This window comes from Streptomyces sp. NPDC032472, from assembly GCF_040636955.1.
Lineage (GTDB): Bacteria > Actinomycetota > Actinomycetes > Streptomycetales > Streptomycetaceae > Streptomyces.
In genome coordinates this window covers 1-57126 of the sequence record NZ_JBEZVK010000033.1, presented here as the reverse complement: position 1 = coordinate 57126, position 57126 = coordinate 1, and the positions used below count along the sequence as shown (strand labels likewise).

The window sequence follows — 57126 nt, the reverse complement described above, 5'->3', positions numbered from 1 at the left end:
TTCGTCCTTGCCGTCGCCGTGCTGCGCGACCACCGCGCGCTCCAGCGCTACGCCTACCTGTCGGTGGCGGTGGCCCTGCTCCTGATGCTGGCCCCGGTGTTCTTCCCGGCCGTCAACGGCGCCCACATCTGGATCCGGTTCGCCGGGCTCTCCTTCCAGCCGGGGGAGTTCGCCAAGATCCTGCTCGCCGTGTTCTTCGCCGCCTACCTCGCCGCGAACCGCACCGCCCTCGCCCTCACCGGCCGCCGCCTCTTCCCCTGGCTGCCGATGCGGGTGCCGCTGCGGCTCCTGCCCGGCCGGGTCCTCGGCCCGATCCTGACGATCTGGCTGCTCAGCGTGGGGGTGCTGGTGCTGGAGCGGGACCTCGGCACCTCCCTGCTCTTCTTCGGCCTGTTCGTGGTCATGCTGTTCACCGCCACCGGGCGGATCGGCTGGATCGCCGTCGGGCTGGCCCTCGCCGCCCTCGGCGCCTACGCCGTCGGCACGCTGGAGCCCCACGTGCACGGCCGGGTGCAGGACTGGCTGAATCCTTTCGCCTCCATCGAGCGCGGCGAGGGCCCCGGCCAGCTCGCCCAGTCCCTGTTCGCCTTCGGCGCCGGCGGGATCCTCGGCGCCGGGCTCGGCCGAGGCCAGTCCTTCCTCATCGGCTTCGCCGCCAAGTCGGACTTCATCCTCGCCACCGCCGGCGAGGAGCTCGGCCTCGTCGGCCTCACGGCGATCCTGTTGCTCTACGGGGTCCTCGTCCACCGCGGCTTCCGCGCCGGCCTCGCGCTGCGCGACCCCTTCGGGCGGCTGCTGGCCACCGGGCTCGCCTCGATCGTCGCCCTGCAGGTCTTCGGCATCGCCGGCGGCGTCACCGGCCTGATCCCGCTGACCGGCATGGCCATGCCCTTCCTCGCCCAGGGCGGCTCCTCCGTCGTCACCAACTGGATCATCGTCGCGCTGCTGGTCCGGCTCAGCGACAGCGCGCGCAGGCCGCGCCCGGCCGCCGCCGGAGCCGGGACCGGTCCCCGCGGTGCGGGGGCCGCCAGGTGATCCGCTACATCCGCTGGTGCACGTGGTTCTGCGCCCTGCTGCTCGCCGTCCTGTTGGTCAACGTGGCCCGGGTGCAGGTCTGGGAGGCCGCCGGGTACGGGGCGAACCCGGCCAACAAGCGCACCGCCATCGAGCGCTACGCCCGCCCGCGCGGCGACATCCTGGTCGACGGGCGGCCGGTGACCGGATCCCGGGACAGCGGACAACTGCTGCGCTGGGAGCGGACGTACACCAACGGCCCGCTGTACGCGCCCGTCACCGGGTTCTCCTCGCAGACGTACGGGACCAGCCTCCTGGAGCGCGCCGAGGACGGGATCCTCTCGGGCACCGACCCCGCGCTCTCCGCCTTCCCGCTCTGGTACGACCTCGCCCGCGGCCACCCGCCCGGCGGGAACGCGGACACCACCGTCAAGGCGGCCGTCCAGCGGACCGGTTACGCCGCGCTGGCCGGCAAGCGCGGTGCGGTGGCGGCCCTGGAGCCGGCCACCGGCAGAATCCTCGCGCTGGTCAGCAGCCCCTCGTACGACCCCGCGGAACTCTCCGGCACCGGCCCGGCCGTCGCCGCTGCCTGGGCCCGGCTGAACGCGGACCCGGCGCGGCCGATGCTGAACCGGGCGCTGCGCGAGACCTACCCGCCGGGATCCACGTTCAAGATCGTGACGGCGGCCGCGGCCCTGGACGCGGGCGTGGTCACGGACGTGGACGCGCCCACGCAGACCCCCGACCCCTACCCGCTGCCCGGCACCCGCACCCTGCTGCCGAACGCGGGCACAGGCTGCCGGGACGCCTCGATGGCGGAGGCCGTCCGGTGGTCCTGCAACACGGTGATGGCCAAGATCGGCGTCCAGGTGGGGCTGCGCGGCATGACGGAGGCGGCCCGCCGGTTCGGGTTCAACGACGACGGCCTGCGCGTCCCGGCGTGGGTGTCGCGGTCGAACTTCGACACCGACATGAGCCGGGACCAGCTCGCCCTGTCCGCGATCGGGCAGTTCAACACCACGGCCACGCCGCTGCAGATGGCGATGGTGGCCGCGGCCGTCGCGGCCGGCGGCGAGCTGCAGGCCCCGTACCTGGTGGAGCGCACCACCCAGGACGACGGCACCCAGGTCCGGCGCGGCGTCCGGCGCACCCTGGGCCGGGCCATGACCCCGGCGACGGCGCTGCGGCTGCAGGGGCTGATGGTGAAGGTGGTGGAGGACGGGACAGGGCGCAACGCGGCCATCCCGCACACCGTGGTCGGGGGCAAGACCGGCACCGCCCAGCACGGCGTCGGCAACGCGGGCACCCCGTACGCCTGGTTCATCGGCTGGGCCAGGGCCGCGGACGCGCCGCTGCCGGGGGTGGCGGTCGCGGTGGTGGTCGAGGACGGGGGAGGCGACCGCGGGGACATCACGGGCAACAGCGCCGCAGCCCCGATCGCCCGCGCGGTGATGCAGTCCGCCTTGTACGGCTCCCCCTAGCCCGGCGGCGGGGCCTGCGGCCCGCCCGGCCTGGCCCGTTCGCCCGCCGCGATGTGTCGGCCGCACGCCGGAGTCTGGCGGCCGCACGCCGGAGTCTGGGTCGACCGTCAACTGCCCTGGGCAGCGGCCTTCCGCGGCCCGGGCCTGGACGGCTGTCGGCCGCCGGGGGGCCGCTTTGCTCGGGCGGCCGGTCGGCCAGGGCGCTCAGCGCCGCCGCACCCGCCGTCCGCACCGCGAAATTCCCTGCGCCCGCCCTCGTCCGCCTGGTAGCGCTAGCGCCATGACCTACGAACTCGCGCAGTTGAACACAGCCCGCCCCAAGTACGCCGCCGACGCCCTGGAATTCAAGGACTTCATGGACGGGCTCGACCCCGTCAACGCCGTTGCCGACGCCGCCGACGGGTTCGTCTGGCGGCTCCAGGACGACTCCGGCAACGCCACCGCCCTGCGCCTGGACGGCGACGACTCGCTGATGGTCAACCTCTCCGTCTGGCGGGACGTCGAGGCCCTGACCGCCTTCATGTACGAGGGGCTGCACCGCACGCTGATGTCCCGCCGCCGCGAGTGGTTCGAGCCGCTCACCGAGGCGGCCACGGCCCTGTGGTGGGTCGAGGCGGGGGTCCGGCCCACCGTGGCGGAGGCGGGGGAGCGCCTGGCCCACCTGCGGGCGCACGGCCCCACCCCGTACGCCTTCACCCTGCGCACGCCCTTCCCCCGGCCGGGGGAGTAGCCGGCTACTCCCGGCCCTCGGCGATCACGGACGCCACCTCCGCCACCCGCGCCGCCTCCTCGGCCGCGAACCGCTCGCGGTCGAGGGTCTCGGCGATCTCCTCGTCCTGGCTCATCAGCTGGTCGAGGTTGGCGTCACCCATCTCGAAGACCCCCATGTCCAGGTAGGCCTGCTGCAGCCGCGGCCCCCACAGCCCGATGTCCTTGACGCACGGCACGATCCGGCTGAACAGCAGCCTGCGGAACAGGTGCAGGAACTCGGACTGCTCGCTGAACTCCTCCGCCTCCCGCCGCGGGATCCCGAAGTTCTCCAGCACCTCCACCCCGCGCAGCCGGTCCCGCATCAGGTGACAGCCCTCGATCACGAACTCCTCGCGCTCGCGCAGCTCGGCGTCGGTGAGCTGCCGGTAGTAGTCGCGCAGCGCCATCCGCCCGAACGCCACGTGCCGTGCCTCGTCCTGCATCACGTACGCCAGGATCTGCTTCGGCAGCGGCTTGTCGGTCGTGTCGCGGATCATCCCGAAGGCGGCCAGCGCCAGCCCTTCGATGAGCACCTGCATGCCGAGGTACGGCATGTCCCAGCGGGAGTCGCGCAGGGTGTCCCCGAGCAGCCCCTGCAGGCTGTCGTTGATCGGGTAGAGCATCCCGACCTTCTCGTGCAGGAACCGCCCGAACACCTCGGCGTGCCGGGCCTCGTCCATGGTCTGCGTGGCGGAGTAGAACTTGGCGTCGAGGTCGGGTACGGACTCCACGATGCGGGCGGCGCACACCATCGCGCCCTGCTCGCCGTGCAGGAACTGGCTGAAGTTCCAGGAGGCGTAGTGCCGGCGCAGGTCGCCCTTGTCCTTCTCGGTGAGCGCGGACCAGTACGTGGTGCCGTGGAGGGTCAGGGCCTCGTCCGGGGTGCCGAGCGGATCGTGCGGGTCCACCTCGAGCTCCCAGTCGATGCGCTTGGTGCCGTCCCACTGCTTGTCCTTGCCCTTCTGGTACAGGGCGAGGAGCCGTTCGCGGCCGTCGGCGTACTCCCAGCTGAACCGGGCGGCGCCGGTGGCAGGGATCTGCCAGACGTCCTCGCCCGGGGCCGCGGTGTAGAGATCGTGCGTCGACACTGACGCCCCCTCGCCTCGTGTACTTCCGTTACTTCCGTACAGGACTGGATGGTTGGCACCGTGCCACTTGGTAGACGCGGGGTCAACAAGTGGCGCGCAGGGGATTGACGGTCTTGCTGACAAGCAGTCTCATAACTGGTGACCGCAGGAGGGGGCTGCCCGGGACCACGCCCCGGCGATCCCCACCCGTACCCCGGAACCAGGGCGAGGTGCCCCGTCATGACCACCACGACCGACCGCACGGATCCGGACCACCGGGTCCTCCAGGACGCCCTCGGCCTCCTCAAGGACCGCGAGCAGATCGCCGCACGCCTGCTCGAATCCTCGGCCAAGCACTCCTTCGACCCCGACAAGGAGCTCGACTGGGACGCCCCGCCGGTCGACGGCGCGTACTACTGGCCCCCCGAGCTGCTCTCCCTCTACGACACCCCGCTGTGGAAGCGGATGGGCGAGGAGCAGCGCATCGACCTCTCCCGCCACGAGGCCGCCTCGCTCGCCTCCCTCGGCATCTGGTTCGAGATCATCCTCATGCAGCTGCTGGTCCGGCACATCTACGACAAGCCCCTGACCAGCAACCACGTCCGCTACGCACTCACCGAGATCGCCGACGAGTGCCGTCACTCGATGATGTTCGCCCGCATGATCCAGAAGGCCGGAGCCCCCGCCTACCCGGTCTCCCGCCTCAACCACAACCTCGCCCGCATCCTCAAGACCGTCTCCACCACCCCCGGCTCCTTCGCCTGCACCCTCCTCGGCGAGGAGATCCTCGACTGGATGCAGCGCCTGACCTTCCCCGACGAGCGCATCCAGCCGCTGGTCCGCGGCGTCACCCGCATCCACGTCATCGAGGAGGCCCGGCACGTCCGCTACGCCCGCGAGGAACTGCGCCGCCAGATGGTGACCGCCCCGCGCTGGGAGCAGGAGCTCACCCGCATCAGCTGCGGCGAGGCCGCCCGCGTCTTCTCCCTGGCCTTCGTCAACCCCCAGGTCTACGACAACGTCGGCCTCGACCGGCGCGAGGCCGTCGCACAGGTCAAGGCCAGCGGCCACCGCCGCGAGGTCATGCAGACCGGCGCCAAGCGGCTCACCGACTTCCTCGACGACATCGGCGTCCTGCGCGGAGTGGGCCGCCGGCTGTGGCGGAGCTCAGGACTCCTGGCCTGAAGCCCGGCCGGTGGGGCTACCCTGCGGACATGACCGCACCCGCGTACCGCAGGCTGAGCGTCGAGGAGCGGCGGGCCCAACTCCTCGACGCGGCCCTGTCGCTGTTCGCGCACCGCGCGCCGGAGGAGGTCTCGCTCGACGACGTCGCCGAGGCGGCCGGCGTCTCCCGGCCGCTGGTGTACCGCTACTTCCCCGGCGGCAAACAGCAGCTCTACGAGGCCGCTCTGCGCTCGGCGGCGGATCTGCTGGACCAGTGCTTCGCCGTGCCCCAGACGGGCCCGCTGACCCAGCGGCTGGCCCGGGCCCTGGACCACTACCTGGCCTTCGTCGACGAGCACGACACCGGCTTCGCCGCGCTCCTGCAGGGCGGCAGCGTCGTGGAGACCTCCCGTACGACCGCCACGGTCGACGGCATCCGGCGCGCCGCCGCCGGCCAGATCCTGCTCCACCTGTCGGCGGCCTCCCCCGGCCCGCGGCTGCGGATGATGGTCCGCACCTGGATCACGGCCGTCGAGGCCGCCTCCCTGATGTGGATCGACGAGGGCAAACAGCCCGACGCGGGCACCCTGCGGGACTGGCTGGTGGACCAGTTCATAGCCCTGCTGACCGCCACGGCCGCCACCGACGCGGAGACCGCGGCCCACGCCCGCGCCGCCCTCGCCCTGGAATCGCCCGACGGGCCGGCCGGGGTGCTGGCCCGACGCGTGATCCCGGTGGTCTCCGAGGCCGCCCACCTGCTGTGACACTGGCGGGGTGAGAAGCGAACCCACCCCCTTCGAGGGCGGCCCCATGGACGGCCGCGTCCTCCCGATCCTCGTCGGCCCGACCGGCCACCCGCCGAAGTGGTACGAGATCCCCGTCCCGGACCCGGACGGCGGCCCGCCGACGATCCTGCTGTACGAACGGGTCCCGTCGGGCTACTCCAAGCGGCTCCACCTCCAGAAGGGCTGGAAGTACACCCACATCCCCGGCGGCCGGAAACCGAAACCCCGCTGGCCCTGGACGAAACCGACCCCGCAGCCGTAGCCGCTCGGACTGGGCCGGCGCCGGCCACGCCATCCCACCCCGTCCCTGTTCGGGCGGGGGCATTTCAGCCTCGCCCGCCACCCCGCCCCCGCCGCTTTCCCAGCGGGGGGTGGGCCGTTTCAGCCTCGCCGACCACCCCGCCCCCGCCGTCGTCCGGAGCGGGGGCCGGCTATTTCAGCCTCGCCGGCGCTTGAGGCGCGGGGTCTGGGGCGGAGCCCCAGGAGACGCCGCCCGGCTGGGCACGGGGGTCTGGCGTGCCTCGCGCCCGTCGCGGTTCGGGGTGCCGCCGCCCGGCGCCCCGGCCCGGTCCCGCGGGCCAGGGGAGCCGGGAGCGGGGCTCACCGGGGCCCGGGAGCGTCAGCCCTCGGTGCGCCCGCGCCGCAGCATCGCGAAGCTCAGCCCCGCCGCCCCCACCGCCGCCATGCCCCCGCCGGCGGCGAGCAGCAGCACGCCCTCACCCGGCCCGTCGGCCAGAGCCTCCAGGTGCAGCGCCCCGGCGGTCCCGGCGGCAGCCGCCCGCACCTGCGTCCGCGACACCGCCGCGGCAGCGCCAGCGGCCGAGTCCGCCTTCCCGTCCCGCGTCCCCGTCTTGTAGCCGTCGCCCCCGGGCGTACCGCTGTGGACGGCCGCGTCGCCGACCCAGGACGACAGCCGCCCGTCGGGCTGGAGCGCTGCGTGCAGCTCACCGCTGCCGCCGACGCCCGCGACGCCGTCCCGGCTGGTCAGCGTCGCGGCCCGAGATCCGTCCGCACCCAGGATGTCGGCCTGGAAGCCGCTCCCCGCGCGGTAGACGTTCGCCCGGGAGACCCCGTCCGCGAGGGCGAGCGTCTTGACCAGCGTCCGCGGCACGGAGTGCGCGGCCGACGCGGCCGGCACCCCGTCCGCGAGGGCCGCGGCCGCGGGCAGCGCGAGCAGACCACCGGCACAGGCGGTCACGGCGGCGGCGCGAACGAGAGTGCGACGGCTGAGGGTGCTCACGGAAGGTCCTTCGGCTGTCCGACGTATCAGGAGGGACCAACGTAGGAGGCGGCCGTTGCGGTACCGCGATGAGCGTGTAACAGAAACCCTGCAGAGTTCCGTAGAAGCCGTTACGCCAAGGCCGTTGCACGGCCGAGAACCCCACTGGGGGATTGCCGCGAGCCGCCCGGGCTGCTCCCATGTACGGCGGGGGGTGAGGTCCATGCGTGGACTCACAGTGACGCCGAGCGGCCGCCCCGGCCGCGGCCGGCTCTACGTGAACCTGCCCGACGGCCAGGCCGTGGCCTGGTACGACCGGCAGACCAACCGGATCAGCGTGCTCGCCGACCAGCACCGCGAAGCGGTACTGACGGCGCTGCGCCCGTACCTGAGCGGCACCTGGACGGTCGGCCCGCCGCCCGTTCCCACCGCCGCCGACCTGCGCCGCCTGATGCTCCCGCCCGACGAGGACCTGGCCCCGAACCGGCCGGGCGAAACCCTCCTCGGCGAACTGGCCCACGGCCAGGCGGGCACCAGAGCCCGGCACCGGCTGCGCCAGGAACTCACCGCCCAGCAGCGGATGGGCGACCTCCTCGACGCCCTCGAACCCGACGGCTGGCGCGTCGTCCACTGCGTGCCGCTCCGCGATCTCGGCCGCATCGACCACCTGCTGATCGGCCCGGGCGGGATCCTGTGCATCCGCAGCATCCCTGGCCGCCGGCAGCGGGCCGCCGTCGGCGACCTCCTGCTCACGGTGGGCCGGACCGAACCCCGCCCCGACCCGCGCTGGATCCGCCGCGCGTCGGCCGCGGCGAGCCGCGCCCTGACCGCCCCGGTCAGCCCGGCCCTGGCCCTGGTCGACGCGTCCCGCATCGACGTCGCCCCGACGGTACGCGACATCCGCATCCTGGACCCGGAGACGGCCGCCACAGCCCTGGCCGCAACCCCGACCACCCTCAAACCCCCGGACGTGGAAGCCCTCCACGCCCAGGCCCGCGACATCCGAACGTGGCGGGGGCGGTAGGGGGAGCCTTTGGCGGGGGCGCCGGGGACCCGGGGCGGCGGCTGGGGCGGGGGTGATTCCCGGGACGGGTCCGGCCTGTGGGGCGGAAGGGCGGAGGAGCGGGGTCACGGTGGGGCGGGGTCGGCGGGGGCTCGGGGGCTTCCCGGCCGCCCATTGTCCTTTCGGTTCGCGCCGGCTCGTCAAGGGCGCTCCTGCGTCGCGTCGCTTCGCGATCGCCTTCGGCGACCCTTGACAAGCCGGCACGAACCGAAATGCCAAAGAGCTGCCGGGAAGCCCCCGAAGGATGGCCAGGGGGTCAAGACAGGGGACGGCCCTCGTCAGAGAGGGCAGGTCCGGGTCGGGAGGTGCAGAATCCTTTCCTCTCAGGACCATGACCCCTCCCCGGCCCCGGGCATACGGGTAGCCGAGCCCCCAAGGCCGAAAAGAGGGCCCTCTCCGACCCCAAGGGGCTCCAACCTGCACGCGACATCGATGAGATGACCGTCAGAAGCGGGGAGGCGCCCCAGATCGCTACGCGCTCCTCTCTTTTTGGCGTCCGGCGGCCGTCTTGGGCCGGTAGCGCACCAGATCGCTACGTGGTCCCGCACGTCTCGGCGGCAGACGACCGTCTGTGGCTGGTAGCGCGGCAGATTGCGGCATGCGACGCCCGGTTTGGCGACTGGCCGCCGTCCTGGCATCGGCTGATCCACCCGTCGACGGCGCGTAGGCGCTGGGAGTGGGCGGGTACTGGAGTCTGACGCCACTCTGCGCGCTGGCGGCAGCAGCCTGTCGCGTGCATGAGCCCCCGACGGTCGTCAGTCGCCGCGAAAAGAGAAGCGCGTAGTGGTCTGGGGCGTGTACCAGCCACGGACGGCCGTCAGCCGCCGCGAAAAGAGGAGCGCGTAGCGATCTGGGGCGTCTCCCCGCTTCTGACGGCCATCTCATCGATGTCGCGTGCAGGTTGGAGCCCCTTGGCCTCAGAGAGCGGCCGGGTTCGGGGCTGGGGCTCGGCTTCCCGTATGCCCGGTGCTGGGTGGGGCGGTGGTCCTGGGAGGAAGGATTCTGCACCTCCCGACCCGGACCTGTCCTCTCTGGCGAGGGCCGTGTGTGGATTGTTCCCCCTGGCCATCCTTCGGGGGCTTCCCGGCAGCTCTTTGGCATTTCGGTTCGTGTCGGCTTGTCAAGGGTGGCCGAAGGCCATCGCGTAGCGACGCGACGCAGGAGCGCCCTTGACGAGCCGGCGCGAACCGAAAGGACAATGGGCGGCCGGGAAGCCCCCGGACACCCACCGACCCCGGTCGACCGTGATCCCGCCCCTCCGCCCCCGTCCGACCGTCCGGCCCGGTCCCGGGGAACGGTTCCCGCCGTCTCTCCCCCCGGACACTCCCGACGCCGATCGGCCGTCGCCCCGCCCCCGTCGCCCCGCCCCGCCCCTCACGCCGATGTCCGCTTGCGTGGTGCTGCCTTCTTCGTCGTGGCCGCGGCCGTCTTTGCCGTCTTCGTTGACTGTGCTGTCTTCGCTGCCTTCGCCGTCTTCGCCGTCTTCGCCGTGGACTTCGTGGCGGCCTTCCGGGGCGTGGATGCCGCCGTCTTCGTTGCGGCCGACGTCGACTTCCTCGTCGTACCGCCGCCCCCGGCCGCCGCCGTCTTCTTCTTTGCCGTCGACGCCGTCGACTTCTTGCCCCCCACCGCCTTCGGGGCCGCCGCCGCGCTCTTGCGGCGGATCGGCCTCACCTCCGCCTCACCCGTATCCGCCTCGTCCGCTTCCACCGCCGCCCCCCGCGACGCCTTCGCGGCCCGGACGCTCTTCTCCAGGGCCGCCATCAGGTCGATGACCTTGCCCCCGGCCGGCTCCACCGCCGCCTCCGACGGCGGCTCGAACGCGCCGCCCGCCTTGGCCTCGATCATCGCCTCGACCGCCTCGCGGTACTCGTCCCGCAGCGACGACATCTCCACCTCGCCCAGCGTCGCCATCAGCGCGTCCGCCAGGTCCAGCTCCGCGTCCCGTACCTGCACCGTCGCCTCCGGGGCCACCCCCTCCGGCACCCGGATCTCGTCCGGCCAGAGCAGGCCGTGCATGGCGATCACGTCGTCGACGACCCGCAGCATGCCGAGCCGTTCGCGCCCCCGCAGTGCGTACTTGGCGATCGCCACCCGGCGGCTCCGCTTGAGCGCCTCCCGCAGCAGCGTGTACGGCTTGGCGGCCGTCGCCCCGTTCGCGGCGAGGTAGTACGCCGCGTCCATCTGCAGCGGGTCGATCTCGTCGGCCGGGACGAACGACACGATCTCGATCGTCTTCGCCGTCGCGATCGGCAGCTGCGCCAGGTCCTCGTCCGTGATCGGGATGATCGAACCGTCCGGCTCCTCGTACCCCTTGCCGATCTCGGCGCCCGGCACCTCCTCGCCGTCCAGCTCGCACACCTTGCGGTAGCGGATCCGTCCGCCGTCCTCGAGGTGGATCTGCCGGAAGGAGATCGAGTGGCTCTCCGTGGCGTTCACCAGCTTGATGGGAATGCTGACCAGGCCGAAGGAGATGGCCCCGTTCCAGATGGATCGCACGGTTCCTCCCGTTTCGTGGCAGTCTCATCGTATGACGCCGATCACCATGGTGGAGGGGCGTCGCATCTCGCTCAGCAATCTGGACAAGGTCCTCTACCCCGAGACCGGGTTCACCAAGGGCGAGGTGCTGCACTACTACGCCACCGTCGCTGGTCCGCTGCTGGCCCACATCCACAACCGGCCGGTGTCGTTCCTGCGCTATCCCGACGGCCCGGACGGCCAGCTCTTCTTCACGAAGAATCCGCCGCCCGGTACACCCGCCTGGGTGAAAACCGCCCCGGTGCCGCGCTCCGACGACCCGTCGGCCGAACAGGTGGTCGTCGCCGACCTGCCCTCCCTGATGTGGGCCGCCAATCTGGTCGTCGAGTTCCACGTCCACCAGTGGCCCGCCGGCAGCCCGGCCGTCGCCGACCGCATGATCCTCGACCTCGACCCCGGCCCGCCCGCCACCGTCGTCGAATGCTGCGCCGCCGCGCTCTGGCTGCGCGAACGCCTCGCCGCCGACGGCCTCGACGCGTACCCCAAGACCTCCGGAGCCAAGGGCCTGCACCTGTCCGTTCCCCTGGAGCCGACCCCGTCCGCGCGCGTGTCCGCGTACGCCAAGGCCCTCGCCCAGGAGGCCGAGCGCGCCCTCCCCGACCTCGTCGTGCACCGCATGGCCAAGGCGCTGCGCCCCGGCAAGGTCTTCGTCGACCACAGCCAGAACGCCGCCGCCAAGACCACCGCCGCGCCCTACACGCTGCGTGCGCGGGCCCGGCAGGCCGTCTCCGCGCCCGTCGCCTGGGACGAGGTCGAGGCCTGCCGCACCCCTGCCGACCTGGTCTTCCTGGCCGATGACATCCCGCCCCGGCTGGAGCGGCACGGCGACCTCTTCGCCCCGCTGACCGACCCCGACCGGGCCCACCGGCTCCCCGCCCACCCCAAGGCCCGGCCATGATCCGCGTCGCCCTCGCCGCCCCCGTACGGACCCTGCCGCGCGCGGCGGGCCTGGCGTACGAGCCGAAGTTCGACGGCCACCGGCTCGTCGTCGTCCGCACCGCCGTCGACGTGGTGCTCCAGGCGCGCTCCGGCCGCATCGTGACCAGCGCGTTCCCCGATCTGGCCGCGGCGGCCCGGCAGCTGCCCGCCGACACCGTCCTCGACGGCGAGGTGGTCGTCTGGAACGCGGGCCGCACCGACTTCGCCCTCGTCCAGCGCCGCGCCGCCGCGACCGCCGCGCGGGCCGCCGTGCTCGCCCAGAGCCTGCCGGCCTCGTACGCGGCCTTCGACGTGCTGGAGCTGGCCGGGCTGGACGTGCGCGGGCGCCCGTACGAGCGCCGCCGGGCCCTCCTCGTGGACCTGCTGCTCCCCCTCGGGCCGCCGCTGCAGCCGGTCCCGATGACCACCGATCCGGAGCTGGCCGCCACCTGGTACGAGACGCTGCCCGCCAGCGGCATCGAGGGGCTGGTCGTCAAACGGCTGGACCAGACGTACCCGGCGGGCCGGCGCGGCTGGCAGAAGCTGCGGCACACCGAGGTCCGGGACGCGGCGGTCGTCGGCTACACCGGGACTCCGCGCCGCCCCCAGGCGCTGGTGCTCGTCCTGCCCGTCGGGGACGAGACGCCGCTGCTGTCGAGCCCCCTGACGGCTGCGCTGCGGGCGGAACTCGTCGCGGAGCTGGCGGTGCGGGCGGAAGCGGGGGCGGAGCCGGGGGCGGGTTCGGGCGCGGGGTCCGGGGTGCGCGGGGCCGGCCCCCGGCCCACCGTGAACGCGATCGGGCTCGGGGAGACCCCGTACTGCCCGCTGGACCCGCCCCTCACCGCGGAGGTACGGCACACCTCGACCCGGCACCCGCCACCGGAGGTGCTCCGGCTCCGCACGGAACTCTGAGCACACCCCTGCCGAACACGCCTCTGACCCGCGCCGCGGAAGGCGCAGGTCAGAAGCATGTTCGGCAGCGGTGCGTGCTCAGGCGGCCCTTTTGGCCGTCAGGCGTGCGCTCCGCGTCCCGCGTCGGGCGGCGCGCCGGGCTGCGGGTGCGGGCCCGGGCCCTCGGGGCGCTTGAATCCGGCCTCCCGCTGGTCCCGTACCTCGTCGGGGTGGCTGGAGGTGGTGGAGCCGAAGTTCCCGTAGCCCTGCATCTCGTGCGGGCGCAGGCCGCCCTCGGGGATCTCCACCGGGTCGCGCTCCTCGCGCACCTCGTGCACCGCTCCGCCGTTGGGCAGGTGCGGCTGGCTCTCGGCGTCGGGCGGCGGCGGCTCCTTGGCCCGGACCCGCTGGCCCAGCTTGAAGCCGGCGAGCAGGAACCCGGCGATGAGGATCCCCACGACGAAGAACCAGGCGATGTCACTCAGGGTCGCGTCGACCGCGATGTAGCTCAGGGTCGTGTCCATACAGACTGTGTACCCGCTTTTCGGCCCCATCGCGCTATAAGAGCAGAATCAGCCGATATGCAGAACGACCGCCCACGCCTACCCCTCCTCCTTACCGCAGCGGCCCGTCCGAATCCCGCAGAGCCCGCACTTCGTACCCTCCCAGCACCGCCAGGATCTCCGCGCAGATCGCGAGGGCCGTCTCGGCCGGCGTACGGGCGCCCAGGTCCAGCCCGATCGGCCCGTGCACGCGCGCCAGCTCGGCCTCGGTGACCCCGGCCGCCTCCAGCTCCTCGCGCCGCCGGGCCGTGGTCTTGCGGGAGCCGAGGGCGCCGACGTACGGGATGCCGAGCGCGAGCGCGGCCCGCAGCGTCGGGACGTCGAACTCCGGATCGTGGCTGAGCATCACCAGGCAGGCCGCGTCCCGCCGCGCCGCCAGCAGCTTCTCGGCCTCCGCGGCGCCCGCGACGAAGTCGGCGCCCCACTCCAGCAGCTGCGCCTGCCGGGCGATGATCTCCGCGAGCTCGCCGCTGCCGCCGATGACGAGGTGGGGCGCCGACGGGTACGCCTCCACGAACACCAGCCCGGACTGCCCGTACAGCGCGTCCCGGCCCGGCCGCCGGGTGGCCAGCAGCTCGCCCGCGCGGCGCTCGGCGTCGTTCGTGGGCTCGTCCACGGCCCGTACGACCTCGCTCACCCCGTGGTCGGCCCCCTCGTTGAGCCGGGTCACCAGGGCCACGCCCACCCCCTCGTCCAGCAGCTGCCACCACTCGGCCGGCACCGCCGCCAGCGGCTGGAGCAGGATCTCGGCCCGGCCGCCGCAGGTCAGCTTCGCGCCGACGGCCTCGTCCGCACCGACCGACACCTCGCACACGCGGGCGGTGGCCCCGGGCGTCCACGCCCCGGCCTCGGCGACCAGCTCGGCGTCGAAGACGCCCCGGTAGAGGGAGCCGACGCAGTGCCCCCGCGCGTCCAGGAGCAGGGCCCCGGCGGGGTCCCGCGGCCCGAAGCCCTGCTCGGCCACCGGCCGCGCCAGGAAGCCCGCCCGCCCCTCGGCCGCCCACTGCCGCGCCGTCTCCACCAGTCCACGCATCGCGCTGCCCCATCCTCGTCGTCAGAGCCCGCCACAAAGCACCTGGTCAGCGGCACGATGTGGCCTCACCGCCAACCTATGCACGCTTCCCACCCCTACCCATCCCCCAAAACGCACAGACCCGGACCACCGCCCTCGTACGACGAGACCACGGGGGCGCGGGGCGCAGTTGCGCGCGGCCCCCGGATGAGGTTCTTTCGAAGAGGGGGCGGTACGAGGCCGAGAAAACCGACGACGGGGAACCGAGACCCGAGAACCGAGAACCGACGTGCTCTTCACCGACCGCGACGACGCAGGACGACGACTGGCCGAGGCACTCCGGCCGTACGCCCCCGAGCACCCCGTGGTCCTGGGCCTTCCCCGCGGCGGGGTGCCGGTCGCCTCGCACGTCGCCCGGGCGCTCGGAGCTCCCCTCGACGTGATCGTCGTCCGCAAGCTGGGCGTCCCGTACCAGCGGGAGCTGGCCTTCGGCGCCATCGGCGAGGGCGGGGTGCGGGTGATCAGCGACGACATCGTCCGGCGCGGCCGGATCAGCCCGCAGGACATCGCCCGGGTCGAGGAGGCCGAGACGGGGGAGCTGGAGCGCCAGGCCCACCGCTTCCGCGCCGGCCGGCCGCGGGTCCCGCTGGACGGCCGTACCGCCATCGTGGTCGACGACGGCATCGCCACCGGCGCCACGGCGGCTGCGGCCTGCCGGGTCGTACGGGCGCAGGGCGCGAGACGGGTGGTGATGGCGGCCCCGGTGGCCCCGCCGGATGCGCTGGCCCGGATGGCGGAGGTGGCCGACGAGGTGGTCTGCCTGTCCGCGCCCCCCGCGTTCTCCTCCGTCGGCCAGTGGTACCGCGACTTCTCCCAGACCCCGGACGAGGAGGTCCTGGCGCTCCTCGCGGCATCCGCCCACCCCGCACAGCCGGTGTCGGAGGAGGTCACGGTGGACGCCGGGGGCCTGCCGCTCCCGGGCGAGCTCACCCTCCCGCCGAACGCCCGCGCGGTGGTGCTCTTCGCCCACGGCTCGGGCAGCAGCCGCCACAGCCCGCGCAACCGCGAGGTGGCCGGCGCCCTGCAGCGGGCCGGCCTGGGCACGCTGCTCTTCGACCTGCTCACCCCGGCCGAGGAGGGCAACCGGGCGCACGTCTTCGACATCGCGACCCTGGCCGACCGCCTGGCCCGCGCCACCACCTGGCTCCGCGGCCGCACACAGCTGCCCCTGGCGTACTTCGGCGCGAGCACGGGCGCGGCAGCGGCCCTGACGGCAGCGGCCGACCCGACCTCCCCGGTCTACGCGGTGGTCTCCCGCGGCGGCCGCCCCGACCTGGCGTCGAACCTGCCCGCGGTCCGGGCCCCGACCCTCCTGATCGTCGGCGGCGACGACACCCTCGTCCTCACGCTCAACCGCGAGGCCCAAGCCCAACTCCGCTGCGAGAACACCCTGGAGATCATCGAAGGCGCCACCCACCTCTTCGAAGAACCGGGCGCCCTGCAGGAAGTCTCCACCCACGCCACAACCTGGCTCACCACCCACCTCCCCTGACCCACCCACCGCCTCCCACGGGACCGCTCTCGCCGAACACCCTTGTCTGCCCTGGTTGTTAGGGTGGCCGCACTGTGCCGTGCATCGACGAGGGGGGCCTCGTGACGTTCGACGAGGAATGGGCTGAGGCCAAGCGGGCTGCTGCGCCAGGGAGCGGCTCGTTACCCGATCTGGTCGTCACGCAAGACGACCTGGGCGCCGTCGGACACGAGGCGTTCCTCGTCCACGGCCAGCTGTGTGGCAAGGCTGACATCGCCGGCGGCGGTGCGACCGCCCGAGCCGCGGCGGAATGCTCAACCCGGAACCTGGGCGTGGGGTCGGAGCTGTCGGTGACCCTCTCCACCTGGGAATCGCAGGTGAAGACGGTGCTGCAGATGTACGCGCACATCTCCAACCACCTCGACTTCTCCAAGAAGGCCCAAGCGGACAACGACGAGGCCATCGCCGCGAGCCTGCGCCACCGCGATGGTTCGGCCATGTCCGTGTCCGAGATACAGAGGTACGTGAAGTGACCTTCACCTGGACCGACCTCATCACACTCGACCTGGGCAAGCTGAACGAGGCAGTGACGGAGTGGAAGACGGCCGCGGAGGAACTCGCGAAGCTGCACGGTGTGGTGCGCGACGGCTTGGTGAAGAAGTCGGAGGCAGCGCGGTGGGAGGGGGTCAACGCCACCGTCACCCGTGACTTCGTACGCAGTGCCGCCAAGGAAGTGGCGGACCTCCAGCGCGAGGCCGCAAGCATCCACCTGGTGCTGGCCGACACACATGCCGAGCTGACACAGATCCAGAAACAGGCGAAGGCCCTGGCCGAGGAGGCGAGGCAGGGCGATCCCTCGCACCTGCCCGATCCTGATATGGGGCTGCTGGTCTCGGATGCCGGTGGCGGCAAGGTGCGGGTGGAACCTTCCATGTGCGACGTGAAGGGACCTTCTCGGCGCACCCAGGACATGGTGCGTTGGTACGCCGAAACGCTGACCGCCCTGGTCAGCCACGCCGCCGAGGTCGACGCGGCGGCCACCAGGGCGCTGCGCGCCTCTCACGGCGCGGATCCGTACAACGCCGGGCACGCCGAATACACCTCGCTCGACCAGGATCAGTTGCCGCGGGCCATGAAACTGGCTGCCCTGGGCAAGGAAGCGAAGCCGGCCCAGCAGGCCGAGCTGAGAAGGCTCTGGCAGTCACTCAGCCCTGACGCCCGCGCGCGATTGTGGACCGCTCACAAGGACGACCTGCTCGCCGCCGGACTCTTCAATCCGTCGGTGAAGCAGGTGGCAGCCGACCGGGGTTCCGGTAGGCACGGAGCGGAGGATCCGGGCTGGCGCGACTGGAGCACCAGGACCAAGATGCAACTCCTCGTCTTCGGCGCCGACGGGGGTGATCTGAACGACGCCTCGCGTCACATGAAGCACTATCTCGACGACACCGGCACCCCCATGAAGCTGCCGGTCGACAAGATGCTCACCGACAATGCCGGTTTTCAGGGGCACGTGGACCGTCGTCATCTCCAGAACAGTGAGGCGGCGTGGCGTGAGGAGGCGCTGGCGGAGTTCGAGCGGAACGGTGGCCGCCCCGTCGCCATGCCGGTCGAAACGGCGAATGCGGACTACTCCTTCAGCGAGGCAGATCCGAACTGGTACTACGCGGTGGGCTCCGCCCGCTCGAACGTGACGGGCGTGGTGACCGTCGTACCGGATGCCGACGGCAAACCGGTGGTCGGGCTCGACTACCAGGTCAACGTCTGGGACCGCTACAACTGGGACGAGGGCAAGGGCGTGCACATCGGGAAGTTCCAGATACCCGATGGCGAGATGGGTCGGCAGCACAAGGTCGGTCTGGCCCAGGAATTCGACATGGCCGGAAGCAGTTCGGTGAAGCACTACGAATTGGGTAGTGGCGGGCCAGCGCCCGCACCGGACGACCCCGGCCGGGCCGGGGAGCGCAGTGATCCCGGCCGCCATGCTCGGGACGGCGAAGGGGAGATCGACCGATGAACCGTCCTGCGGCTCCGGCCGGGGCCGGGGAACGAAGGAGTCCGTGGCAGCGGCGCCTCGCCATCGGCGCAGGGGTGTTCGCGTGCCTGTCCATCGCCGGCGTCCTGCTCACAGTGCTCTGGGCCATGCTCGCCTTGCGGGGGCCGGCCGAACACGACAGGACCTGTTGCTGGGAGGAGAACGTCACGCCCGAGTGGATGGCGAAGACGATGGGCTTCCGGATACCGGAGACGGCCACCGATCGACGGGCCGGCCTCCGTACCAACGCGCAGTACGACGTCGCGCTGCTCGCCTTCACCGTGCCCACGCCGGAGGCGGACCGCTTCCTCGGACCGCTGCAGCCGGAGGGCACGCAACTGGTCCGGAACACCCACCCCAAGGAGCCGGGCTACACGCGCAGCGACGGCTTCAGCCACCTCGGCCTGCCGGAGCCGGAGACCTTTGTCGACGGTATGCGCATCGGGGGCATCTGCCGCGGTGACGCCAAAACGCCCGAAGGCAAGGCGGTCCAGTTCTGCACGGACATTTATGCACACGAATTCCAGCCCGGCACCACCCGCATCTACCTCTGGGCGGGCAACCAGGCGGGCATCCCAAAGCCGGGGGCGTGAACGGGCGGTCGACCGCGGCCTGCTGCTCGGGGCGGCGGCACAGGCTGCGCATGCCCGAGACCTGGTATTCCACGCATGCGCTGGCGCGGACCGGGGCCACTCCATGCGAAGTGCCCCAACCAGGATTCGAACCCGCGCACACGACTCGGAGGCCTCGTGCGTCTCACGCGTTTTACCAGGTCAGGGAGCTAGGAGCAGCGTCCGCCACCCCGTACGTCCACGAATAGGCCGCAGCTAGCAGGGGCACTGTTCACGCGCTGCCTCGGAACACATCCGCTAGCGGAGGAACGAGTACACCAGCACGACCGCCACTAGGACACCCAGCCAGAGCGGGACGCCGGTCGTCGTGAACCGCCCCCGGTTGTCCCTAGGCTGCGGCCGTCGTCGCTTGGCCATTCCCGACCCCCTACGATGCCACGCCCAGGGTGGGGCTGATGACCGCACGCAGATAGAGCGAGAACCAGCCGCGACTGTCCGGGGAGTAGTTAGGGAGATCGCGTACACGCCACCCCTGACCGGACATAATTCTGACCTGCACGTTCTCGCCCACCTCCCCGGTATTCCACGAGGCCCCCCACAGAAGCCCTCCCGTTCGGGCACGCGTAGGGCAGGTCCGGGCCCGCTGAGCCCCTGGGGAGCGGTGGCGGGAGGAGATGGGGTTGTCCTCCGAGACCTATGCCCGGGGCTACGAGAGTCGGCGTAGGTCGTACCAGCGAAGGGGCATAGAGACTCTGGGCCTGGAACAAGGGGTGCAACTGCTGCGCGAGCACGCCCAGCCGGTCCGCACGGGCAAGATCACAGCCGTCGACAGCTCGTGGATCTTCCAACTCTTCCTCTCGGAAGGACGGCAGCGAACTGGTGGCCTGCATCGGTGGACGGCGGCCCGAGCGGCACCCACCCCAGTGTGCTCGGTGGGTCAGACGTCGCCCTGAGACCGCTCAAGACCTGCTGTGAACGCATTGTGGAAGGCAAGCTCCGCAGCTCGGCAGTGCGCGGTGAGGAACATCTCCTGAGCCTCGCCGAGGCTGCATCCGACCAGCTGCCGGGTCACCATGACCGCGTCGACCCCGACCACCCGATCTCCTTCAAGAACTCCTGCAGAGCCGAGCCGTCGTGGTTCTCCGCCCATACGTGGCCTGCCGTCGCAGCCAGCTCGGCTATGCGGGCCGTTCGCTTCGCGTCCACGGGGTGCCTCCTCCCTCCTCCACCGGCCGTACGACCTGAGGCACTCGGCGCTCTCCACCTGGCTCAACGCAGGCGTTGATCCACCGAGGTGGCCGAGCGCGCCGGCAACAGTGTGCAGGTCCTGCTGAGCCGCTACGCGAAGTGCCTCGACGGGCGGCAGGAGGTGGCCAACCGTCGGATCGAAGATCTGCTGCGCGAGTACGAGTGATCGCGAGTGAGTGGCGAAAGCTTGTGAGGCCCCTGGACCTGTCCGGGGGGCTTCGGCGTTTCCAGGGCTGACCTGGGGTGATGGGCCAAGATCCTGTCCGCGAATAGTCCACAGGGTCTGACATACGGGTGCGCAGGGCGGCAGTTGGCTGCGCATACGCGAAGACCCCGGCATCAGCGTTCTCGCTGGTGGCGGGGTCTACAGGCACTTCATCAGAAGTGCCCCCGGCAGGATTCGAACCTGCGCACACGGCTCCGGAGGCCGTTGCTCTATCCCCTGAGCTACGGGGGCGTGTCGTTCGCTGTGCGGCGACGGGTTGAACACTACCAGCTCCTGCGGGGTGATCAGAAACCGTTTCCGGGGGACGGGGGAGTGGGTCGCTCGGACGGGGTGGAAGTGGCGAAAACCCGGACGCGGGAGCTTAGGCGGACCTACTCTCGAGTTGTGCCAGGCGCCACGGGCCGGGTGCTTGTTGTCGACGACAACAAGGTCATCCGGCAGCTGATCAAGGTCAATCTCGAGCTGGAGGGCTTCGAGGTAGTGACCGCGAGCGATGGTGCCGAGTGTCTGGACGTCGTGCACGACGTGGCGCCCGATGTGATCACGCTGGACGTGGTCATGCCGCGGCTCGACGGGTTCGGGGCGGCGGCGCGGCTCAAGGCCGATCCGCGGACCCGGCACCTGCCCGTCGCCATCGTGAGCGCCTGTACGCAGCACGAGGTCGAGGCGGGGATCGAGGCCGGGGTCGACGCGTTCGTCGCCAAGCCCTTCGAGCCCGCCGAGCTGGTGCGGGTCGTATGCCGGCTCATCGAGCGGCGGGACCGGAAAGAGCGGAAGGGCGCGCCTGCCGGTCGAGGGCGCGGTTGATCCCCCTGCCTGTCGGCGGTCGCTGATGCGTGGCCCGGCCTGTCGGCGGGGCTGTTCACATGGCGAAACCATTCGCGTTGGAGCGGGGCTTCTCCCCTAGGCTGGGCATGTGACCCCCGCCGACCTCACCCGTACCGTCGTACGCGCCGTGCGCTGCGCCGTGGAGGACGGGGAGCTGCCCGCCGGGGCGGCGGTGCCGGCGCGGGTCGTCGTCGAGCGGACCCGGCCCGGCGGGGTGGGGGAGTACGCCACCCCCGTCGCCTTCCAGGTCGGCAAGGCCGCCGGTGCGCCGCCCGCCGAGGTGGCCCGGCTGCTGGCCTCCCGCCTCGGGCGGGAACCGGGGATCGCCCGGGTCGAGGTCACCGGTGCGGGCTTTCTCAACTTCGTGCTGGCCGAGCGGTCCGTTGAGGACGTGGTCGGGGAGGTGCGGGCCCGGGCTGGGCGTTACCCCGCCGTCGAGCCGCAGGCCGTGCCGGACGACACCTCGCTGCGGGCCTTCGCCGTGCGGGCCGCCGTCCGGCGGATCGGCCGCGTTCACGACGGGCGCGAGGATGTGGGTGAGGGGCTCGGCGTGGCGCCCGTCGCCCGGCGTGACGGGGATGTCCTTGCCGCGTACGGGGTCGGCGCCGTGCTGTGGGCCGTCCTGCGGGTGCCCGCGCAGGAGACGCCCACCTTCGGCGCCTGGCTGCTCGTGCAGGACGAGTCCAGCGAGCTGTTCCGGGTGCGGTACGCCCACGACCGGGCCCGGGCGCTCCTGCGCAACGCCGCACTGCTGGGCTTCGGCCCCGAGGCCGGGCCGCTGGTCGGCCCCGGCGGCCGGGTGCTGTTGCGGGTGCTCGGCGAGCACCCCCTCGTCCTGGAGGCCGCCGCGCACCACCGGGCGCCCGAGCGGCTCGTCCGGCACCTCGTCGAGCTGGCCGATGCGCTGCTCGACTTCCAGTACGGCGTGCTGCCGCACGGGGACGAGAAACCCTCGGCCGCCCACCGCGCCCGGCTCGCTCTTGCCGAAGCCGCCGGGACGGTGTTGGCCGGCGGCCTGGCCCTGCTCGGCATAGATGCCACCGACTGCCTGTGATCCGCGAAGAGAGATACCGATGAGCCGTTCCGCGCACCCCGCCGGCCCCCGCCACGCCGACGTCCTGCCCGAGGGCCACTACGGCCCGCCGCCCGCCGACCTGAACGCCCTCGACGAGAAGGTGTGGGCGCGGACCGTCGAGCGGAACGCGGACGGGGTCGTCACCGTCGGGGGCATCGAGGTCACCAGGCTCGCCGAGGAGTTCGGGACCCCCGCCTACTTCCTCGACGAGGACGACTTCCGGGCCCGCTGCCGGGCCTGGGCGCACGCCTTCGGCTCCGACGCGGACGTGTTCTACGCGGGCAAGGCCTTCCTCTCCAAGGCCGTCGTGCGCTGGCTGAAGGAGGAGGGCCTCAACCTCGACGTGTGCTCCGGCGGCGAGCTGGCCACGGCGCTGGCCGCCGGGATGCCCGCCGGGCGCATCGCCTTCCACGGCAACAACAAGTCCGCCGCCGAGATCCGCCGGGCCGTCGAGGCCGGGGTCGGCCGGATCGTCCTCGACTCCTTCCAGGAGATCGCCCGCGTCGCCCACATCGCCCGTGAGCTGGGCGTACGGCAGCCCGTGCAGATCCGGGTGACCGTCGGCGTCGAGGCGCACACCCACGAGTTCATCGCCACCGCGCACGAGGACCAGAAGTTCGGGATCGCCGTCGCCGACGGATCGGCCGCCGAGGCCGTGCGCCGCGCACTCGGGCACGACAGCCTGGAGCTCCTCGGCGTCCACTCCCACATCGGCTCGCAGATCTTCGACATGGCCGGCTTCGAGGTGTCCGCCCGGCGCGTGGTCCAGCTGCTGGCCGCCGTACGCGACGAGCACGGCGTCGAGCTGCCCGAGATCGACCTCGGCGGCGGCCTGGGCATCGCCTACACCTCCGCCGACGACCCGCGCGAGCCGCACGAGATCGCCAAGGCCCTGAAGGAGATCGTCGCCCGCGAGTGCGAGGCCGCCGGCCTGCGCGCGCCGCGCATCTCCGTGGAGCCCGGCCGGGCCATCGTCGGGCCGACCGCGTTCACCCTCTACGAGGTCGGGACGATCAAGCCGCTGGAGGGGCTGCGGACGTACGTGTCCGTGGACGGCGGCATGTCCGACAACATCCGCACCGCCCTCTACGACGCCGAGTACGCGGTCACCCTGGTCTCGCGGACCTCGGACGCCGAGCCGATGCTCGTCCGCGTCGTCGGCAAGCACTGCGAGAGCGGCGACATCGTGGTCAAGGACGCCTACCTCCCGGCCGACCTGGCCCCCGGCGACCTGCTCGCCGTACCGGCCACCGGGGCGTACTGCCGCTCCATGGCCAGCAACTACAACCACGCGCTGCGCCCGCCCGTCGTCGCCGTGCGCGACGGGGCGGCCCGAGTGATCGTCCGGCGCGAGACGGAGGAAGATCTCCTGCGTCTCGACCTCGGATGATGAAATAGGCGTCTCACTCAATGGACCGAGGATGGAAACTTCTGTCCATTGAGTGAGACTGGTTCAAACCTGGCGTACACCCCCGTACGCCGGGTGCCGAAGGAAGATCGAAAGGCGTAGGTCGAATGATGCGTACGCGTCCGCTGAAGGTGGCGCTGCTGGGCTGTGGCGTGGTCGGCTCAGAGGTGGCGCGCATCATGACGACGCACGCCGACGATCTGGCGGCCAGGATCGGCGCGCCCGTCGAACTGGCCGGCGTCGCCGTGCGCCGCCCCTCCAAGGTCCGCGAGGGCATCGACCCCGCCCTCGTCACCACCGACGCGACCGCGCTGCTCAAACGCGGGGACATCGACGTCGCCATCGAGGTCATCGGCGGCATCGAGCCGGCCCGGACCCTGATCACCACCGCGTTCGAGCACGGCATCTCCGTCGTCTCGGCGAACAAGGCGCTCCTCGCCCAGGACGGCGCCGCCCTGCACGCGGCGGCCGAGCAGGCCGGGCTGGACCTGTACTACGAGGCCGCCGTCGCCGGCGCCATCCCGCTGGTCCGCCCGCTGCGCGAGTCCCTGGCCGGCGACAAGATCAACCGGGTGATGGGCATCGTCAACGGCACGACGAACTTCATCCTCGACAAGATGGACGCCACTGGCGCGGGCTACCAGGAGGCGCTCGACGAGGCGACCGCCCTCGGCTACGCCGAGGCCGACCCGACCGCCGACGTCGAGGGCTACGACGCGGCCGCCAAGGCCGCGATCCTCGCGGGCATCGCCTTCCACACCCGCGTCCGCCTCGACGACGTCTACCGCGAGGGCATGACCGAGGTCAGCGCCGCCGACTTCGCCTCCGCCAAGCGCATGGGCTGCACCATCAAGCTCCTCGCGATCCTGGAGCGGGCCGCCGACGGCGAGTCCGTCACCGCGCGCGTGCACCCCGCGATGATCCCGCTCAGCCACCCGCTCGCCTCCGTCCGCGAGGCGTACAACGCCGTCTTCGTCGAGGCGGAGGCCGCCGGGCGGCTCATGTTCTACGGGCCCGGCGCGGGCGGTTCGCCGACCGCCTCGGCGGTCCTGGGCGACCTCGTCGCCGTCTGCCGCAACAAGCTCGCCGAGGCAACGGGGCCCGGCGAGTCGGCCTACACCCAGCTGCCGGTCAGCCCCATGGGCGACGTCGTCACCCGGTACCACATCAGCCTCGATGTGGCCGACAAGCCGGGTGTCCTCGCCCAGGTGGCGACCTGCTTCGCGGAGCACGGGGTCAGCATCGACACCGTCCGACAGCAAGGGCGTCCTGACGGGGTCGGCAATGAGGCCTCCCTCGTCGTCGTCACTCACCGCGCGCCCGACGCCGCCCTCTCCGGGACCGTCGAGGCGCTGCGGAAGCTGGACACCGTCCGCGGTGTCGCCAGCATCATGCGCGTTGAAGGGGAGTAAGGACCCATGAGCAGCAATCGCACCCACCAGTGGCGCGGCATCATCGAGGAGTACCGGGACCGCCTGCCGGTGACGGACTCGACGCCGGTGGTCACGCTCCGCGAGGGCGGCACTCCCCTCGTGCCCGCGCTGGTGCTTTCCGAGCGCACCGGCTGCGAGGTGCACCTCAAGGTCGAGGGCGCGAACCCCACGGGGTCCTTCAAGGACCGCGGCATGACCATGGCGATCACCAGGGCCAAGGAGGAGGGCGCCAAGGCGGTCATCTGCGCCTCCACCGGCAACACCTCGGCCTCGGCGGCCGCGTACGCGGTGCGCGCCGGGATGGTCTCGGCCGTCCTCGTGCCCCGAGGCAAGATCGCGCTCGGCAAGATGGGCCAGGCCCTCGTGCACGGCGCGAAGATCCTCCAGGTGGACGGCAACTTCGACGACTGCCTCGACCTCGCCCGCGCGCTGTCCGACAACTACCCCGTGGCGCTGGTCAATTCCGTCAACCCGGTGCGCATCGAGGGCCAGAAGACGGCTGCGTTCGAGATCGTGGACGCGCTCGGCGACGCCCCCGACATCCACGTGCTGCCCGTCGGCAACGCCGGCAACATCACCGCGTACTGGAGGGGGTTCAAGGAGTACAAGGCCGACGGCCTGGCCTCCCGTACGCCCCGCGTGTGGGGTTTCCAGGCCGCGGGTTCCGCGCCCATCGTGCGCGGCGAGGTCGTCAAGGAGCCGCAGACGATCGCCACGGCGATCCGGATCGGCAACCCGGCCTCCTGGGAGTACGCGCTCGCCGCGCGCGACGAGTCGGGCGGTTTGATCGACGAGGTGACGGACCGCCAGATCCTCGCCGCCTACCGCCTGTTGGCCGCGCAGGAGGGCGTCTTCGTCGAGCCCGCCTCGGCCGCGTCCGTGGCCGGCCTGCTCAAGGCCGCCGAGCTGGGCCTGGTCGACCCCGGCCAGAAGATCGTGTGCACCGTCACCGGCAACGGCCTGAAGGACCCCGACTGGGCGGTCGCCGGCGCTCCGCAGCCGGTCACCGTTCCGGTGGACGCGGAGGCCGCGGCCGTCCGTCTCGGCCTGGTCTGACCTTCCGGCCGGAGGGCCACCGCCGGGTTCCGGAGCGATCCGGAACCCGGCGATCGGGGCCGTACGCCGCCAAGAACCAGCAGAATTCGGGTCGAAGACCGCGACACGCATCGTGCGCCTCCCGTGCGCCCTATGTCGCGAGAGAACCTTCCTTCGATACGCTGTACTGACATCCGCCACCGCGCATATGACCGTGGTGCTGCCCAGGGGGCCTTCGGGTGTCGCACGTTCTCCAGTACATTCACAGCGAGCCAGCGAACATCTCGTCTCGCACAGTCACAAGGAGTGTCATCGGACGATGGCCGGTCCAGCGTTCCGCGCCGCCGCCGTACGGGTGCGCGTTCCCGCCAGCAGTGCCAACCTCGGCCCGGGCTTCGACGCCTTCGGCCTGGCCCTGGGACTCTACGACGACGTCGTCGTCCGGGTGGCCGACTCCGGCCTGAACATCGACATCGCCGGTGAGGGCGCCGAGACCCTGGCGCGGGACGAGAGCCACCTGCTCGTACGCTCCATGCGCACCGCTTTCGACCTGCTGGGCGGACAGCCGCGCGGCCTCGAGGTCGTCTGCGCCAACCGCATCCCGCACGGCCGCGGCCTCGGCTCGTCCTCCGCCGCCATCTGCGCCGGCATCGTCGCCGCCCGCGCCGTGACCATAGGCGGCGAGGCCCGGCTCGACGACAAGGCCCTGCTGGAGCTGGCCACCGAGATCGAGGGCCACCCCGACAACGTCGCCGCCTGTCTGCTCGGCGGCTTCACCCTGGCCTGGATGGAAGGCGGCAGCGGCAAGGCGATCCGCATGGAGCCCTCCGATTCCATCGTTCCGGTCGTCTTCGTACCTTCCAAGCCCGTCCTGACGGAGACCGCGCGCGGCCTGCTGCCGCGCACCGTCCCGCACGTGGACGCGGCCGCCAACGCCGGCCGTGCGGCCTTGCTCGTCGAAGCCCTGACCAGGCGTCCCGAGTTGCTGCTGCCGGCCACCGAAGACCGGCTCCACCAGGAGTACCGGTCCCCGGCGATGCCCGAGAGCGTGGCACTCGTCAACCGACTGCGGGCGGACGGCATCCCCGCGGTCATCTCCGGCGCGGGGCCCACGGTCCTCGCGCTGGCCGACAACGGCGCGGCCGACAAGGTCGCGCAGCTCGCCGGCGAGGGGTGGGCGGCCAACCGGCTCGCCCTCGACGCCGCGGGCGCGAGCGTCCTTCCGCTGGGCACCCAGGGCGGCCAGTCCTAAGGGCTCCAGCTGCCAGGGGCGGGCGGTCAGGGCAGGCCGCCCGCGCGGATGGCGCGATTGCCGGTGATTGAGAGGGGGAATATCTGTTGGATCCGGTAGTGTTACTCTCAAGTGTGCAGCCGAAGCCGCCATGGCTCGGTGCTCAGTGTCCCCATCAGGGACCACCTTTCTTCCGGGAGCCTCCCCGACTGCTTTGATCGCCGCCAGCAGTTTCGAGCACGCTCCGGAATCGGCGTGAACGTCCCACGCTTCCAGCTCGGGGGCCTCTCGCCGGAACCACTCATGCACGTTTCTCTCCGCCGTACCTCTACCGGCGGACCACCGCCCCGGCTGCGGTCCACGACCCATCAGGACATGGACTGCCGTCGGACAGCACAACCGGTCGCCGAGCCAGACAGGCCGACGTCCGCTCCAGGGAAGGACCCTTCGTGAGCGACACCACCGATCTGATGGGCGCTGCCGACACCTCTGTCGACACCAGCGCCCCCGCCGCGGCCGCCGCGCCCAAGCGTCGCCGCTCCGGCACCGGCCTCGAGGGCATGGTCCTCGCCGAGCTGCAGCAGGTCGCGTCGGGCCTCGGTATCAGGGGCACCGCGCGTATGCGCAAGAGCCAGCTGATCGAGGTCATCAAGGAGGCGCAGGCGGGCGGCAGTGCCCCCAAGGCCGCGGCTCCCGCCGCGGACGCCGCCGAGGCCAAGCCGAAGCGCCGCGCCACCAGCAAGGCCCGCACGGGCGAGGCCGCCGCCGAGGCGCCCGCCGAGAAGGCCGCTGCGCCCGCCCAGATCGAGATCCCGGGCCAGCCGGCCGGCGCCGACGCCCCGGCCGTCGAGCGCCGCCGCCGCCGTGCCACGGCCCCCTCCGGCAGCCCGGAGACCGCGGCCCCCGCCGCCACCGTCGTGGTCGAGGCCAAGGCAGACACCGCCACCGCCCCCGCGCCCGCCGAGGTCAAGGCCGAGGCGGCCACCGCCGTCTCCGCGCCCGCCCAGGCCGGCCAGGAGGAGGGCCGCAGCCGTCGCGACCGCCGCGACCGCGGGGAGCGCCAGCGCGACCGCCGCGAGCGCGGTACCAAGGCCGACGAGCAGGGCCAGGGCGCCCAGGGCGGCCAGGGCGGCGGCCGTGGTGACCGCGACCGCCAGCAGGGCGGCCGCGGCCAGGGCCAGCAGGGCCAGCAGGGCCAGCAGGGCCGCCAGGACAGCGGCCCGCAGGACGACTTCGACGACGAGGGCGGCCGCCGTGGCCGCCGCGGCCGCTACCGCGACCGCCGGGGCCGGCGGGGCCGCGACGAGTTCGCCCCGGGCGAGCCGCAGGTCGCCGACGACGACGTCCTGATCCCCGTCGCGGGCATCCTCGACATCCTCGACAACTACGCGTTCATCCGGACCTCGGGCTACCTGCCCGGCCCCAACGACGTGTACGTCTCCCTCGCCCAGGTCCGCAAGGCGGGTCTGCGCAAGGGTGACCACATCACCGGTGCCGTGCGCCAGCCCAAGGACGGCGAGCGCCGCGAGAAGTTCAACGCGCTGGTGCGCCTGGACTCCGTCAACGGCATGGCGCCCGAATCGGGCCGCGGCCGACCGGAGTTCCAGAAGCTGACCCCGCTCTACCCGCAGGACCGGCTCCGCCTGGAGACCGACCCGGGCGTGCTGACGACGCGCATCATCGACCTGGTGTCGCCGATCGGCAAGGGCCAGCGCGGTCTGATCGTGGCCCCGCCGAAGACCGGCAAGACCATGATCATGCAGGCGATCGCCAACGCGATCACCACGAACAACCCCGAGTGCCACCTGATGGTCGTCCTCGTCGACGAGCGTCCGGAAGAGGTCACCGACATGCAGCGGTCGGTCAAGGGCGAGGTCATCTCCTCGACCTTCGACCGCCCGGCCGAGGACCACACCACGGTCGCCGAGCTGGCCATCGAGCGCGCCAAGCGCCTCGTCGAGCTGGGCCACGACGTGGTCGTCCTGCTGGACTCCATCACCCGTCTGGGCCGCGCGTACAACCTCGCGGCGCCCGCCTCCGGCCGCATCCTGTCCGGTGGTGTCGACTCGACCGCGCTGTACCCGCCGAAGCGCTTCTTCGGTGCCGCGCGCAACATCGAGGACGGCGGCTCGCTGACCATCCTGGCCACCGCGCTGGTCGACACCGGCTCGCGCATGGACGAGGTGATCTTCGAGGAGTTCAAGGGCACCGGCAACATGGAGCTCAAGCTCGACCGCAAGCTCGCCGACAAGCGCATCTTCCCGGCCGTCGACGTCGACCCGTCGGGTACGCGCAAGGAGGAGATCCTCCTCAACAGCGAGGAGCTCTCCATCGTCTGGAAGCTGCGCCGGGTGCTGCACGCGCTCGACTCGCAGCAGGCCATCGAGCTCCTGCTCGACAAGATGAAGCAGACGAAGTCGAACGCCGAGTTCCTGATGCAGATCGCCAAGACGACCCCGGCCGGCAAGAACGACGACTGACGTCGGCGTCCGGCGCCGTCGCACGGCACCCACCGGGACCGCCCCCACCGCAGCCGCGGCGGGGGCGGTCCCGCGTTTTGCGGCCGCAGCGGCCCGTACGCGCCCCGCCGCGGGCCCGGAGCGTGCGAGTTCCGCCACACCCGGCCCGGCGTGAACCGTGCCGGGGCCGGATGCGTCCTTCCGGGAAAAGCCCCGGCAGCGGCCCTGCGGGCGCCGGCTCGCGGCTCCCGCGGGCCCGTGCGGCTTACGGCACCCCCGGTCCGGGGGCGCCGCGGGCCCGTGGAACCCTGGAGGGCGTTCCTCCGTCTGTGTCAGGGGGGCGAGGGGGAGCGGGGGAGGCCGGGCCGGATGGCCGGAAACCGTATGTCCAGGACTGAGGAGAGCATGAGCGAGGACAGCAGGGGTGTCGGCGGGCGTGCCGAGGCCCGGCGCCGACGGAAGCCCGCGAAGAGCCGCAAGGCCCTGGCGATCGTCGCGTGGAGCGCGGCGGGCGTGGTCCTGCTCGGCGGGGCGGGCCTCGGCTGGTTCTACTTCAAGCTGAACGGGAACCTGAAGACGGTCGACATCGACGGCGCGCTCGGCAAGGACCGACCGCAGAACGTGGACAACGGCTCGATGGACATCCTGGTCCTCGGCTCCGACTCCCGCGGCGGCGCCAATTCCGAGTACGGCCGCGACGACGGCGGCTCGGCCCGCTCGGACACGGCGATGATCATCCACCTGTACGACGGCCACAAGAAGGCCAGCGTCATATCGATCCCGCGCGACACCATGGTCAGCCGGCCGCCGTGCACCCAGTCCAACGGCAAGACGGACAAGGGCCGCCAGCGCGAGCAGTTCAACGAGGCGTTCACCATCGGCGGGGCCGCCTGCGTGGTCAAGACCGTCGAGAAGATGTCGGGGATCCGCATGGACCACTACATCGAGGTCGACTTCACGGGCTTCAAGAAGATCATCGACAATCTCGGCGGCGTCGAGGTGACGACGACCAAGCCCATCAAGGACGGCTCCAGCCACCTCGACCTGCCCGCCGGAAAGAACCACCTCAACGGCGAGCAGTCCCTGGGCCTGGTCCGCACCCGCAAGAGCGTCGGCGACGGCAGCGACCTGGGCCGAATACAGCTCCAGCAGGCGTTCATGAAGGCCCTGATCAAGCAGGTCAAGGGCATCGGCATCTTCGACAACCCCAAGCGGCTGATGGACCTCGCCGACACCGGCACCAAGTCGCTGACCACGGACAAGTCGCTCGGCGACGTGAAGTCCCTGCTCGGCTTCGCCCAGAGCCTGCAGGGCATCGACGCCCAGAACATGCAGATGATCACGCTTCCGGTGGCCGCGGACCCGCTGGACTCCGACCGGGTCGTGCCGCTCACCAAGGAGTCCAAGATGGTCTGGGACGCCCTGCTGGCCGAGCAGCCGATCCCCGCCGAGGCCACGGCCAAGTCCGCCGGCGACAAGAGCTCGGCGGGCGAGATCGTCCGCTGACCCCCGACCCGCGGCGAAAGACCTGGTCACAGGCGTTCTGCCGGGTCCTGGAATAGATGCCCGACCCGGCTCGTTGAGGAGGGCGTTCCCGGAATTTTGTCAGGCAGCCCGGTCCTGGCAGACTGGTCTGTCGGCCCCGGTTCACGCAGTGCGCAATTCGGCTCCTGCGACCCGGCGCCCTCCCGAATCTAGGAGACACCTTGAAGCGCGATGTTCACCCCGAGTACGTCGAGACCGCGGTCAGCTGCACCTGCGGCGCGTCGTTCACCACCCGTAGCACCCTGACCGAGGGCACCATCCGTGCCGAGGTCTGCTCCGAGTGCCACCCGTTCTACACGGGCAAGCAGAAGATCCTCGACACCGGTGGCCGTGTCGCCCGCTTCGAGGCCCGCTTCGGCAAGGCTGCCGGCTCGAAGTAGCGAGCCCACGGCGCCGGACCCCGGCTGCACCCCGCTCACGCGGGGGCGGCCGGGCCGGCGCCTTTGTCGTCCCGCAGCCCTTTTTCGTACTTTTCACCCCAGGAGCCCCCGATGTTCGAGGCGGTCGAGGAACTGGTCGGCGAGCACGCCGACCTTGAGAAGAAGCTCGCCGACCCTTCGGTCTTCGCCGATCAGGCCAACGCGCGCAAGCTCAACAAGCGCTACGCGGAGCTGACCCCGATCATCGCGACCTACCGGGCGTGGAAGCAGTCCGCGGACGACATCGAGACCGCGAAGGAGTTCGCGGCCGACGACCCCGACTTCGCCGCCGAGGTCAAGGAGCTGAGCGCGCACCGCGAGGAGCTCACCGAGAAGCTCCGCCTGCTGCTCGTCCCGCGCGACCCCAGCGACGACAAGGACGTGCTCCTGGAGATCAAGGCGGGCGCGGGCGGCGACGAGTCCGCCCTGTTCGCCGGCGACCTGCTGCGCATGTACCTGCGCTACGCCGAGCGCGTGGGCTGGAAGACCGAGATCATCGACTCCACCGAGTCCGAGCTCGGCGGCTACAAGGACGTCCAGGTCTCCGTGCGCACCAAGGGCGGCAACGGCGCGACCGAGCCCGGTCAGGGCGTGTGGGCGCGCATGAAGTACGAGGGCGGCGTGCACCGCGTCCAGCGCGTGCCGGCCACCGAGTCCCAGGGCCGCATCCACACCTCCGCCGCCGGCGTGCTCGTCACCCCGGAGGCCGAGGAGGTCGAGGTCGAGATCAACCCCAACGACCTGCGCATCGACGTGTACCGCTCCTCGGGCCCCGGCGGCCAGTCCGTCAACACCACCGACTCGGCCGTGCGCATCACGCACCTGCCGACCGGTGTGGTCGCCTCCTGCCAGAACGAGAAGAGCCAGCTCCAGAACAAGGAGCAGGCCATGCGCATCCTGCGGTCGCGCCTGCTGGCCGCGGCCCAGGAGGCCGCCGAGCAGGAGGCCGCGGACGCCCGCCGCAGCCAGGTGCGCACCGTGGACCGCTCCGAGAAGATCCGTACGTACAACTTCCCGGAAAACCGGATCTCGGACCACCGGACCGGCTTCAAGGCGTACAACTTGGACCAGGTGCTCGACGGCGACCTCGACCCGGTCATCCAGGCGTGCGTCGACACGGACTCGGCCGCCAAGCTCGCGGCCGCGAACCAGAACTGACCTGACCCTCCCCCGTCACCCCCTCGTACGACAGCAGCCCGGAGGACCAGCGTGAACTTGCTGCTTGCCGAGGTGGCCCAGGCCACCCAGCGGCTGGCCGCCGCAGGCGTTCCCTCACCGCGTTTCGACGCGGAGGAGCTCGCGGCCTTCGTCCACGGCGTCAAGCGGGGGGAACTGCACCACGTCAAGGACGCGGACTTCGACGCCCGCTACTGGGAGGCCGTCGCCCGCCGCGAGGCGCGCGAGCCGCTCCAGCACATCACCGGCCGGGCCTTCTTCCGGTACCTGGAGCTCCAGGTCGGGCCCGGGGTGTTCGTGCCCCGGCCCGAGACGGAGTCGGTGGTGGACTGGGCCATACAGGCCGTCCGGGCGATGGACGTCGTCGAGCCGCTGATCGTCGACCTGTGCACCGGGTCCGGGGCGATCGCGCTGGCCATGGCGCAGGAGGTGCCGCGCTCGCGCGTGCACGCCGTCGAGCTGTCCGAGGACGCGCTGCGCTGGACCCGCAAGAACGCCGAGGGCTCGCGGGTCACCGTCCACCAGGGCGACGCGCTGGAGGCGCTGCCCGAGCTGGACGGCCAAGTCGACCTGGTCATCTCCAACCCGCCGTACATCCCGCTCACCGAGTGGGAGTACGTCGCCCCCGAGGCCCGCGACCACGACCCGGAGATGGCCCTGTTCTCCGGCGAGGACGGCCTCGACACCATCCGCGGCATCGAGCGCACCGCGCACCGGCTGCTGCGGCCCGGCGGCATCGTCGTCATCGAGCACGCCGACACGCAGGGCGGTCAGGTCCCGTGGATCTTCGCCGAGGAGCGGGGCTGGGCCGACGCCGCCGACCACCCCGACCTCAACAACCGTCCGCGCTTCGCCACGGCCCGCAAGGCCCTGCCGTGAGCGCCCCCCTTCCCGCCACCCACCTGCATCACGAGGAGGCCCGCTGATGGCACGGCGATACGACTGCAACGACGCGACGGACCGCAAGACGGGTCTGCGTGAAGCGGCATCCGCCGTCCGCCGCGGCGAACTCGTCGTGCTGCCGACCGACACGCTGTACGGGATCGGCGCGGACGCCTTCAGCGCCGAGGCGGTCGGCGACCTGCTCGCCGCCAAGGGGCGCGGCCGCAACATGCCCACCCCGGTGCTGATCGGCTCCCCGAACACCCTGCACGGGCTGGTCACCGACTTCTCCGAGCAGGCGTGGGAGCTCGTCGACGCCTTCTGGCCGGGTGCGCTCACGCTCGTCGCCAAGCACCAGCCGTCGCTGGCCTGGGACCTGGGGGAGACCCGGGGCACCGTCGCCGTGCGCATGCCGCTGCACCCCGTCGCGATCGAGCTGCTGACCGAGGTCGGCCCGATGGCCGTGTCCTCGGCCAACCTGACCGGGCACCCGGCGCCCGAGGACTGCGACGCGGCGCGGGCGATGCTCGGCGACTCGGTGTCGGTGTACCTCGACGCGGGCCCGACTCCGGGGATCCAGCCGTCGTCGATCGTCGACGTCACCGGGAAGGTTCCCGTCCTGCTGCGTGAGGGGGCGCTGACCGCCGAGCAGCTGCGGGAGGTCGTACCCGACCTCGAGGTGGCCCCGTGAGCCCTCGGGGGCGGGGCATAGCGAGCGGGCCCCTTCCGGTCGGTGCCCCGGGAGGTGCTGCCGGTGGTGGCGATACCTTCCGCATCCTGCACGTCAGCACCGGCAACGTGTGCCGCTCGCCCATCACCGAGCGGCTGACCCGGCATGCGCTGGCGCGCCGGCTCGGCGACATACCGGCGAGCAGCCTGATCGTGGAGAGCGCGGGCACGTGGGGCCACGAGGGCGCGCCGATGGAGGCGAACGCGGCGGCCGTGCTCGCGGACTTCGGTGCGGATGCGTCGGGGTTCACCGGGCGGGAGCTGCTCGACGAGCACGTCATACGGGCCGACCTCGTGCTGACCGCCACCCGGGACCACCGGGCGCAGGTCATCTCGATGGGGCACTCGGCCGGGCTGCGGACGTTCACGCTGAAGGAGTTCACGCGGCTCGTGCGGGCGATAGATCCGGCCACGTTGCCGCCGTTGGACGACGGGGTGGTGGAGCGGGCTCGGGCGTTGGTGCGGGCCGCCGCTGCCTTGCGGGGGTGGTTGTTGGCGCCCTCGCCCGATGCGGACGAGGTCCACGACCCCTACGGTGCGCCGATCACGTTCTTCCGGTCGATCGGCGACGAGATCAGCCAGGCGCTGGACCCGGTGGTCACGGCCCTGACGGGTTTCGCGGGCCCGGGCCGCTGACCCCGCCGCGGCGCGGAGCCTCTCCCCGCCCCGCCCTTTCTCCGTGTCCCGGCTCCGCCCCGGACCCGTTCGCCTCAAGCGCCGGCGGGGCTTGATGTGCCGCCGGCGGGGCCGGGTGCGGACCGTCGGGCGGGAGTGGTGGGGGCGGCCTACAGTGGCTGGTACCGGTTGACCCACTGCGCGGGAGTCGTGCCATGAGCGTCACCACCCAGGCCCCGGACGTCCTGCGCCGGCAGGATCCGCAGATGGCCGACGTGCTCGCCGGGGAGGCGCAGCGGCAGCTCAGCTCGCTGCAGCTCATCGCCGCCGAGAACTTCACCTCGCCCGCCGTGCTGGCGGCCCTCGGCTCCACCCTCGCGAACAAGTACGCCGAGGGCTATCCGGGCCACCGGTACCACGGCGGCTGCGAGTACGCCGACCTCGCCGAGCAGACCGCCGTGGAGCGGGCGCGGGCGCTGTTCGGGGTCGAGCACGCCAACGTGCAGCCGCACTCCGGTTCGGCGGCCGTCCTGGCCGCGTACGCGGCGCTGCTGCGGCCCGGGGACACGGTGCTGGCGATGGGGCTGGCGTACGGCGGGCACCTCACGCACGGCTCGCCGGCCAACTTCTCCGGCCGCTGGTTCGATTTCGTGGGGTACGGGGTCGACGCCGAGACGGGCCTGATCGACTACCTGCAGGTGCAGCAGCTGGCGCGTTCCCATCGGCCCAAGGCGATCGTGTGCGGGTCGATCTCCTATCCGCGGCACCCGGAGTACTCGGTGTTCCGGGAGATCGCCGACGAGGTGGGGGCGTACCTGATCGCGGATGCCGCACACCCGATCGGGCTCGTGGCGGGCGGGGCCGCGCCCAGCCCGGTCCCGTACGCCGACGTGGTCTGCGCGACGACGCACAAGGTGCTGCGCGGTCCGCGCGGCGGCATGGTGCTGTGCGGTGCGGAGTTCGCCGAGCGGATCGACCGGGCGGTGTTCCCGTTCACGCAGGGCGGCGCGCAGATGCACACCATCGCCGCCAAGGCGGTGGCCTTCGGGGAGGCGGCCCGGCCGGCGTTCACCACGTACGCCCATCGGGTGGTCGCCAATGCGCGGGCACTCGCGGACGCGCTGGCGGCGCAGGGGTTCGCCGTGACGACCGGTGGGACCGACACCCATCTGATCACCGCCGACCCGGCGCCGCTCGGCATCGACGGCCCCACGGCCCGCGGCCGGCTCGCCGCGGCGGGGATCGTGCTGGACACCTGCGCGCTGCCGTACGGGGACCAGCGGGGCATCCGGCTCGGTACGGCCGCGGTGACCACGCAGGGCATGCGGGAGCCGGAGATGGCCCGAATCGCGGCCCTGTTCGCCTCCGCGCTGAAGGGGGAAGCGGGGCGGACCCGGGCGGAGGCTGCCGAGCTGGCACAGGCCTTTCCCCCGTATCCGGATTAAGCAGGGCAGGCAGGGCGTACCGCAACCGTTCGAGGGGGCCCTCGCGTCCTTGGTCAGGGGGACATCGCAGCTAATGTGTGGGGCTGAGATGGCCGGCGATACATCTGGGGCAGCCCGTGCGTGAATATCTGCTGACGCTTTGCGTCACGGTCGCGGTGACCTACCTGCTGACCGGACCCGTGCGGAAGTTCGCGATCGCGGCCGGCGCGATGCCGGAGATCCGCGCCCGCGACGTGCACCGCGAGCCCACTCCGCGGCTCGGCGGCATCGCCATGTTCGGCGGGCTGTGCGCGGGGCTGCTGGTCGCCGACCACCTGAAGAACCTCAACGGCGTCTTCGAACTGTCGAACGAACCGCGGGCCCTGCTCTCGGGGGCGGCCCTGATCTGGCTGATCGGCGTCCTCGACGACAAGTTCGAGATCGACGCCCTGATCAAGCTCGGCGCACAGATGATCGCCGCCGGTGTGATGGTCATGCAGGGCCTGACCGTGCTGTGGATCCCCGTCCCGGGCATCGGGACGGTCGCGCTCACCCAGTGGCAGGGCAACCTGCTCACCGTGGCCCTGGTGGTGATCACCATCAACGCCGTGAACTTCGTCGACGGCCTCGACGGCCTGGCTGCCGGCATGGTGTGCATCGCCGCCGCGGCGTTCTTCCTGTACGCGTACCGCATCTGGTACGGCTACGGCATCGAGCCGGCCGCGCCCGCGACCCTGTTCGCCGCGATCCTCATGGGCATGTGCCTGGGCTTCCTGCCGCACAACATGCATCCCGCCCGGATCTTCATGGGCGACTCGGGCTCGATGCTCATCGGCCTGGTCCTCGCCGCGGGCGCCATCTCGATCACCGGACAGGTCGACCCGGACACCATGGCGCTCTTCGCCGGCGGTGAGCGCAACGCGACGCACGCGATGCTCCCGGTCTTCATCCCGCTGCTGCTGCCGCTGACGATCATCGCCATCCCGATGGCCGACCTGGTTCTGGCCATCGTGCGGCGCACCTGGAAGGGCCAGTCGCCGTTCGCGGCCGACCGCGGGCACCTGCACCACCGGCTGCTGGAACTCGGTCATTCGCACAGCCGGGCCGTGCTGATCATGTACTTCTGGTCGGGGCTGATCGCCTTCGGCGCCGTGGCCTACTCGGTGCACTCCGCCTCGATGTGGATCGTGCTCGCGATCGCCCTGCTGAGCGCCGTGGGCCTGGTGCTGCTGCTCCTGCCGCGCTTCACGCCGCGTGCGCCGCGCTGGGCGGAGTTCCTGGTCCCGCCGCGCTACCGGCACGCCGAGCGGGCCGCGGAGGCCGCCGCGCTCGACGCCTCGGGCCGCGAGCCGGAGCCCGCGAGGCCCGTCACGGTCGGTGTCTCCGGCGTCAACGGAGCGACCGCCGTGGGCCCCCGTTCGCGCTTCCCCGACCGGCGTAAGGCGGAATCGGCACGCTGACGGCGGCGGTGCATGTCGGATATGCCGTCCCTTTAGCACACGAGATGCCGGGGTGTCCTGCACACACGGGCGGATTAGCTCTCATGTGTGACAGTGAGCACACCCCTCAGGTAAAGCTCTCATCAAATAGTTTGTGATACCGTTCACTAGACCCGGCGACAGAGCCGAAGGACCGTAGTGCGACGGTCCATTGGCCCGAGGTTCCCTCTCGGACCGGGCTTACGCTCGTCCCGTACGAGTCCCGTACGAGTCCGTGCCCCCACCACCACGCGGAGCCAAGCGCCATGCGGTCTGATGACGCCCGATCCCTGCTGCCCATCGTCGTGCCCACTGCTGCTGCCGGCGCTGTTGCCGCGCTCGTCAGCGGTGTGCTCGCGGGCGGCAAGGGCGCGATCGGCGCGGCCGTGGCCACGCTCATCGTGATCGTGTTCATGGGCCTCGGACTCTTCGTGCTCCAGCGCACCGCCAAAACCCTGCCCCAGCTGTTTCAAGCCATGGGGCTGATGCTCTACACGGCACAGCTGCTGCTGCTTTTCATCTTCGTCGCCGTGTTCAAGAACACGACGCTGTTCAATCCCAAGGCCTTTGCGATCACGCTCGTCGCCACCACCCTCGTGTGGATCGGCGCACAGACGCGCGCTCACATGAAGGCCAAGATCCTCTACGTCGAACCGGACTCGACGAAGGGCGACAAGCCTGAAAATCCGGGGCCGAAATCGTGAGGGGTAGGGCCGGGATAAGTGCGCGTTCGAGATGCTGCTATCGTCCGGTGCCAACTGCGGCATTGCGGGCGCGGGCATCTGAGCTGACGCCTGTTCCATCGCGAGGCTCGATGCCTGACTGCCGCCCCCACACCCGTTACACCAGTCCAGTGCCGAACCGCGGCCGTACGCCGCGCCGACACGATGAGGTTGCCGTACCTATGCGCCACGCTGAAGGAGCCCGCGGTGAGTGCTGACCCGACGCAGGTCCTCGCTTTCGAGACCGACTGTCACATCTTCGACGGATGTGGCTTCCCCGGTCCGGGCCTGCACTCGTTCCTCTTCGAGCCGCTGTGGGGCGAACCCGGCCTGACGAGCACGTACTTCAACAAGCCGATGCTGCTGGCCCTCCTGGGCTCGATCATCATCGTGGCCTTCTTCTGGGCCGCCTTCGGCAAGCCGAAGGTCGTGCCCGGCAAGCTCCAGATGGTCGCCGAGACCGGCTACGACTTCGTTCGCCGCGGCATCGTCTACGAGACGCTCGGCAAGAAGGAGGGCGAGAAGTACGTCCCCTTCATGGTCTCGCTGTTCTTCTTCGTGTGGATCCTGAACGTCTGGTCGATCGTGCCGGTGGCCCAGTTCCCGGTGACCGCGATCATCGCGTACCCGGCGGTCCTGGCCGCGATCGTGTACTTCATCTGGATGTCGGTGACGTTCAAGCGCCACGGCTTCGTCGGCGGTCTGAAGAACCTGACCGGCTACGACAAGTCGCTCGGCCCGGTGCTGCCGCTCGTCATGGTCATCGAGTTCTTCTCGAACGTCCTGGTGCGCCCGTTCACCCACGCGGTCCGACTGTTCGCGAACATGTTCGCCGGTCACACCCTGCTGCTGCTGTTCACCATCGCCAGCTGGTACCTGCTGAACGGGATCGGCATCGCCTACGCCGGCGTCTCGTTCATCATGGTCGTCGTGATGACCGCCTTCGAGCTCTTCATCCAGGCTGTCCAGGCGTACGTCTTCGTCCTCCTGGCCTGCAGCTTCATCCAGGGCGCGCTCGCCGAGCACCACTGAGCCAGACCGCCCACCCCCCATCCCCCTGTCGTCCGGTGGCCAACCCCCACCGGTCCGTGAAAGAGAAGGAAGAACTGGCATGTCCCAGATCCTTGCTGCCGCCGAAGGCGTCACCGGTTCCCTCAGCTCCATCGGTTACGGCCTCGCGGCCATCGGCCCGGGCGTCGGCGTCGGCATCATCTTCGGTAACGGTACGCAGGCCCTCGCCCGCCAGCCCGAGGCTGCCGGTCTGATCCGCGCCAACCAGATCCTCGGCTTCGCCTTCTGTGAGGCGCTCGCCCTCATCGGTCTGGTCATGCCGTTCGTCTACTAAGACGAGCCGCGACCACTAGTCCGATTAGACGAAAGGCACTGATGTGAACCTCATGGTTCTGGCGGCCGAGGAGATGGAAAACCCCCTCTTCCCGCCGATCCCCGAGCTCGTCATCGGTCTGATCGCCTTCGTCATCGTCTTCGGTTTCCTCGCGAAGAAGCTCCTCCCGAACATCAACAAGGTTCTGGACGAGCGTCGCGAGGCCATCGAGGGCGGTATCGAGAAGGCTGAGGCCGCTCAGACCGAGGCTCAGAGCGTGCTGGAGCAGTACAAGGCCCAGCTCGCCGAGGCCCGGCACGAGGCCGCGCGCCTGCGCCAGGACGCGCTGGAGCAGGGCACTGCGCTCAAGGAAGAACTGCGCGCAGAGGGCCAGCGGCAGCGTGAGGAGATCATCGCTGCCGGTCACGCCCAGATCGCCGCGGACCGCAAGGCCGCTGCTCAGGCGCTGCGTCAGGACGTGGGCAAGCTCGCCACCGACCTGGCCGGGAAGCTCGTCGGCGAGTCCCTCGAGGACGCCGCCCGGCAGAGCCGCACCATCGACCGCTTCCTCAGCGAGCTCGAGGAGAAGGCCGAGGCGGCCCGATGAACGGAGCGAGCCGCGAGGCGCTGGCCTCCGCGCGCGAGCGTCTCGACGCGCTGACGGACAACACGTCCGTCGACGCGGCGAAGCTCGCCGGTGAGCTGGCAGCCGTCACCGCGCTGCTCGACCGTGAGGTCTCGCTGCGTCGGGTCATCACGGACCCGGCGCAGTCCGGCGAGGCCAAGGCCGAGCTGGTCGGCCGGCTGCTGTCCGGCCAGGTGGGCGGGGAGACCCTCGACCTGGTGTCCGGCATGGCCCGGTCCCGCTGGTCGCAGTCCCGTGACCTGGTGGACGCGCTGGAGGAGCTGGCGGCCACCGCCGACCTCACCGCCGCCCAGCAGGGCAACGCGCTCGACAACGTCGAGGACGAGCTGTTCCGGTTCGGCCGGATCGTCGCCTCGAGCACCGAGCTGCGTGCCGCGCTGACCGACCACGCCGCCACTTCCTCCGCCAAGAGCGAGCTGCTGCGCAGCCTGCTCGGCGGCAAGGTGAACGCCGTCACCGAGCGCCTGATCGTCCGTCTCGTCACGCACCCGCGTGGACGTAGCCTTGAGGGGGGACTCGAGTCCCTCTCGACGCTCGCCGCTGCGCGTCGTGACCGCATGGTCGCCACCGTGATCAGCGCGGTCCCGCTCAGCGACGTGCAGAAGCAGCGTCTCGGCGCGGTGCTGGCCAAGCTGTACGGCCGCGAGATGCACCTGAACCTGGACGTGGACCCCGAGGTCCTCGGCGGGATCGTGGTGCGGGTCGGCGACGAGGTCATCGACGGCAGCATCGCGGAGCGCCTCTCCGAGGCGTCCCGCCGCATGGCCGGCTGACCGGCCACCAATAGAACAAAGCATTCCTAGCGGCCCGGTTGGGCCGTGCAGAACTTGCAGAAGATTCCTGGGGGTCACCCCCAGACCCCTAAGAAGCTTCAGGCCCAACAAGGAGAGCAGGGAACCCAGATGGCGGAGCTCACGATCCGGCCGGAGGAGATCCGGGACGCACTGGAGAACTTCGTCCAGTCGTACAAGCCGGACGCGGCCTCGCGCGAGGAGGTCGGCACGGTCAGCCTTGCCGGCGACGGCATCGCGAAGGTGGAGGGCCTGCCCTCCGCCATGGCGAACGAGCTGCTGAAGTTCGAGGACGGCACCCTCGGCCTCGCCCTCAACCTCGAGGAGCGCGAGATCGGTGCGATCGTCCTCGGCGAGTTCAGCGGCATCGAGGAGGGCCAGTCGGTGCAGCGCACCGGCGAGGTCCTCTCCGTCGGCGTCGGCGAGGGCTACCTCGGCCGCGTTGTCGACCCGCTCGGCAACCCGATCGACGGTCTCGGCGAGATCGCGACCGAAGGCCGCCGCGCCCTCGAGCTGCAGGCCCCCGGCGTCATGGTCCGCAAGTCGGTCCACGAGCCGATGCAGACCGGCTACAAGGCCGTCGACGCGATGGTGCCGATCGGCCGCGGCCAGCGTCAGCTGATCATTGGTGACCGTCAGACCGGCAAGACCGCTCTGGCCGTCGACACGATCATCAACCAGCGCGACAACTGGCGCTCGGGCGACGTGAACAAGCAGGTCCGCTGCATCTACGTCGCCATCGGCCAGAAGGGCTCGACCATCGCGTCGGTCCGCGGCGCCCTCGAAGAGGCCGGCGCGCTCGAGTACACGACGATCGTCGCCGCCCCGGCGTCCGACCCGGCCGGCTTCAAGTACCTGGCGCCGTACACCGGTTCCGCCATCGGCCAGCACTGGATGTACGCCGGCAAGCACGTCCTGATCATCTTCGACGACCTGTCGAAGCAGGCCGACGCCTACCGCGCCGTGTCGCTGCTGCTGCGCCGCCCGCCGGGCCGCGAGGCCTACCCGGGTGACGTCTTCTACCTGCACTCGCGTCTGCTGGAGCGCTGCGCCAAGCTCTCCGACGACATGGGCGCCGGCTCGATGACCGGTCTGCCGATCGTCGAGACCAAGGCCAACGACGTCTCGGCGTTCATCCCGACCAACGTCATCTCCATCACCGACGGCCAGTGCTTCCTGGAGTCCGACCTGTTCAACGCCGGCCAGCGTCCGGCCCTGAACGTCGGTATCTCGGTCTCCCGCGTCGGTGGTTCCGCGCAGCACAAGGCCATGAAGCAGGTCTCCGGCCGTCTGCGCGTCGACCTGGCCCAGTACCGCGAGCTGGAGGCGTTCGCCGCCTTCGGTTCCGACCTGGACGCCGCGTCGAAGGCCTCGCTGGAGCGCGGCAAGCGCATGGTCGAGCTGCTGAAGCAGGGCCAGTACCAGCCGATGCCGGTCGAGGAGCAGGTCGTCTCCGTCTGGGCCGGCACCACCGGCAAGATGGACGACGTCCCGGTCGCCGACATCCGTCGCTTCGAGTCCGAGCTGCTGGAGCACCTGCGCCGCGAGCGCAAGGACCTCCTCACCTCGATCGCCGAGGGCGGCAAGATGTCCGACGACACGCTGACCGCGGTCGCCGACGCCATCGCCGGCTTCAAGCGGCAGTTCGAGACCTCGGACGGCAAGCTTCTGGGCGAGGACGCACCGGCCGTCAACGTCTCCAAGTGACGACGGAAGGGACCTGACTCATGGGAGCGCAGCTCCGGGTCTACAAGCGTCGCATCCGTGCCATCACGGCGACCAAGAAGATCACCAAGGCGATGGAGATGATCTCCGCCTCGCGCATCGTCAAGGCGCAGCGCAAGGTGGCGGCGTCCATGCCGTACGCGACCGAGCTCACCCGTGCGGTGACGGCGGTGGCGACCGGTTCGAACACCAAGCACGCCCTGACCACCGAGGTCGAGGCGCCGACCCGCGCCGCGGTCCTGCTCATCACGAGCGACCGCGGCCTGGCCGGCGGCTACTCCTCGAACGCCATCAAGCAGGCCGACCGGCTCACCGAGCGGCTGCGCAGCGAGGGCAAGGAGGTCGACACGTACATCGTCGGCCGCAAGGGCGTCGCGTACTTCGGGTTCCGTGAGCGCAAGGTCGCGGACTCGTGGACCGGCTTCACCGACAGGCCGGAATACGCCGACGCCAAGCGCGTCGCGGCGCCGCTGATCGAGGCCATCCAGACGGAGACGGCCGAGGGTGGCGTCGACGAGCTGCACATCGTCTTCACGGAATTCGTGTCGATGATGACGCAGAACGCGGTGGACAGCCGGATGCTGCCGCTCAGCCTCGAGCAGGCTGCGGAGGAGACCGGCGCGAAGGGCGAGATCCTTCCGCTGTTCGACTTCGAGCCGTCGGCGGAGGACGTCCTCGACGCCCTGCTGCCGCGCTACGTCGAGAGCCGCATCTACAACGCACTGCTGCAGTCGGCCGCCTCCGAGCACGCCGCCCGCCGCCGTGCGATGAAGTCGGCCACCGACAACGCCGGTGAGCTCATCAAGAGCCTCTCCCGGCTTGCCAACGCGGCCCGCCAGGCCGAAATCACCCAGGAAATCAGCGAGATCGTCGGTGGCGCGAGCGCCATGGCCGACGCGACCGCGGGGAGTGACAAGTAATGACGACCTCTGTTGAGACGGCCGCCGCCACGGGCCGCGTCGCCCGGGTCATCGGCCCGGTCGTCGACGTGGAGTTCCCCGTCGACGCGATGCCCGAGATCTACAACGCGCTGACCGTCCAGGTCGCCGACCCGGCCGAGGAGGGCGCGCTCAAGACGCTGACCCTCGAGGTCGCCCAGCACCTGGGTGACGGCGTGGTCCGCACCATCTCCATGCAGCCCACCGACGGCCTGGTCCGCCAGGCCGCGGTGACCGACACGGGCTCGGGCATCACCGTCCCGGTCGGCGACTTCACCAAGGGCAAGGTCTTCAACACCCTGGGTGAGGTGCTCAACTACCCGGAGGCCAACTCCGAGGTGACCGAGCGCTGGGCGATCCACCGCAAGGCCCCGAACTTCGACGAGCTCGAGTCGAAGACCGAGATGTTCGAGACCGGCGTCAAGGTCATCGACCTCCTCACCCCGTACGTCAAGGGTGGAAAGATCGGTCTGTTCGGTGGTGCCGGTGTCGGCAAGACCGTTCTGATCCAGGAAATGATCTACCGCGTCGCCAACAACCACGACGGTGTGTCGGTGTTCGCGGGCGTCGGTGAGCGCACCCGTGAGGGCAACGACCTCATCGAGGAGATGTCGGACTCCGGCGTTCTGGACAAGACCGCGCTGGTCTTCGGCCAGATGGACGAGCCCCCGGGCACCCGTCTGCGCGTCGCCCTGGCCGGTCTGACCATGGCGGAGTACTTCCGCGATGTTCAGAAGCAGGACGTTCTGTTCTTCATCGACAACATCTTCCGGTACACCCAGGCCGGTTCCGAGGTGTCGACCCTGCTCGGCCGTATGCCCTCCGCGGTGGGTTACCAGCCGAACCTGGCCGACGAGATGGGTCTCCTCCAGGAGCGCATCACCTCGACCCGTGGTCACTCGATCACCTCCATGCAGGCGATCTACGTCCCCGCCGACGACCTCACCGACCCGGCGCCGGCGACCACCTTCGCCCACCTCGACGCGACGACGGTTCTGTCCCGTCCGATCTCCGAGAAGGGCATCTACCCGGCCGTGGACCCGCTGGACTCCACGTCCCGGATCCTGGACCCGCGCTACATCGCCGCGGACCACTACAACGCCGCGATGCGCGTCAAGGGGATCCTGCAGAAGTACAAGGACCTCCAGGACATCATCGCGATCCTCGGTATCGACGAGCTGGGCGAGGAGGACAAGCTCGTTGTCCACCGTGCCCGCCGCGTCGAGCGCTTCCTGTCGCAGAACACCCACGTCGCCAAGCAGTTCACCGGCGTGGACGGTTCGGACGTTCCGCTCGACGAGTCGATCGCCGCGTTCAACGCGATCTGTGACGGTGAGTACGACCACTTCCCCGAGCAGGCGTTCTTCATGTGCGGTGGCATCGAGGACCTGAAGGCCAACGCCAAGGAGCTGGGCGTCTCCTGATCCGGCGCGCTCCTCGCGGAGCGCATCCGGTTCGCAGGTCTCCCAAGGAGAGGGGCGGGTGTGTCCCGTCCCTCTCCCCACGCCCATTAGAATTTGACCCAACACCCGGCTGACCCGCCGGGTGGTGACCCGAGGAGCCACCTTGGCTGCTGAGCTGCACGTCGAGCTGGTCGCGGCGGACCGCAATGTCTGGTCCGGCGAGGCCACCCTGGTCGTCGCCCGCACCACGTCCGGCGACATCGGCGTCATGCCCGGTCACCAGCCGCTTCTCGGTGTGCTGGAATCGGGCCCGGTGACCATCCGTACCAGCGAGGGCGGCACGGTCGTCGCCGCGGTGCACGGCGGATTCATCTCGTTCGCGGACAACAAGCTGTCCCTGCTGGCCGAGATCGCCGAGCTCGCGGACGAGATCGACGTCAAGCGTGCGGAGCGGGCACTGGAGCGCGCGAAGTCGGAGGCCGATGCGGCCGCCGAGCGTCGCGCGGATGTCCGGCTGCGCGCGGTCGCGGGGCACTGAGCCCCGTACCGAACAGGTTTGAAACCTCAGCCGCGGTCCGTTCCGGAATTTCCCGGGACGGGTCGCGGCTGAGGCGATGTAGGTCCGTCACGGGACTCGTCCGGTGACGGTCACAGTCGTATGCGGTATGTCGATGAGCGAGGAGGTCGGTGAAGATGCTCCTCGCTCTGCTTGTGAGCGGCCTGGTCGTAGCCCTGGTGGTGATCGGGCTTTTCGTGTTCGGCCTGCGCCGCAGACTCATCCAGCGCTCCGGCGGCACCTTCGACTGCAGCCTGCGCTGGGGCGTCTCCGAGGAGCCCGACGCCTCCGGCAAGGGCTGGGTGTACGGGGTCGCCCGCTACAGCGGTGACCGCATCGAGTGGTTCCGCGTCTTCTCGTACTCGCCCCGGCCGCGCCGGCTGCTGGAGCGCGCCTCGATCGAGGTGGTCGCCCGCCGCGCCCCGGAGGGCGAGGAAGAGCTGGCGCTGCTGTCCGACGCCGTCGTGCTCGGCTGTCTCCACCAGGGGACCCGCCTGGAGCTGGCGATGAGCGAGGACGCGCTGACCGGTTTCCTGGCGTGGCTGGAGGCGGCGCCGCCCGGGCAGAGGGTGAACGTGGCCTGAGGGCCGTGGCCCGGCCCGCGGCCGGGGCCGTACGGATGTGGGAAGCCGGGGAGGCGGGGGGCGGACCCCGTCTCCCCGGCTTCGTCGTTCACCGGTTCAGTGCGTGGGGGTCACTGGAGTCCGGTGTGGATCGCGTTCGCGAGTTCGCCGTTGGCGGTGTCCCCGCTGAATTCCCAGAAGAAGGCTCCCCTGAGGCCCTGGCTCTTGGTCCAGCTCATCTTGCCGGCGATGGTCGCGGGGGTGTCGTAGCTCCACCAGTTGCTGCCGCAGCGGCCGTACGCGGTGCCGGCGACGGTGGCGGTGGCAGGGCAGCTGCTCTTCAGCACCCTGTAGTCCTCGATGCCCTGCTCGTACGTGCCCGGCGCCGGACCGGTGGCGGTGCCGCCGGGGGCGTCCTGGGTGACGCCGGTCCAGCCGCGGCCGTAGAAGCCGATGCCCAGGTTGAGCTTGGACGCGGCGATGCCCTTGCCCTTGAGCTTGGTGATGGCGGCCTCGGAGTTGAATCCGGCGATCGGGATGCCCGCGTAGGAGGTGAGCGGGGAGTGCGGGGCGGTGGGACCCTTGGCGTCCCAGGCGCCGAAGAAGTCGTAGGTCATGACGTTGTAGAAGTCGACGTACTGGGCGGCGCCCGCGTAGTCGGCGAGGTCGAGCTTTCCGCCGTTGGAGCCGTCGGCGGAGATGGCGGCGGTGACGAGGTTGCTGCCGCCGAACTTGGTCCGCAGTGCGGACAGCAGGTTCTTCAGGGAGGCGGCGCCGCTGGTGTCGCAGGACAGTCCGCAGGCGTTCGGGTACTCCCAGTCGATGTCGATGCCGTCGAAGACGTCGGCCCAGCGCGGGTCCTCGACCAGGCTGTAGCAGGAGTCGGCGAAGGCGGCGGGGTTCGCGGCGGCCTGGCCGAAGCCGCCGGACCAGGTCCAGCCGCCGAAGGACCACAGGACCTTCAGGCCCGGGTACTGGGCCTTGAGCTTGCGCAGCTGGTTGAAGTTGCCGCGCAGCGGCTGGTCCCAGGTGTCGGCCTTGCCGTCGACGCTCTGGTCGGCGGTGTAGGCCTTGTCGTAGTCGGCGTAGGCGTCGCCGACGGTGCACTTGCCGCCCTGGACGTTGCCGAAGGCGTAGTTGATGTGGGTGATCTTCGCCGCGGAGCCGGAGGTGACCAGGTTCTTCACGTGGTAGTTGCGCTGGTAGACGCCCCAGTCGGTGAAGTAGCCGAGCTTGACCTTGCCGCCCGGGTCCGGGGGAGTGGTGCCGCCGCCGGCCGTGGTGACCGACAGGGCGGCGGAGGACGGGCCGGTCTGGTCGGCGGTGTCGCGGGCGGTCACGCTGTAGGTGTAGGGGGTGGCCTTGGTCAGGCCGGTGTCGGTGTAGCTGGTCCCGGTGACGGTGGCGATCTTGACTCCGCCGCGGAAGACGTCGTAGTTCTTCACGCCCTTGTCGTCGGTGGCGGCGCTCCAGCCGAGGGCCAGGGATGTCTCGGTGATCCCGCTCGCGGTCGGGGTGCCGGGGGCGGAGGGCGGGGTGTCGGCGGGGATGGTGCCGCCCTCGCAGGGCGCTCCGTTGATCCTGCAGCCGGCGGGGGCGCCGGAGCCGGTGCCGTTGAAGCCGAAGCTGACGGTGGCGCCGGGGGCGAGGGTGCCGTTGTACGACTTGTTCTTGCCGGTCCAGTGGGTGCCCGAGCTCGTCACGTCGGCGTCCCAGGCGGAGGTGACCGCGGTGCCGGCCGGGTAGTCCCATTCCACGGTCCAGCTCGTGAGGGTGGTCGTGCCGGTGTTCTTCACCGTCCACTTGCCCTCGAAGCCGGAGCCCCAGTCGGAGACCTTCGTGTACGCGGCCGTCGCCGATCCGGCGGCCTGGGCCGGGCCGGCCAGGGCCACGAGGCCGGCGGCGGGCAGGGCGACCGAGGCCACGGTCGCGGCGAGCCTTCTGAAGAGACGGATGCGGGGTGGGGGTGCTGTGCTCAAGGGTGCTCCTCCGTAGGTCCGTCGTGGCCGTGGGGCGATCACGACATGGGGGTGGGACCTGCGCCGCCCGTGAGCACGCTTGTCATGGCACGCTCACCACAGTTGCGGTGAGCGTAGAAAGGTCTGGACCAAGCGTCAAGAGGTCCAGACCTCAGCGGGCGGAGGGGCCCCGGCGCCGCTCGGGCGCCGCTCCGGCTCGGCTCCAAGCCGCCCGCGCGACGGCCGCCGGCCCGCGCGCCGGCGGCCGCGCTAGAGGCCCAGTTCCTGCGCCAGCACCGCCGCCTGCACCCGGCTGCGCAGCTCCAGCTTGCCCAGCAGCCTGCTGACGTGCGTCTTCACCGTCGCCTCCGCCATCCGGAGCCGGTCCGCGATCTCCGCGTTCGACAGGCCTTCGCCCAGGCAGCCCAGCACCTCCCGCTCCCGGCGCGTCAGCGAGGCCACCGCGGCGGCCGTCTCCGGCGCCACCGGCTCCCGTACGGGTTGCGGAGCCGCGAACTCCGCGATCAGCCGCCGGGTCACCGCCGGGGCGATCAGCCCCTCGCCGCGCGCGACGGTGCGGACCGCCTCGATCAGCTCCGAGGCCTCCGCGTTCTTCAGCAGGAAGCCCGCCGCCCCCGCGCGCAGCGCGCCGAACACGTACTCGTCCAGGTCGAAGGTGGTCAGCACCAGCACGTCGGCCAGCTGCTCGGCCACCACCTGCCGCGTCGCCGACACCCCGTCGAGCCGCGGCATCTGCACGTCCATGAGGACGAGATCCGGCCGCAGCTCCCGGGCCAGGCGCACCGCCTCCTCGCCGTCCGCCGCCTCGCCCGCGACCTCGATGTCGCCGGCGCTGCGCAGGATCAGCACCAGCCCGGCCCGTACCGCGCTCTGGTCCTCGGCCACCACCACCCGGATCGTCATCCGGCCACCGCCTTCTCCTCCGCGGGCAGGACCGCCCGCACCTGCCAGACCGGGCCCGCCCGGCCCGCCGTGAACTCCCCGCCCAGCAGCTCCGTACGCTCCCGCATGCCGATCAGACCGGCCCCCGAGCCCGGCGCGCGGGGGCCCGGCTGCTGCCCGGCGCAGGGGGAGTCCACCTCCACGGTCAGCAGTCCCTCGGCCCGGGACACCCGGACCCGGACGGTGCCAGGGGCGGCGTGCTTGAGGGCGTTGGTCAAGGACTCCTGCACGATCCGGTACGCGGCCAGCTCCACCGGCGCGGGCAGCCGCGGCCCGGGCGGCCGCCCGTCGTACAGGGAGAAATCCAGCCCGCTCGCCGTGCCGTTGGTCCGGGCCTGCTCCAGGAGGGCGTCGAGCCCGTCGAGGGAGGGGGTGGCGGCCGCCTCCTGCTCGGCGCCCGCCGCCCGCAGCAGTCCGATCAACCGGCGCATTTCGGCCAGCCCCTGCACGCTGTTCTCCCGGATCACCCCGAGGGCCTCGCGGCTGGTCGCGGGGGAGTCGATGGAGAGGGCCGCGGTGGAGTGGATGGCGATCGCGGAGAGGTGGTTGGCCACCATGTCGTGCAGCTCGCGGGCCATCCGGGCGCGCTCGGAGGCCACGGCCTGCGTACGGTCCATCTCGGCCAGCAGCGCGGTCTGCTCGGCGTGCAGCCGGGCGGACTCGGCGGCCTCGCGCTGGTTGCGCAGGGTGGCGCCCGTCAGGGCCGGGCCGAAGCTCACGATGCCGGTGATGACGCCGATCATCAGGGCCTGCGGGGTGCGGAACCAGGCCACGGAGACGACGGTGACGACGACCGTGACCAGGCCGGTGGTGATCGGCAGCCGCCGGGCCATGGGGGGTTTGCCGTAGACCACGGCCGCGTACATCAGGTCCGTGAAAACGATGACGGTGCCCAGGTTGCCCACGGTGAACTGGTCGGCGATCACCGCGGCGGTGCCGACGGCCAGCGTGAGGTTGGGCGCGGTGCGCCGCAGCAGCTCCATCGGCCCGATGGCCAGGAGCGGCACCAGGGCCGCCCAGGCGGGGAAGAAGTGCCGGTTGTTGGTGCTGTAGACGCCCAGGGACCACAGCAGCACGCCGGCGAGCACGCTGATCACCGCGAGGAGCACGTCGTCGCGGTGCGGGCGCGGGAAGCGGGGGTTCGCAGTGGGCGCGGCCTCGGTCACGGCTCCATCCAACACGGTGGAGCGGGGGTCCGGCCTCGCCGCCGGGGCTGACTGCGGGGCGGGCCCAGTACGCCGAAGGATGCAGTCGCGGTTCCTCACCGGCGACGACGAGGCGGAGCGGATCGGGCGGGAGGCTGGGGGAAACCCCTCATGCGAACCGATGCGAACCGATGCGAACCGAGCGGAAGGGAGAGCCCTCGTGCTCGTTGCCCTGATCATTGCCTGCGAGATCGGCTTCTGGGTACTGCTGGCCGCCGGGCTGGCGCTGCGCTACCTCGCGCACATGCCCCGGCTGGGCGCGGCGGTGCTGCTGTGCGAACCGCTGCTGGAGCTGGTGCTGCTCGCGGTCACCACCTGGGACCTGAAGAACGGCGGCGAGCCGAGCTGGACGCACGGCCTGGCCGCCCTCTACATCGGCTACACCGTCGGATACGGCCACTACACCGTGAAGTGGCTCGACCGGCACGCCGCGTACCGGCTGGCCGGAGGGCCGAAGCCGCCCGGCCCGACGTACGGCAGGGAGCGGGCCCGGCACGAGTGGAAGCTGTGGATCCGGACCCTGGCGGCCGCCGCCGTCGCCCTCGGGCTGCTGGAGGGCGCCATCTTGTACGTGGGCGACGCCGCGGACACCTCCGGGCTGCGGGGCTGGGAGCTCGGCGCGCTGCGGGCGCTGGCCATCCACACCGTCGTGGCCGTCACGTACACGATCTGGCCCCGCAAGGCGCCCGCCGGGGCGGGCGGCAGCGCGGTCGCGGCCTCCTCGGAAGGCGGTCCGGCGGACACGCCCCTGGCCGGGAGCGGGCGCCGTTCCTAGCCGCGCTCGCCGCCCGGGACCCAGAGCACGTCCCCGATCTCCTTGTTGGCCGTACGGGCCAGGATGAACAGCAGGTCGGAGAGGCGGTTGAGGTAGGTGGCGGTCAGCGGGTTCATCACCTCGCCGTGCACCTCCAGCGCCGCCCAGGTGGAGCGCTCGGCCCGCCGGACCACGGTGCACGCCTGGTGCAGCAGGGCCGCCCCCGGGGTGCCGCCGGGGAGGATGAAGCTGCGCAGCTTCTCCAGCTCCGCATTGAAGCGGTCGCAGTCCGCCTCCAGCTTGTCGACGTAGAACTGCTCGACGCGCAGCGGCGGGTACTCGGGGTTCTCGACCACCGGGGTGCACAGGTCGGCGCCCACGTCGAACAGGTCGTTCTGCACCCGGACGAGCACCTTCACGACGTCCTCCGGCAGGCTGCCGAGGGCGATCGCCGTGCCGATGGCCGCATTGGCCTCGTTGGCATCGGCATAGGCCGAAATGCGCAGATCGGTCTTGGCCGTGCGGCTCATGTCGCCGAGCGCGGTCGTGCCCTTGTCACCGGTGCGGGTGTAGATGCGCGTGAGGTTCACCATGCGGCCAGCGTAATGAGCCCCACCGGAAAACCCCACGCGGTCCTCCGCCGCCCCGGCCTATCGTTTCGGCCGGGGGCCGACGTCCGGCCCGGAAGCGGGAGAAACGCACCTTTGACCGACATCTTCACCCTCTGGCAGCGGGCCGAGACGGCCAAGTGGGTCGACGTGACCGCCGGTTTCCTCGCGGCACGCCATCCCCGGGACTCCGCCGAGCACGCCGAGGTGCTGGCACGGGCCCGCGCCGTCCACGAGGCGCTGGAGCAGGGCGAGCCCTGTGCGGCGGACTCCGACGAGGCGCTCTGGCTGCGGATCCGGGCGGCGGAACCGGCGGACGCGCCGCACGCCCCGGGGGCCGTGCGGCCCGCCGAGGAGGACGCGCAGGTGCGCGACTACCTCAGGGACCTCGTCGCCCGGGAGCGGGCCGCCGGGCGGCCGGCGTGGGAGGAGCAGGACGCGCTGTTCGGCGCACACATCACGCTGTCCGTGGTCTCGCGCAGGCTGTGCGCGAACCCGGCCATGACCGCCTCGGACCACGAGGACGTGCACTACCTCGTCGCCCGCGGCCGGATGGCCCTGGACCTTGGCCACGCGCCGGCCGCGGCGCGCGAGGCCGACCGGCTGAGGCGGCTGGAGGAGCGGATCCTCGACAGGGCCCCGGCGGCGGTGGGAAGTGACGTCGGGTGAACTCGGCGCAGCGGGCCGGGCGGTGGGCCGTCCCGGTGTGATGTCCGTCATCTGAGACGTGACGCGTGTTACTTCCCGGTCACAGTGCCCCTCACGCCCGCTAGTCTCCGGCCGAGAGGCTACGAGACTGAGCCGTTTCAAGAACGAGGGGTGTGCAGTGGCTGGGAAGCTCGCCGTCATCGGTGCGGGGCTGATGGGTTCCGGAATCGCTCAGGTCTCCGCGCAGGCGGGGTGGGACGTGGTGCTGCGCGACGTCACCGACGCCGCGCTGACCCGGGGCACCGACGGCATCAAGGCCTCGTACGACAAGTTCGTCTCCAAGGGGAAGATGACGGCCGAGGACGCCGAGGCGGCCCTCGCCCGCATCACGACCACGACCGACCTGGACGCGGTCGCCGACGTCGACATCGTCGTCGAGGCCGTCTTCGAGAAGCTCGAGGTCAAGCACGAGATCTTCCGCTCCCTGGACAAGCTCGTACGGGAGGACGCGATCCTGGCGTCCAACACCTCCGCCATCCCGATCACCAAGATCGCGGCCGTGACGGAGCGTCCGGAGCGCGTGGTCGGCGCCCACTTCTTCTCGCCCGTCCCGATGATGCAGCTGTGCGAGCTGGTCCGCGGCTACAAGACCAGCGACGAGACGCTCGCCGCGACCCGCGCGTTCGCCGAGTCCGTCGGCAAGACCTGCATCGTCGTCAACCGCGACGTCGCCGGTTTCGTGACGACCCGTCTGATCTCCGCACTCGTCGTCGAAGCCGCGAAGCTGTACGAATCGGGCGTCGCCTCCGCCGAGGACATCGACATCGCCTGCAAGCTCGGCTTCGGCCACGCGATGGGCCCGCTGGCCACCGCCGACCTGACCGGCGTCGACATCCTGCTGCACGCCACCAGCAACATCTACACCGAGTCCCAGGACGAGAAGTTCGCGCCGCCGGAGCTGATGCGCCGCATGGTCGACGCCGGCGACTTCGGCCGCAAGACCGGCCAGGGCTTCTACAAGCACTGAGGCGCCGCGGCGGCAGCCGCAGCCGCCGTCGGGGCACCGCGCCCCGAGCGCCAGTTCGCCCACCCATCCCCCCGGGTGAATTAGGTATCGGTTCGCTCACGGTCGGCAACTTCACTGCCCGCGCGGCAGTCAGTTGCAGTGAGAGTTGCCGACCACGGACCGGCTCCGACCCGACGGACCGGTCGGATCAGACGGCCCATACGACGCAAGGACTGCCGGGAGCGCATATGCACATCAGGGGCGACCACGCCGAACTCGCTGTCGGGGGCCGCCTCGACGTGCGCAGCGCGGCGGACGCCCGTACGGCCCTGCACACCGCCCTCGACGACGGCCACGGCGACCTCGTGCTCGACCTCACCGGCCTCGACTCCTGGGACGCGACCGGACTCGGCGTGATCATGGGCGCCCACCGGCGGGCCGGCCGGGCCGGCCGCCGCCTCGTGCTGCGCGGAGTGCCTCCGCAGATGCAGCGGCTGCTCGTCGCAACGAGGCTCCACCGGATCCTCGCCATCGAGGGCGGACTGGAAGCGGAATCCCTCCCCAGGGTCTGAACAGCAGTCCTCCGCATTTCCTGCGGAAACGTAACGGTCCGGTGGTGGAGGCACCCCTGCGGTTCCGTGCACGACAGGCCACCGTCTAGGGTCGGGCGGAAACCGGACCGGTAGCGACAGCGGAATGTGCGAAGGCCGGGGCAACACGGCAACGCGCACGCGCACGACGCGAGGGGGGACTTGGTCATGGACCGCACACAGGGGCAGGTCGAACCGGTGGAGCAGTCCACGGCGGCCCGCGGGGCGCACCCGGCACCCGCCTCCGGCCCCGTGGCCCGGATCGTCACCCTCACCGCCGGGGACTACACCCTCACCGTCAACCCCGTCGACGGCAGCGAGATCGCACCGCGCCGCCCCGGCACCGGCGGCACCCGCCCCGCCAAGCGTGACGCGGCCTCGCGCCGGGCCGCGGACGCCGCCGTCCGGCCGCCCGCGCTGCCCGGCTCCCCCGCCGCCCCGGCCGTCTCCGCGGCGCCGCTGCTCGCCCGCGAGGAGGAACGCGCCCGCCTCGTACGGCTCCTGGGCCGCGGCCGCTCCGTACGGCTCACCGGGCCCGCCGGCTCCGGCCGCACCGCCCTGCTCGACGTGGTCGCGGCCGACTGCGCCGGCCTCGCGCCCGACGGCGTCGTCCGCCTCTCCGGCCACGGACACCAGCAGCCCGGCGAGTTGCTCCACGCGCTGTACGCCACCGTCTTCGACGCCGCGTCGGAACGGCCCGACCGGATAGAACTCCTCGCCCGCGTACGGGACATCGGCGCGATCGTGCTCCTCGACGACCTCGAACTCGGCGCCGCCGCCCTCGACGAGCTGATGCGCGCCACCCCCGAATGCGCCTACGTACTCGCCGGCACCCCCGACGACACCCGCGGCCCCGCCGACGAGGCCGCGCCGGACGAGGTCGTCCTCGCGGGCCTCGGCCGGGCCGACTGCCTCGCACTGCTCGAAGCGCGCCTCGGACGGCCGCTGACCGACGAGGAGACCGCCTGGGCGGAGGACCTCCGCTTCGCCTCCGAGGGGCTGCCGCTGCGCTTCGTCCAGGCGGCCGCGCTGCTGCGCCGGCGCGACGAGCTCAACCGGGCCGCCGCCGCGCACCACGACGCGGACGAGGACGAGCCCGGCGTCTTCGAGGAGCGGCCGCGCGACGCCGCTCCCACGCCGATGCCGACCCTCGCCGAGGGCGCGGCCCCGGCCGAGCTGCTCGCCGCCCGGGTCAGCGAGTCGGCGCGGGCCGCGCTGCGGATCGCGTGCGCGCTCGGCGGCGAACTGCCGCATCCCGCGCACCTGCCGGCGCTGGTCGGCGACACCCACGCCGACGCGGCCGTCGCCGAACTGCTCGGCAGCGGGCTCATCACCCCCGTCGGGCCGCGGTACCGGCTCGCCGCCGGGGTCGCCCGCCAGCTGGAGGAGGCCGGGTACGGGGACACCGCCGCGGAGGAGGCCCGTACGGCCGCCCGCCACTACGCCTGGTGGACCGGGCACGCCTCCGTCACCCCGGAGCGGATCGCGGCCGAGGCCGACGCGGTGCTCGCGGCGCTCGCCGGCGCCGATGTGGTGGCCGCGGTGCTGCTGGCCCGCTCCGCCGCGCCCGCGTTCGCGGCCTCGCGGCTGTGGGAGGCCTGGGGGCGGGTGCTGCGGGCGGGGGCCGAGGCCGCGCGGAAGGCGGGGGAGGTCGCGGAGCAGGCGTACTTCCACCACGAGCTCGGCGTGCTCGCGCTGTGCGAGGGGCGGCTGGGCCGCGCGCGGGCCGAGCTGGAGGCGTCCATCGGGCTGAAGGGGGCGCTGGCGGACAAGCGGGGCACCGTGGCCGGGCGGCGGGCGCTGGCGCTGGTCACCGACCGGGAGGCCGCCGGAGGGACGGTCTCCCCGCCGCTGCGGCTGGAGGCCCCGGCCGCTCCGGCTGCGGCTGCGGTGGCGGCTGCGGCTTCGGCTCCGGTGGCGGCGAAGCCTGCCGTGGAGGCGGTCACGGCGCCTGTGCCCGTGCCCGTGCGGCCGCCCGGCTCCGAGGCCGCCACGACGGCCCTGCCGGTGATGCGGCGGGCGGTGGCGCCGACGACGCTGTCGGAGGTGTTCGAGGAGGCCTTCCCCCTCGACCCGAAGCCGACGCCGGTGGCCGCTCCTGCCGTTGCCCCTGCCTCCGCTCCGCCGGGGCGGCAGCAGCGCCGCAAGCCGGTGCTGCTGGCGGTGGCCGGTGCGCTGACGGTGGCGGTGCTGGGCACGGTGATCGGGCTGGCGATGTCCTCCTCGGACTCCGAGGAGGCGGGGAGTGGTTCCGTGACCTCGTCGACGCCGGGGCCGGCTGCGCCGGGGACGTCGGGAGTGCCGGGGGTGCCGGGGGTGCCGGGGGGCGGAAACGATTCTGCTCCGCAGCCGGGGGCGGGGTCTGCGGAGCCTTCCGAGGCCGCCGAGCCGGGTGCCCCGGGTGCGACCCCGTCGCCCCGCACCCCGTCCCGCCGGCCGTCGCAGCCCTCTTCGCTCCCGACCGACTCGACGCCGACCGGCCCGTCGGGCCCGGCGAGCCCGTCCCAGCCGACGCCGTCGACGTCGCCGTCCCCGTCCCAGCCGGCGCCGTCCACCACCCCGACGGCCACGGCCACGGCCACCGTCGTCACGCCCACGCAGTAACCCGGGCCCCGCCCGCCCCCGCGCCTCAATCGCCGGCGGGGCTGGAATGCCCGGACCCTCGTCCCGGGCGTCGGCGAAGCCGGCCGGCCTTCTGGGGCGCCGCCCCGGCCCCGTGCCTCAATCGCCGGCGGGGCTGGAGATGTGCGGCTCCCGTCGCAGGCTGCACTGCGGGTGGCCCTGGCTCTTCTGTCGGATCCGAGGGTCGGCAACTTCAGCCTCGCCGGCGTTTGAGGCGCGGGTCCGGGCAGAGCCCGGTGCCCGGCGGAGCCGGGTTGCCTGGGGCTCCGCCCCAGACCCCGCGCCTCAAACGC

The 57126-nt window shown here is 71.7% G+C and carries 53 protein-coding genes, 1 tRNA gene and 1 pseudogene (1 of these 55 only partly in view); 44 read left to right on the top strand and 11 right to left on the bottom strand.

Features of this window, described 5'->3' with window-relative positions; genetic code table 11:
• From AB0F11_RS22740 to AB0F11_RS22730, 3 genes are all read left to right on the top strand, one after another.
• On the top strand, positions 1 to 1035 hold the 3' portion of the coding sequence (locus tag AB0F11_RS22740; RefSeq protein WP_362176625.1) for an FtsW/RodA/SpoVE family cell cycle protein. Its footprint begins 390 nt before the window's first position; 1035 of the gene's 1425 nt are visible here — the last part of the coding sequence; its start codon lies beyond the left edge, outside the window; it ends in the stop codon at positions 1033 to 1035.
• Complete coding sequence (locus AB0F11_RS22735; protein ID WP_362176623.1) at positions 1032 to 2495, top strand: penicillin-binding transpeptidase domain-containing protein; 1464 nt, start codon at positions 1032 to 1034, stop codon at positions 2493 to 2495. The genes AB0F11_RS22740 and AB0F11_RS22735 overlap by 4 nt, the downstream gene beginning before the upstream one ends.
• A gap of 280 nt (positions 2496 to 2775) precedes the next feature.
• A complete protein-coding gene (locus AB0F11_RS22730; RefSeq protein WP_362176621.1) occupies positions 2776 to 3225 on the top strand; it encodes a DUF3291 domain-containing protein in 450 nt (149 codons plus the stop codon).
• Between the two features lie 4 nt (positions 3226 to 3229).
• Here the strand turns inward: AB0F11_RS22730 and AB0F11_RS22725 are convergent, their stop codons facing one another.
• Positions 3230 to 4333: a ferritin-like domain-containing protein gene (locus AB0F11_RS22725; protein ID WP_362176619.1), complete on the bottom strand. Its 1104-nt coding sequence runs from the start codon at positions 4331 to 4333 to the stop codon at positions 3230 to 3232.
• A 219-nt stretch (positions 4334 to 4552) separates the two neighbouring features.
• On the opposite strand from AB0F11_RS22725, the gene AB0F11_RS22720 reads away from it, so the two are divergent.
• Genes AB0F11_RS22720 through AB0F11_RS22710 form a run of 3 tightly spaced genes read left to right on the top strand, consistent with a single transcriptional unit; the run spans position 4553 to position 6523 of the window.
• Complete coding sequence (locus AB0F11_RS22720) at positions 4553 to 5497, top strand: diiron oxygenase (RefSeq protein WP_362176616.1); 945 nt, start codon at positions 4553 to 4555, stop codon at positions 5495 to 5497.
• Positions 5498 to 5526: 29 nt separating this feature from the next.
• Positions 5527 to 6240 carry a helix-turn-helix domain-containing protein gene (locus AB0F11_RS22715; protein ID WP_362176613.1) on the top strand — a complete coding sequence of 238 codons (714 nt, stop codon included), beginning with the start codon at positions 5527 to 5529 and terminating at the stop codon, positions 6238 to 6240.
• 10 nt (positions 6241 to 6250) lie between these two features.
• Complete coding sequence (locus AB0F11_RS22710) at positions 6251 to 6523, top strand: hypothetical protein (protein ID WP_362176610.1); 273 nt, start codon at positions 6251 to 6253, stop codon at positions 6521 to 6523.
• 357 nt (positions 6524 to 6880) lie between these two features.
• Here the strand turns inward: AB0F11_RS22710 and AB0F11_RS22705 are convergent, their stop codons facing one another.
• On the bottom strand, positions 6881 to 7501 hold the full coding sequence (locus AB0F11_RS22705; protein ID WP_362176607.1) for a hypothetical protein: 621 nt from the start codon (positions 7499 to 7501) through the stop codon (positions 6881 to 6883).
• Positions 7502 to 7703: 202 nt separating this feature from the next.
• Between AB0F11_RS22705 and AB0F11_RS22700 the strand changes: the two genes are divergently transcribed.
• Positions 7704 to 8504 (top strand): nuclease-related domain-containing protein, encoded by an 801-nt coding sequence (locus AB0F11_RS22700; protein ID WP_362176604.1) that lies wholly within the window; start codon positions 7704 to 7706, stop codon positions 8502 to 8504.
• A gap of 1413 nt (positions 8505 to 9917) precedes the next feature.
• On the opposite strand, the gene AB0F11_RS22695 is transcribed toward AB0F11_RS22700, so the two are convergent.
• Positions 9918 to 11042 carry a Ku protein gene (locus AB0F11_RS22695; protein WP_362176601.1) on the bottom strand — a complete coding sequence of 375 codons (1125 nt, stop codon included), beginning with the start codon at positions 11040 to 11042 and terminating at the stop codon, positions 9918 to 9920.
• A 31-nt stretch (positions 11043 to 11073) separates the two neighbouring features.
• Between AB0F11_RS22695 and ligD the strand changes: the two genes are divergently transcribed.
• Both ligD and AB0F11_RS22685 read left to right on the top strand, forming a co-directional pair.
• Positions 11074 to 11979, top strand: a complete 906-nt coding sequence (ligD, locus tag AB0F11_RS22690) for a non-homologous end-joining DNA ligase (protein ID WP_362176598.1) — start codon at positions 11074 to 11076, stop codon at positions 11977 to 11979.
• Positions 11976 to 12911: an ATP-dependent DNA ligase gene (locus AB0F11_RS22685; protein WP_362176595.1), complete on the top strand. Its 936-nt coding sequence runs from the start codon at positions 11976 to 11978 to the stop codon at positions 12909 to 12911. Before ligD ends, AB0F11_RS22685 begins: the two co-directional genes overlap by 4 nt.
• 98 nt (positions 12912 to 13009) lie before the next feature.
• On the opposite strand, the gene AB0F11_RS22680 is transcribed toward AB0F11_RS22685, so the two are convergent.
• Together AB0F11_RS22680 and AB0F11_RS22675 are read right to left on the bottom strand one after the other, a co-directional pair.
• Positions 13010 to 13414, bottom strand: coding sequence for a DUF6479 family protein (locus tag AB0F11_RS22680; protein WP_362176592.1), 405 nt, complete (start codon positions 13412 to 13414; stop codon positions 13010 to 13012).
• A 91-nt stretch (positions 13415 to 13505) separates the two neighbouring features.
• Complete coding sequence (locus AB0F11_RS22675) at positions 13506 to 14486, bottom strand: XdhC family protein (protein WP_362176589.1); 981 nt, start codon at positions 14484 to 14486, stop codon at positions 13506 to 13508.
• Positions 14487 to 14754: 268 nt separating this feature from the next.
• Between AB0F11_RS22675 and AB0F11_RS22670 the strand changes: the two genes are divergently transcribed.
• From AB0F11_RS22670 to AB0F11_RS22655, 4 genes are all read left to right on the top strand, one after another.
• Complete coding sequence (locus AB0F11_RS22670; protein WP_362176586.1) at positions 14755 to 16017, top strand: alpha/beta family hydrolase; 1263 nt, start codon at positions 14755 to 14757, stop codon at positions 16015 to 16017.
• Positions 16018 to 16118: 101 nt separating this feature from the next.
• Complete coding sequence (locus AB0F11_RS22665) at positions 16119 to 16529, top strand: hypothetical protein (RefSeq protein WP_362176583.1); 411 nt, start codon at positions 16119 to 16121, stop codon at positions 16527 to 16529.
• A complete protein-coding gene (locus AB0F11_RS22660; RefSeq protein ID WP_362176580.1) occupies positions 16526 to 18010 on the top strand; it encodes a hypothetical protein in 1485 nt (494 codons plus the stop codon). The genes AB0F11_RS22665 and AB0F11_RS22660 overlap by 4 nt, the downstream gene beginning before the upstream one ends.
• Positions 18007 to 18621 carry a hypothetical protein gene (locus AB0F11_RS22655; protein ID WP_362176577.1) on the top strand — a complete coding sequence of 205 codons (615 nt, stop codon included), beginning with the start codon at positions 18007 to 18009 and terminating at the stop codon, positions 18619 to 18621. The genes AB0F11_RS22660 and AB0F11_RS22655 overlap by 4 nt, the downstream gene beginning before the upstream one ends.
• Positions 18622 to 19668: 1047 nt before the next feature.
• Here AB0F11_RS22655 and AB0F11_RS22650 read toward each other — a convergent pair.
• A complete protein-coding gene (locus AB0F11_RS22650; protein ID WP_362176689.1) occupies positions 19669 to 19806 on the bottom strand; it encodes a hypothetical protein in 138 nt (45 codons plus the stop codon).
• A gap of 23 nt (positions 19807 to 19829) precedes the next feature.
• Between AB0F11_RS22650 and AB0F11_RS22645 the strand changes: the two are divergent.
• Positions 19830 to 20014 (top strand): annotated as a pseudogene (locus AB0F11_RS22645) (site-specific integrase); the annotation flags it as partial.
• A 219-nt stretch (positions 20015 to 20233) separates the two neighbouring features.
• Here AB0F11_RS22645 and AB0F11_RS22640 read toward each other — a convergent pair.
• Positions 20234 to 20305 (bottom strand) — tRNA-Arg (locus tag AB0F11_RS22640).
• Positions 20306 to 20386: 81 nt separating this feature from the next.
• On the opposite strand from AB0F11_RS22640, the gene AB0F11_RS22635 reads away from it, so the two are divergent.
• The 25 genes from AB0F11_RS22635 (at position 20387) to AB0F11_RS22515 (ending at position 46500) form a co-directional block, all read left to right on the top strand.
• A complete protein-coding gene (locus AB0F11_RS22635) occupies positions 20387 to 20881 on the top strand; it encodes a response regulator (protein ID WP_362176680.1) in 495 nt (164 codons plus the stop codon).
• Positions 20882 to 20990: 109 nt separating this feature from the next.
• A complete protein-coding gene (gene nrtL, locus AB0F11_RS22630) occupies positions 20991 to 21956 on the top strand; it encodes an ArgS-related anticodon-binding protein NrtL (RefSeq protein WP_362176574.1) in 966 nt (321 codons plus the stop codon).
• Positions 21957 to 21975: 19 nt separating this feature from the next.
• Positions 21976 to 23367 (top strand): diaminopimelate decarboxylase, encoded by a 1392-nt coding sequence (gene lysA / locus AB0F11_RS22625; protein ID WP_362176571.1) that lies wholly within the window; start codon positions 21976 to 21978, stop codon positions 23365 to 23367.
• 125 nt (positions 23368 to 23492) lie between these two features.
• On the top strand, positions 23493 to 24797 hold the full coding sequence (locus AB0F11_RS22620; protein WP_362176567.1) for a homoserine dehydrogenase: 1305 nt from the start codon (positions 23493 to 23495) through the stop codon (positions 24795 to 24797).
• 6 nt (positions 24798 to 24803) lie between these two features.
• Positions 24804 to 25874: a threonine synthase gene (thrC, locus tag AB0F11_RS22615; RefSeq protein WP_362176564.1), complete on the top strand. Its 1071-nt coding sequence runs from the start codon at positions 24804 to 24806 to the stop codon at positions 25872 to 25874.
• 298 nt (positions 25875 to 26172) lie between these two features.
• A complete protein-coding gene (thrB, locus tag AB0F11_RS22610; protein WP_362176562.1) occupies positions 26173 to 27105 on the top strand; it encodes a homoserine kinase in 933 nt (310 codons plus the stop codon).
• A 428-nt stretch (positions 27106 to 27533) separates the two neighbouring features.
• Positions 27534 to 29564 (top strand): transcription termination factor Rho, encoded by a 2031-nt coding sequence (gene rho / locus AB0F11_RS22605; RefSeq protein WP_362176559.1) that lies wholly within the window; start codon positions 27534 to 27536, stop codon positions 29562 to 29564.
• Positions 29565 to 29948: 384 nt separating this feature from the next.
• Positions 29949 to 31049, top strand: coding sequence for an LCP family protein (locus AB0F11_RS22600; protein ID WP_362176556.1), 1101 nt, complete (start codon positions 29949 to 29951; stop codon positions 31047 to 31049).
• A 200-nt stretch (positions 31050 to 31249) separates the two neighbouring features.
• Complete coding sequence (rpmE, locus tag AB0F11_RS22595) at positions 31250 to 31468, top strand: 50S ribosomal protein L31 (RefSeq protein ID WP_361906812.1); 219 nt, start codon at positions 31250 to 31252, stop codon at positions 31466 to 31468.
• Between the two features lie 111 nt (positions 31469 to 31579).
• Positions 31580 to 32665 (top strand): peptide chain release factor 1, encoded by a 1086-nt coding sequence (gene prfA / locus AB0F11_RS22590; RefSeq protein ID WP_361906814.1) that lies wholly within the window; start codon positions 31580 to 31582, stop codon positions 32663 to 32665.
• A 51-nt stretch (positions 32666 to 32716) separates the two neighbouring features.
• Complete coding sequence (prmC, locus tag AB0F11_RS22585; protein WP_361906816.1) at positions 32717 to 33562, top strand: peptide chain release factor N(5)-glutamine methyltransferase; 846 nt, start codon at positions 32717 to 32719, stop codon at positions 33560 to 33562.
• 46 nt (positions 33563 to 33608) lie between these two features.
• Positions 33609 to 34256, top strand: coding sequence for an L-threonylcarbamoyladenylate synthase (locus AB0F11_RS22580; protein WP_361906818.1), 648 nt, complete (start codon positions 33609 to 33611; stop codon positions 34254 to 34256).
• 17 nt (positions 34257 to 34273) lie between these two features.
• The gene (locus AB0F11_RS22575) at positions 34274 to 34930 is read left to right on the top strand and encodes a protein-tyrosine-phosphatase (RefSeq protein WP_362176678.1); all 657 of its coding nucleotides are present in this window, start codon (positions 34274 to 34276) and stop codon (positions 34928 to 34930) included.
• Between the two features lie 194 nt (positions 34931 to 35124).
• The gene (gene glyA / locus AB0F11_RS22570; protein WP_362176551.1) at positions 35125 to 36354 is read left to right on the top strand and encodes a serine hydroxymethyltransferase; all 1230 of its coding nucleotides are present in this window, start codon (positions 35125 to 35127) and stop codon (positions 36352 to 36354) included.
• A 104-nt stretch (positions 36355 to 36458) separates the two neighbouring features.
• Positions 36459 to 37793: an MraY family glycosyltransferase gene (locus AB0F11_RS22565; protein WP_362176676.1), complete on the top strand. Its 1335-nt coding sequence runs from the start codon at positions 36459 to 36461 to the stop codon at positions 37791 to 37793.
• A gap of 284 nt (positions 37794 to 38077) precedes the next feature.
• A complete protein-coding gene (locus AB0F11_RS22560; protein ID WP_362176548.1) occupies positions 38078 to 38515 on the top strand; it encodes a hypothetical protein in 438 nt (145 codons plus the stop codon).
• A 210-nt stretch (positions 38516 to 38725) separates the two neighbouring features.
• Positions 38726 to 39565, top strand: a complete 840-nt coding sequence (gene atpB, locus AB0F11_RS22555; RefSeq protein ID WP_362176674.1) for a F0F1 ATP synthase subunit A — start codon at positions 38726 to 38728, stop codon at positions 39563 to 39565.
• 79 nt (positions 39566 to 39644) lie between these two features.
• A complete protein-coding gene (gene atpE, locus AB0F11_RS22550; protein WP_355965164.1) occupies positions 39645 to 39878 on the top strand; it encodes an ATP synthase F0 subunit C in 234 nt (77 codons plus the stop codon).
• A gap of 43 nt (positions 39879 to 39921) precedes the next feature.
• Entirely contained in the window at positions 39922 to 40464 is a 543-nt protein-coding gene (locus tag AB0F11_RS22545) for a F0F1 ATP synthase subunit B (RefSeq protein ID WP_362176545.1), read from the top strand.
• Positions 40461 to 41276, top strand: a complete 816-nt coding sequence (locus tag AB0F11_RS22540) for a F0F1 ATP synthase subunit delta (RefSeq protein WP_362176543.1) — start codon at positions 40461 to 40463, stop codon at positions 41274 to 41276. The genes AB0F11_RS22545 and AB0F11_RS22540 overlap by 4 nt, the downstream gene beginning before the upstream one ends.
• A gap of 129 nt (positions 41277 to 41405) precedes the next feature.
• Positions 41406 to 43001 carry a F0F1 ATP synthase subunit alpha gene (gene atpA / locus AB0F11_RS22535; RefSeq protein ID WP_362176540.1) on the top strand — a complete coding sequence of 532 codons (1596 nt, stop codon included), beginning with the start codon at positions 41406 to 41408 and terminating at the stop codon, positions 42999 to 43001.
• A 20-nt stretch (positions 43002 to 43021) separates the two neighbouring features.
• Positions 43022 to 43939 (top strand): F0F1 ATP synthase subunit gamma, encoded by a 918-nt coding sequence (locus AB0F11_RS22530; protein WP_362176537.1) that lies wholly within the window; start codon positions 43022 to 43024, stop codon positions 43937 to 43939.
• Complete coding sequence (atpD, locus tag AB0F11_RS22525; RefSeq protein ID WP_362176534.1) at positions 43939 to 45381, top strand: F0F1 ATP synthase subunit beta; 1443 nt, start codon at positions 43939 to 43941, stop codon at positions 45379 to 45381. The genes AB0F11_RS22530 and atpD overlap by 1 nt, the downstream gene beginning before the upstream one ends.
• A 142-nt stretch (positions 45382 to 45523) precedes the next feature.
• Complete coding sequence (locus tag AB0F11_RS22520; RefSeq protein ID WP_362176531.1) at positions 45524 to 45898, top strand: F0F1 ATP synthase subunit epsilon; 375 nt, start codon at positions 45524 to 45526, stop codon at positions 45896 to 45898.
• A 155-nt stretch (positions 45899 to 46053) separates the two neighbouring features.
• A complete protein-coding gene (locus AB0F11_RS22515; RefSeq protein WP_362176529.1) occupies positions 46054 to 46500 on the top strand; it encodes a DUF2550 domain-containing protein in 447 nt (148 codons plus the stop codon).
• 110 nt (positions 46501 to 46610) lie between these two features.
• On the opposite strand, the gene AB0F11_RS22510 is transcribed toward AB0F11_RS22515, so the two are convergent.
• The 3 genes from AB0F11_RS22510 to AB0F11_RS22500 form a co-directional block, all read right to left on the bottom strand.
• A complete protein-coding gene (locus AB0F11_RS22510) occupies positions 46611 to 48458 on the bottom strand; it encodes a glycoside hydrolase family 18 chitinase (RefSeq protein ID WP_362176526.1) in 1848 nt (615 codons plus the stop codon).
• A gap of 249 nt (positions 48459 to 48707) precedes the next feature.
• Positions 48708 to 49361, bottom strand: coding sequence for a response regulator transcription factor (locus tag AB0F11_RS22505; RefSeq protein WP_362176524.1), 654 nt, complete (start codon positions 49359 to 49361; stop codon positions 48708 to 48710).
• Positions 49358 to 50566: a histidine kinase gene (locus AB0F11_RS22500; protein WP_362176521.1), complete on the bottom strand. Its 1209-nt coding sequence runs from the start codon at positions 50564 to 50566 to the stop codon at positions 49358 to 49360. Before AB0F11_RS22500 ends, AB0F11_RS22505 begins: the two co-directional genes overlap by 4 nt.
• Before the next feature lie 199 nt (positions 50567 to 50765).
• Between AB0F11_RS22500 and AB0F11_RS22495 the strand changes: the two genes are divergently transcribed.
• On the top strand, positions 50766 to 51380 hold the full coding sequence (locus AB0F11_RS22495; protein WP_362176519.1) for a hypothetical protein: 615 nt from the start codon (positions 50766 to 50768) through the stop codon (positions 51378 to 51380).
• Here the strand turns inward: AB0F11_RS22495 and AB0F11_RS22490 are convergent.
• Positions 51377 to 51952: a cob(I)yrinic acid a,c-diamide adenosyltransferase gene (locus AB0F11_RS22490; protein WP_362176516.1), complete on the bottom strand. Its 576-nt coding sequence runs from the start codon at positions 51950 to 51952 to the stop codon at positions 51377 to 51379. The genes AB0F11_RS22495 and AB0F11_RS22490 overlap by 4 nt on opposite strands.
• A 111-nt stretch (positions 51953 to 52063) precedes the next feature.
• Here AB0F11_RS22490 and AB0F11_RS22485 point away from each other — a divergent pair, with 111 nt between their 5' ends.
• The 4 genes from AB0F11_RS22485 to AB0F11_RS22470 all read left to right on the top strand — a co-directional run bounded on the left by AB0F11_RS22485 (position 52064) and on the right by AB0F11_RS22470 (position 56815).
• On the top strand, positions 52064 to 52636 hold the full coding sequence (locus AB0F11_RS22485; RefSeq protein ID WP_362176513.1) for a hypothetical protein: 573 nt from the start codon (positions 52064 to 52066) through the stop codon (positions 52634 to 52636).
• A gap of 157 nt (positions 52637 to 52793) precedes the next feature.
• A complete protein-coding gene (locus AB0F11_RS22480) occupies positions 52794 to 53642 on the top strand; it encodes a 3-hydroxyacyl-CoA dehydrogenase family protein (RefSeq protein ID WP_361906846.1) in 849 nt (282 codons plus the stop codon).
• Positions 53643 to 53869: 227 nt separating this feature from the next.
• Entirely contained in the window at positions 53870 to 54193 is a 324-nt protein-coding gene (locus AB0F11_RS22475; RefSeq protein ID WP_030030436.1) for an STAS domain-containing protein, read from the top strand.
• Positions 54194 to 54379: 186 nt separating this feature from the next.
• On the top strand, positions 54380 to 56815 hold the full coding sequence (locus tag AB0F11_RS22470; RefSeq protein WP_362176510.1) for an ATP-binding protein: 2436 nt from the start codon (positions 54380 to 54382) through the stop codon (positions 56813 to 56815).
• Positions 56816 to 57126 lie beyond the last annotated feature (311 nt).

What these genes read in the sequence shown, in the direction of transcription:
- AB0F11_RS22730 (WP_362176621.1), top strand. Translation starts at nt 2,776, where the DNA reads ATGACCTACGAACTCGCGCAGTTGAACACAGCCCGCCCCAAGTACGCC.
- AB0F11_RS22720 (WP_362176616.1), top strand. Translation starts at nt 4,553, where the DNA reads ATGACCACCACGACCGACCGCACGGATCCGGACCACCGGGTCCTCCAG.
- AB0F11_RS22715 (WP_362176613.1), top strand. Translation starts at nt 5,527, where the DNA reads ATGACCGCACCCGCGTACCGCAGGCTGAGCGTCGAGGAGCGGCGGGCC.
- AB0F11_RS22700 (WP_362176604.1), top strand. Translation starts at nt 7,704, where the DNA reads ATGCGTGGACTCACAGTGACGCCGAGCGGCCGCCCCGGCCGCGGCCGG.
- ligD (WP_362176598.1), top strand. Translation starts at nt 11,074, where the DNA reads ATGACGCCGATCACCATGGTGGAGGGGCGTCGCATCTCGCTCAGCAAT.
- AB0F11_RS22685 (WP_362176595.1), top strand. Translation starts at nt 11,976, where the DNA reads ATGATCCGCGTCGCCCTCGCCGCCCCCGTACGGACCCTGCCGCGCGCG.
- AB0F11_RS22680 (WP_362176592.1), bottom strand. Translation starts at nt 13,414, where the DNA reads ATGGACACGACCCTGAGCTACATCGCGGTCGACGCGACCCTGAGTGAC.
- AB0F11_RS22675 (WP_362176589.1), bottom strand. Translation starts at nt 14,486, where the DNA reads ATGCGTGGACTGGTGGAGACGGCGCGGCAGTGGGCGGCCGAGGGGCGG.
- AB0F11_RS22655 (WP_362176577.1), top strand. Translation starts at nt 18,007, where the DNA reads ATGAACCGTCCTGCGGCTCCGGCCGGGGCCGGGGAACGAAGGAGTCCG.
- lysA (WP_362176571.1), top strand. Translation starts at nt 21,976, where the DNA reads ATGAGCCGTTCCGCGCACCCCGCCGGCCCCCGCCACGCCGACGTCCTG.
- AB0F11_RS22620 (WP_362176567.1), top strand. Translation starts at nt 23,493, where the DNA reads ATGATGCGTACGCGTCCGCTGAAGGTGGCGCTGCTGGGCTGTGGCGTG.
- thrC (WP_362176564.1), top strand. Translation starts at nt 24,804, where the DNA reads ATGAGCAGCAATCGCACCCACCAGTGGCGCGGCATCATCGAGGAGTAC.
- thrB (WP_362176562.1), top strand. Translation starts at nt 26,173, where the DNA reads ATGGCCGGTCCAGCGTTCCGCGCCGCCGCCGTACGGGTGCGCGTTCCC.
- AB0F11_RS22600 (WP_362176556.1), top strand. Translation starts at nt 29,949, where the DNA reads ATGAGCGAGGACAGCAGGGGTGTCGGCGGGCGTGCCGAGGCCCGGCGC.
- prfA (WP_361906814.1), top strand. Translation starts at nt 31,580, where the DNA reads ATGTTCGAGGCGGTCGAGGAACTGGTCGGCGAGCACGCCGACCTTGAG.
- AB0F11_RS22580 (WP_361906818.1), top strand. Translation starts at nt 33,609, where the DNA reads ATGGCACGGCGATACGACTGCAACGACGCGACGGACCGCAAGACGGGT.
- glyA (WP_362176551.1), top strand. Translation starts at nt 35,125, where the DNA reads ATGAGCGTCACCACCCAGGCCCCGGACGTCCTGCGCCGGCAGGATCCG.
- AB0F11_RS22560 (WP_362176548.1), top strand. Translation starts at nt 38,078, where the DNA reads ATGCGGTCTGATGACGCCCGATCCCTGCTGCCCATCGTCGTGCCCACT.
- atpE (WP_355965164.1), top strand. Translation starts at nt 39,645, where the DNA reads ATGTCCCAGATCCTTGCTGCCGCCGAAGGCGTCACCGGTTCCCTCAGC.
- AB0F11_RS22540 (WP_362176543.1), top strand. Translation starts at nt 40,461, where the DNA reads ATGAACGGAGCGAGCCGCGAGGCGCTGGCCTCCGCGCGCGAGCGTCTC.
- atpA (WP_362176540.1), top strand. Translation starts at nt 41,406, where the DNA reads ATGGCGGAGCTCACGATCCGGCCGGAGGAGATCCGGGACGCACTGGAG.
- AB0F11_RS22530 (WP_362176537.1), top strand. Translation starts at nt 43,022, where the DNA reads ATGGGAGCGCAGCTCCGGGTCTACAAGCGTCGCATCCGTGCCATCACG.
- atpD (WP_362176534.1), top strand. Translation starts at nt 43,939, where the DNA reads ATGACGACCTCTGTTGAGACGGCCGCCGCCACGGGCCGCGTCGCCCGG.
- AB0F11_RS22515 (WP_362176529.1), top strand. Translation starts at nt 46,054, where the DNA reads ATGCTCCTCGCTCTGCTTGTGAGCGGCCTGGTCGTAGCCCTGGTGGTG.
- AB0F11_RS22505 (WP_362176524.1), bottom strand. Translation starts at nt 49,361, where the DNA reads ATGACGATCCGGGTGGTGGTGGCCGAGGACCAGAGCGCGGTACGGGCC.
- AB0F11_RS22490 (WP_362176516.1), bottom strand. Translation starts at nt 51,952, where the DNA reads ATGGTGAACCTCACGCGCATCTACACCCGCACCGGTGACAAGGGCACG.
- AB0F11_RS22475 (WP_030030436.1), top strand. Translation starts at nt 53,870, where the DNA reads ATGCACATCAGGGGCGACCACGCCGAACTCGCTGTCGGGGGCCGCCTC.
- AB0F11_RS22470 (WP_362176510.1), top strand. Translation starts at nt 54,380, where the DNA reads ATGGACCGCACACAGGGGCAGGTCGAACCGGTGGAGCAGTCCACGGCG.